44 protein-coding genes and 1 pseudogene (1 of these 45 running past the window's edge) are annotated in these 57,671 nt (G+C 38.4%); all 45 read right to left on the bottom strand.

The window, feature by feature from the left end; all coding sequences use genetic code 11:
- Window positions 1–422: the 5' end (the start) of an ABC transporter permease gene (locus COD92_RS12645; protein ID WP_255286734.1), read on the bottom strand. 514 nt of this gene lie to the left of the window's left edge; only the first 422 of its 936 coding nucleotides appear in the window; the start codon lies at window positions 420–422; the stop codon falls past the left edge of the window.
- Between the two features lie 294 nt (window positions 423–716).
- Complete coding sequence (locus COD92_RS12640) at window positions 717–1,661, bottom strand: aldo/keto reductase (RefSeq protein ID WP_098996376.1); 945 nt, start codon at window positions 1,659–1,661, stop codon at window positions 717–719.
- An 18-nt stretch (window positions 1,662–1,679) separates the two neighbouring features.
- Window positions 1,680–2,534: an amidohydrolase family protein gene (locus COD92_RS12635; RefSeq protein ID WP_098531780.1), complete on the bottom strand. Its 855-nt coding sequence runs from the start codon at window positions 2,532–2,534 to the stop codon at window positions 1,680–1,682.
- A 67-nt stretch (window positions 2,535–2,601) separates the two neighbouring features.
- Window positions 2,602–3,615, bottom strand: a complete 1,014-nt coding sequence (locus COD92_RS12630) for a zinc-binding alcohol dehydrogenase family protein (protein ID WP_098531779.1) — start codon at window positions 3,613–3,615, stop codon at window positions 2,602–2,604.
- Between the two features lie 588 nt (window positions 3,616–4,203).
- The gene (locus tag COD92_RS12625; protein ID WP_098531778.1) at window positions 4,204–6,402 is read right to left on the bottom strand and encodes a dihydroxy-acid dehydratase domain-containing protein; all 2,199 of its coding nucleotides are present in this window, start codon (window positions 6,400–6,402) and stop codon (window positions 4,204–4,206) included.
- Window positions 6,403–6,547: 145 nt separating this feature from the next.
- On the bottom strand, window positions 6,548–8,014 hold the full coding sequence (gene gucD, locus COD92_RS12620; protein ID WP_098531777.1) for an alpha-ketoglutaric semialdehyde dehydrogenase GucD: 1,467 nt from the start codon (window positions 8,012–8,014) through the stop codon (window positions 6,548–6,550).
- Between the two features lie 34 nt (window positions 8,015–8,048).
- Window positions 8,049–8,951 carry a fumarylacetoacetate hydrolase family protein gene (locus COD92_RS12615; RefSeq protein ID WP_098531776.1) on the bottom strand — a complete coding sequence of 301 codons (903 nt, stop codon included), beginning with the start codon at window positions 8,949–8,951 and terminating at the stop codon, window positions 8,049–8,051.
- Between the two features lie 87 nt (window positions 8,952–9,038).
- Entirely contained in the window at window positions 9,039–9,794 is a 756-nt protein-coding gene (locus COD92_RS12610) for an IclR family transcriptional regulator (RefSeq protein ID WP_098531775.1), read from the bottom strand.
- Between the two features lie 309 nt (window positions 9,795–10,103).
- Window positions 10,104–11,846 carry an SGNH/GDSL hydrolase family protein gene (locus tag COD92_RS12605; protein ID WP_098531774.1) on the bottom strand — a complete coding sequence of 581 codons (1,743 nt, stop codon included), beginning with the start codon at window positions 11,844–11,846 and terminating at the stop codon, window positions 10,104–10,106.
- A gap of 237 nt (window positions 11,847–12,083) precedes the next feature.
- Window positions 12,084–12,974 carry a phytanoyl-CoA dioxygenase family protein gene (locus COD92_RS12600; protein ID WP_098531773.1) on the bottom strand — a complete coding sequence of 297 codons (891 nt, stop codon included), beginning with the start codon at window positions 12,972–12,974 and terminating at the stop codon, window positions 12,084–12,086.
- A gap of 262 nt (window positions 12,975–13,236) precedes the next feature.
- Window positions 13,237–13,950, bottom strand: coding sequence for an SDR family NAD(P)-dependent oxidoreductase (locus COD92_RS12595; RefSeq protein ID WP_098531772.1), 714 nt, complete (start codon window positions 13,948–13,950; stop codon window positions 13,237–13,239).
- Window positions 13,951–14,263: 313 nt separating this feature from the next.
- Window positions 14,264–15,487, bottom strand: a complete 1,224-nt coding sequence (locus tag COD92_RS12590) for an endo-1,4-beta-xylanase (RefSeq protein WP_098531771.1) — start codon at window positions 15,485–15,487, stop codon at window positions 14,264–14,266.
- 451 nt (window positions 15,488–15,938) lie between these two features.
- Complete coding sequence (locus COD92_RS12585; RefSeq protein WP_098531770.1) at window positions 15,939–16,778, bottom strand: aldo/keto reductase; 840 nt, start codon at window positions 16,776–16,778, stop codon at window positions 15,939–15,941.
- Window positions 16,779–17,069: 291 nt separating this feature from the next.
- Entirely contained in the window at window positions 17,070–18,551 is a 1,482-nt protein-coding gene (locus COD92_RS12575) for a glycoside hydrolase family 5 protein (protein ID WP_098531769.1), read from the bottom strand.
- A 139-nt stretch (window positions 18,552–18,690) separates the two neighbouring features.
- Window positions 18,691–20,073 (bottom strand): glycoside-pentoside-hexuronide (GPH):cation symporter, encoded by a 1,383-nt coding sequence (locus COD92_RS12570; protein WP_098531768.1) that lies wholly within the window; start codon window positions 20,071–20,073, stop codon window positions 18,691–18,693.
- Window positions 20,074–20,281: 208 nt separating this feature from the next.
- Window positions 20,282–21,316 carry a CdaR family transcriptional regulator gene (locus COD92_RS12565; protein ID WP_098531767.1) on the bottom strand — a complete coding sequence of 345 codons (1,035 nt, stop codon included), beginning with the start codon at window positions 21,314–21,316 and terminating at the stop codon, window positions 20,282–20,284.
- A 98-nt stretch (window positions 21,317–21,414) separates the two neighbouring features.
- Window positions 21,415–22,557: pseudogene (locus COD92_RS12560) on the bottom strand (glycerate kinase family protein).
- Window positions 22,558–22,842: 285 nt separating this feature from the next.
- Window positions 22,843–23,739 (bottom strand): carbohydrate ABC transporter permease, encoded by an 897-nt coding sequence (locus tag COD92_RS12555; protein ID WP_098531766.1) that lies wholly within the window; start codon window positions 23,737–23,739, stop codon window positions 22,843–22,845.
- Window positions 23,740–23,757: 18 nt separating this feature from the next.
- Entirely contained in the window at window positions 23,758–24,633 is an 876-nt protein-coding gene (locus tag COD92_RS12550) for a carbohydrate ABC transporter permease (protein ID WP_098531765.1), read from the bottom strand.
- A 183-nt stretch (window positions 24,634–24,816) separates the two neighbouring features.
- Window positions 24,817–26,115 (bottom strand): extracellular solute-binding protein, encoded by a 1,299-nt coding sequence (locus COD92_RS12545; RefSeq protein WP_098531845.1) that lies wholly within the window; start codon window positions 26,113–26,115, stop codon window positions 24,817–24,819.
- Between the two features lie 213 nt (window positions 26,116–26,328).
- Entirely contained in the window at window positions 26,329–26,574 is a 246-nt protein-coding gene (locus COD92_RS12540) for a hypothetical protein (protein ID WP_098531764.1), read from the bottom strand.
- A 30-nt stretch (window positions 26,575–26,604) separates the two neighbouring features.
- A complete protein-coding gene (locus COD92_RS12535; RefSeq protein WP_098531763.1) occupies window positions 26,605–28,005 on the bottom strand; it encodes a glycoside-pentoside-hexuronide (GPH):cation symporter in 1,401 nt (466 codons plus the stop codon).
- A gap of 207 nt (window positions 28,006–28,212) precedes the next feature.
- A complete protein-coding gene (locus tag COD92_RS12530) occupies window positions 28,213–29,526 on the bottom strand; it encodes an ABC transporter substrate-binding protein (RefSeq protein WP_098531844.1) in 1,314 nt (437 codons plus the stop codon).
- A gap of 114 nt (window positions 29,527–29,640) precedes the next feature.
- Window positions 29,641–30,429 (bottom strand): response regulator transcription factor, encoded by a 789-nt coding sequence (locus COD92_RS12525; protein ID WP_098531762.1) that lies wholly within the window; start codon window positions 30,427–30,429, stop codon window positions 29,641–29,643.
- Window positions 30,422–32,173 (bottom strand): sensor histidine kinase, encoded by a 1,752-nt coding sequence (locus tag COD92_RS12520; protein WP_098531761.1) that lies wholly within the window; start codon window positions 32,171–32,173, stop codon window positions 30,422–30,424. The genes COD92_RS12525 and COD92_RS12520 overlap by 8 nt, the downstream gene beginning before the upstream one ends.
- A 126-nt stretch (window positions 32,174–32,299) precedes the next feature.
- On the bottom strand, window positions 32,300–32,911 hold the full coding sequence (locus tag COD92_RS12515; RefSeq protein ID WP_098531843.1) for a polysaccharide deacetylase family protein: 612 nt from the start codon (window positions 32,909–32,911) through the stop codon (window positions 32,300–32,302).
- A 456-nt stretch (window positions 32,912–33,367) separates the two neighbouring features.
- Window positions 33,368–34,351 carry an aldo/keto reductase gene (locus tag COD92_RS12510; RefSeq protein WP_098531760.1) on the bottom strand — a complete coding sequence of 328 codons (984 nt, stop codon included), beginning with the start codon at window positions 34,349–34,351 and terminating at the stop codon, window positions 33,368–33,370.
- Window positions 34,352–34,373: 22 nt separating this feature from the next.
- Complete coding sequence (locus tag COD92_RS12505) at window positions 34,374–35,030, bottom strand: SGNH/GDSL hydrolase family protein (RefSeq protein WP_098531759.1); 657 nt, start codon at window positions 35,028–35,030, stop codon at window positions 34,374–34,376.
- A 58-nt stretch (window positions 35,031–35,088) separates the two neighbouring features.
- Complete coding sequence (locus COD92_RS12500; RefSeq protein ID WP_098996375.1) at window positions 35,089–38,508, bottom strand: glycoside hydrolase family 2 TIM barrel-domain containing protein; 3,420 nt, start codon at window positions 38,506–38,508, stop codon at window positions 35,089–35,091.
- 114 nt (window positions 38,509–38,622) lie between these two features.
- Complete coding sequence (locus tag COD92_RS12495) at window positions 38,623–39,276, bottom strand: ThuA domain-containing protein (protein ID WP_098531757.1); 654 nt, start codon at window positions 39,274–39,276, stop codon at window positions 38,623–38,625.
- A 27-nt stretch (window positions 39,277–39,303) separates the two neighbouring features.
- Window positions 39,304–39,999: an SDR family NAD(P)-dependent oxidoreductase gene (locus COD92_RS12490; protein ID WP_098531756.1), complete on the bottom strand. Its 696-nt coding sequence runs from the start codon at window positions 39,997–39,999 to the stop codon at window positions 39,304–39,306.
- Between the two features lie 213 nt (window positions 40,000–40,212).
- A complete protein-coding gene (locus COD92_RS12485; protein WP_098531755.1) occupies window positions 40,213–40,689 on the bottom strand; it encodes a VOC family protein in 477 nt (158 codons plus the stop codon).
- 42 nt (window positions 40,690–40,731) lie between these two features.
- The gene (locus COD92_RS12480) at window positions 40,732–41,793 is read right to left on the bottom strand and encodes an NAD(P)-dependent alcohol dehydrogenase (RefSeq protein ID WP_098531754.1); all 1,062 of its coding nucleotides are present in this window, start codon (window positions 41,791–41,793) and stop codon (window positions 40,732–40,734) included.
- Between the two features lie 28 nt (window positions 41,794–41,821).
- Window positions 41,822–43,432 carry a glycoside hydrolase family 43 protein gene (locus COD92_RS12475; RefSeq protein ID WP_098531753.1) on the bottom strand — a complete coding sequence of 537 codons (1,611 nt, stop codon included), beginning with the start codon at window positions 43,430–43,432 and terminating at the stop codon, window positions 41,822–41,824.
- A gap of 221 nt (window positions 43,433–43,653) precedes the next feature.
- Entirely contained in the window at window positions 43,654–44,634 is a 981-nt protein-coding gene (locus tag COD92_RS12470; RefSeq protein WP_098531752.1) for an aldo/keto reductase, read from the bottom strand.
- Window positions 44,635–44,819: 185 nt separating this feature from the next.
- Window positions 44,820–45,821 carry a Gfo/Idh/MocA family protein gene (locus tag COD92_RS12465; protein WP_098531751.1) on the bottom strand — a complete coding sequence of 334 codons (1,002 nt, stop codon included), beginning with the start codon at window positions 45,819–45,821 and terminating at the stop codon, window positions 44,820–44,822.
- 320 nt (window positions 45,822–46,141) lie between these two features.
- Window positions 46,142–47,515, bottom strand: coding sequence for an MATE family efflux transporter (locus COD92_RS12460; protein ID WP_098531750.1), 1,374 nt, complete (start codon window positions 47,513–47,515; stop codon window positions 46,142–46,144).
- Window positions 47,516–47,562: 47 nt separating this feature from the next.
- Window positions 47,563–49,680, bottom strand: coding sequence for an alpha-glucuronidase family glycosyl hydrolase (locus tag COD92_RS12455; RefSeq protein ID WP_098531749.1), 2,118 nt, complete (start codon window positions 49,678–49,680; stop codon window positions 47,563–47,565).
- A gap of 66 nt (window positions 49,681–49,746) precedes the next feature.
- Window positions 49,747–50,802, bottom strand: a complete 1,056-nt coding sequence (gene uxuA / locus COD92_RS12450) for a mannonate dehydratase (protein ID WP_098531748.1) — start codon at window positions 50,800–50,802, stop codon at window positions 49,747–49,749.
- Between the two features lie 15 nt (window positions 50,803–50,817).
- Window positions 50,818–51,513 (bottom strand): DUF624 domain-containing protein, encoded by a 696-nt coding sequence (locus tag COD92_RS12445; protein ID WP_098531747.1) that lies wholly within the window; start codon window positions 51,511–51,513, stop codon window positions 50,818–50,820.
- Window positions 51,514–51,707: 194 nt separating this feature from the next.
- On the bottom strand, window positions 51,708–53,366 hold the full coding sequence (locus COD92_RS12440) for an ABC transporter substrate-binding protein (RefSeq protein WP_098531746.1): 1,659 nt from the start codon (window positions 53,364–53,366) through the stop codon (window positions 51,708–51,710).
- A gap of 60 nt (window positions 53,367–53,426) precedes the next feature.
- A complete protein-coding gene (locus tag COD92_RS12435) occupies window positions 53,427–54,299 on the bottom strand; it encodes a carbohydrate ABC transporter permease (protein WP_098531745.1) in 873 nt (290 codons plus the stop codon).
- Between the two features lie 14 nt (window positions 54,300–54,313).
- On the bottom strand, window positions 54,314–55,240 hold the full coding sequence (locus COD92_RS12430) for an ABC transporter permease (RefSeq protein WP_255286733.1): 927 nt from the start codon (window positions 55,238–55,240) through the stop codon (window positions 54,314–54,316).
- A gap of 341 nt (window positions 55,241–55,581) precedes the next feature.
- Complete coding sequence (locus tag COD92_RS12425; RefSeq protein WP_098531744.1) at window positions 55,582–56,373, bottom strand: Nif3-like dinuclear metal center hexameric protein; 792 nt, start codon at window positions 56,371–56,373, stop codon at window positions 55,582–55,584.
- A gap of 78 nt (window positions 56,374–56,451) precedes the next feature.
- A complete protein-coding gene (locus COD92_RS12420) occupies window positions 56,452–57,558 on the bottom strand; it encodes a Gfo/Idh/MocA family protein (protein ID WP_098531743.1) in 1,107 nt (368 codons plus the stop codon).
- Window positions 57,559–57,671 lie beyond the last annotated feature (113 nt).

Genomic DNA, 57,671 nt, shown 5'->3' with positions numbered 1-57,671 from the left:
ACAATAATCATGGAAACTAATACAACTGTAGAAATGAAATATGGAGCATAAGTAACAATCTGTACAAATTTTTTGAACCGGCCTTGACGAATTTCATTAAGTGCTATAGCCAAAATGATTGGCAATGGGAAGCACGCTGCAATATCATACAAACTTATAAACAATGTATTCTTAATAAGATCCCAAGCTGCAGGGTTATCAAAAAATAGTTTAAAGTACTTAAGCCCCGCCCAAGGACTTCCCATGATTCCTTGAACCACACTGTAATCCTTAAACGCAATAATAGTTCCAAGCATGGGAATGTACTTAAAGATAATAAAATAGAGGACGGAAGGAATAATCAGTAAATAAAACTGCCAATGTTTTCGCAAGCTTTTCAATGCCTTGCTACTTCCAACTTTTCTTTTTTTGGATACCGAAATGGTTTGTTGTTCTACTGTTACCGTTTTCAGTTTAAATCCCTCCTTACTGTTTTCATTTGTTTTTTAAGCATTATTTTTCTGTAAAAAGGACACTAGTTAAAACGCTTTCAAAAAAATTCATTCTATTAAACTATTAAAGATCACATCCTTATTTTTATTTGTTCGAATGTTGTTATCGATAACAACTATGATAAAATTATGTTATCGATACCACTATTAAATTTATAATATTCTATCTATTCATGAAATTCAAGTTAAAAAATAATAAAATATTCTGCTATTTTTCTTCTTTAATTATTTTATTACTTTCTGTGCAAATTCAGGGTTCCCGCTAGGCCATGTTTTATTATGAATAGGTTCTAATATTTCAAGGACAATACTCAACATTTCCTCATCAATCGGTTCATCTGTCCACTGAATATTTTTCCTAATGTTTTCGACACTTGCCGTACTTACCAAAGTAGTTGGGATTGTCTCGTTTTGGATGGAAAATTGGATAGCTAATTTAGATAAATCAGTTCCATTTTCCTTACAAAACTCGGCAGCCTGATTACAAATCATGCGAATTCCCTCACTAGCAGGGTGCCAATCAGCAACTGTTCTCGAACTTAATAATCCCATTGATAAAGGGGAAGCATTTATCAATCCTGTCTTTTTCTCTTCCAGAAGAGGAACGAGTGACAGTAGCGAAGTATCATTTAAAGAATAATGGCAATACGATAAAATCACATCTAGTTCTGTCTGACTAAGAACTTGTTCAAAAATGGTCAACGGAAGTCCAGATACACCAAAGAACCTGATTTTCCCTTGCTTTTTTAATTGTTGTAAAGCAGGTATACCTTCTGCCATGATTTGATCGAATGAACCAAACTCAATATCATGCAGCAGCAGAATGTCTACATAATCCGTTTGTAATCTCGCCAAACTCTCATCAATACTGTCAATAATACGTTGTTTAGAGAAATCAAATTTGGTTTCCCCATAACGTCCGGCCTTTGTTGATAAAATAAATTTGTCCCTTGGTATTTCACGTATTGCTTTACCTAGAACCGTTTCGGCCTTCGTTAGTCCATAGTATGGCGATACATCAATTAAGTTAATCCCATGATCAATGGCTGTATGAACCGTTTTAATTCCTTCGTTTTCATCAATATCTCGAAATACCGAGCCAAGTGAAGAGGCCCCGAAACTAAGAATCGATACATCCACTCCTGTTTGTCCAAGCTTTCTGTATTTCATGTATTTCCTCATTCCTTATTATTTTTTAAATCGCTGATTGTCGATGTTTAATTTATAAAACTTTAATGCATTGCCTCCAAAAATCCTTTCTTCCTCAACTTCAGTCAGATTTGGCGGAAGTGTTTCTTTTAAAAGATTATATACATCATCATAGTTTGCAGAAAGTAAACAAACAGGCCAATCACTCCCAAACATGACCCGGTTAACGCCAAATTCATTCACAATATGCCTCACATAGGGAATAAATTCTTCCTTTTCCCAATTGTGATGATCGGCTTCCGTAACCATTCCGGATAACTTGCAATAAATATTGGGATGTTGCGCAATCTGTTTCATTTGACTTTTCCATGGCTCTAAAGTTCCTGCTTTAATTTGCGGCTTGGCGATATGGTCGATAACTGCCCGTATGGAAACATGTTTTAATAGTTCGACTACCACTGAAAGCTGATCGGACCGAACCAGGAGATCAACGGGAATATCCATTTTCTCAAAATAAGAAAATGCCTCCAAATAATGGGGTTTTAAAATGACCTTCTCATCTGGCATATCTTGTATCATGATCCTTATGCCAACAAATTTTGGGTGTTTCCTAAAATTTTCGAGCTTTTCTTTATAGGCAATATCCTCGATATCAATCCATCCAACAACACCGGCAATGGTTTCCGATTCGTTACTAAGTGAGAGGATAAATTCTGTTTCTTCTATAGTTGGCGCTGCCTGAACAACAATGGTTTTGTCAATTTTGTTTTTTTCCAAATGTGGCCTTAAGTCTTTTTCCAGAAAATCACGATATAGAACAGGTAGCTCTGGAGTAATCCAGCCATAGTCATTACGGCTTATTTTCCAATAATGCTGGTGAGAATCAATTCGCATCGGTTCGATTCCTTTCCTACTACACTTTACATATATGAATATTTCTTTTGAGTAAATATATTTTTGATTATAGTTCTACCATTGCTTTCACAACCTTCGATTCAGGTTTCAGCCATTCTTCAAATATGCCAGTCATTTGTTCAAGATCAGACCGATGTGTAATGTAAGCGTTTACATCAATCTTCCCGCTCTGAATGGATTTTATTACATGGTTGAAGTCTTCTTTATTAGCATTCCTGCTTGACATTAATGTCAATTCTTTAGAGTGAAAATCAGGGTCCGAAAAAACAATTTCCGATTTTACTAATCCGACGAAAATGAGTTTCCCTCCATTTGCCGGATAACGGAAAGACTCTTCCATTGATTTGCGATTTCCGGTTGCATCAAATACAATTGTTGGCATATCTCCGCTTGTTATAACCTTTAAGGTTTCCAGTGGATTCTCTAAAGCATTAATGGTAAATTCTGCTCTTGTCCACTTTTGACAAAATTCCAATCTTTCTTCATTAATATCCATAGCAATTACCCTGGCACCCTCTTGTTGTGCGAATGCCATAACCCCCAAACCAATCGGGCCCGCACCAATTACCAGTACAAATTCTCCCTTTTGAATTCCTGCCCGTCTGACCGCATGGGCACCGATACTTAAAGGTTCAATGACCGCGGTCTGATCCAATGACAAACCTCCTGTCTTCATTAAATGATCAATAGGCACAGAGATTTTTTCACGCATCCCACCGTCGATATGTACTCCCAAAACTTTCATTTGAGTGCAGCAGTTTGTTTTTCCTTGCCGGCAAGCAATACACTCACCGCAATGCATATACGGGATAATAGAAACCTGCTCTCCTTTTTTTAATCCTGTTGAATTTTCGCCAATCCATTCAATCGTTCCAGCCAATTCATGGCCAAGCACCCTAGGATAATTAAAAAAGGGTTGATTTCCTTTAAATGCATGCATGTCGGTTCCGCATATCCCAACTCTTTTAATTGCGACAATCGCTTCACCTAGTTTTGGAAGTGGAATATCTTCATTGGTCAATCTAAAAACATTAGGTTGTTCACATACAATTGTTCTCATCTTCATTACCTCCTCTTCAGAAAAATCTCTTAGTATAGTTAAAAACTTTTCATGATTTATTGTTATCGATAACATTAATTTAACACTGAAAAATGTTATAGTCAACAAGATTCTAAAAATTTTTTAAATGGAAATAGAAGATCCATTATTTATAAATCACCTCACTTTTAATGCTAGTACATTACTCAATATATTCATAATTTGATAGAGTCCTAGTACAAATTAATAAAAAATAAAACGCCACCGGTTATGGTGACGTATGATTATCGTTATAGATACTTCAGTAGATTTTCCGCTGCTTTCTACTTTACTAGGGCGGATAACAGTTTATTTAACGTATTATCTAACGGTAATAAGAGATGCTCGTGATTCTTCATAATTGCCCCTTCTAACCACAATAACTTCTCCTTAAAATCATCTGCTTAGTTTCGAGGTGAAGGCACGTAAGATGTGAACCTAGAAGCACCAAAGTTGTATGACAATGGATTTGACCGTCTGTGGAAAGAAAACTTTTATACGTTTCATATGACGGAGAAGTACACAATAAACAACTGCTTCTATTGAAGATAAGTTTCAAAGAACAAGAGATTAAATTTTACTTATAACTTGTTTAGGTGAAAATGGAATGACCGCATCCATCTTAACTGCTAAAGGTACAACCCCTTCAACTGCACTTGTACATCCGACGAGACGGTTAGATGCTGCTATCGTTCTTTGTCTCTTTTTCATTGTATTTTTCCTTTGTTCTCCTAGTGTCCCCCTATCGAGATGGAGGTCCCCTAAGTATGGTTTCATTTCACCATTTGTAAAACTTTCAGCATCAAGTAATTCAATCCGTTTTGCGCGGAAACGTAAGTGTAGTAAGTCCCCTTGTTTAAGGTATAACACCCCTCCTCCATTATAGGCTTCAGGAGTCATATGGCCAATTGCTGCCCCGTAAGTAACTCCAGAATATCGACCATCACTAATAAGAGTAGCTAAACGTTTGAGTTGGCGATTTGCATTAATATGCTGCATGGGGTTGAACATCTCGGGCATTCCAAATGCCTCAGGGCCTTGACCAGCGATAATTATGGTAAGTTTCAAACTTTGATCTTTTACCATTCGATTAAATAATTGATGATAGGATAAGGCACCTGCTTCTCCATAACTATCTGGATGATTATGTTTCCACATTTGCAGCAAGTGCTCTTGCGAAAATGCTTGCTGGTCTCTTAATTCATCCAATAATTGGTCATTTAATAATTGATTATTTGCCTCTTCTTCATTTTCAAAATAAAGAACAAACGAAACTTTATCATCAAATTGATCTAATTGATAGGTAGTCATCCCACTAATTTTGACAACAGCGCTTTCAAAAAAGTTCCCCCGTAACACATCGACTCCGCTAAACTTTCTAAGGGGCTTACTTTGGATGATTGGATTTTCCTTAACTCCATCCGCACTTAGTCCTTCCGTATTACTCAGCCTTTCCTTCCAAGTTTGGCCAGTCACAGTTAAAGCATCAACATCCATCGGAACTCCATTCCGAATTAATTCATAAAAAAGAGTTTCCATTCCTCTAATCTGACCAGAACAGCATTGCTCTGCTAGTACAAAGATATCCCTGCCTTCTGTAAGGCTGTAATGAAATAAATCTGGTATAGGATACGATTGATGAATTTTCTCGATATCCCAAAGACTAAAGTCATATCCCGCATAAACCATTGCCCCAACAATGTGCATCATTAGGTTGGTGGAACCGCCGCCAGAGCTATGAATCCGGATGGCATTTTCTATATTAGCACCGACCAACTCAGCCACACTGCATTCTGGGCTATTAGCTATCGAAAATAAGGATTCAATGGCTGGCTTTAGTTGATCGGAAGTAGGTGGTTCTGTTAACAATTCCAGTTTAGGATGAACTAACCCAAAACCTGCCATCAAATCTCTTGAACTATTTCCCGTTCCATGGAAGGCACATATTCCCCCTGCTGAGTCACATGTATTAATCGCAAGCCTCTTTTCATAATTCTTATGTTGCTCGTGGGTAATGATACCCTTTTCAACAGCTCGCGCAAGAACTCCTTGAAATTGTGTATTCGATGTACATTGTAAGATAAAACTTAAAGCATCGTTAAGATCATCGGCAATATTCTGTTCACCCATTAATGATGCTCTGTCAGCAATTTCTTTTAGTTCTACTTGTAAATCCTGCGGAATTTCCCCTCCCTTTAAAACGTGAGAAGGTGCAAACGTTGCAAATACCGGTGCTTCACCACGGTAGCTCCGGACACGATCCAATAAAGCTAAACCACTTAATACACCTAAAGGCTGCTTATCACAACCTTGGATAACAAATGCCCCATGATAGGAATGCGCTTCCATTTGATTGACGACAATCTCAGCAATGGCATTACGGCTTTGCAGTGAATAGGACATCCCCATATTACTTTGGGCTGTACCGTCACACATAACAGGTGTACTAAAATAAAATGGAACCCCGCCTTCTTCCCAAATTTTTAAAGCTGCCCGAGATACTGTTTCTAAATCTAGTATATGGGCAGGATGGTCGGCGGAACCACCAATGATCGCGATTCGAGGCGCATTCTCTTCTAGACGGTTATATATTTCCCCTAATGTCCAATCCGAGTTTGAGCCTTGATAAGAGTCTCCTAAAACCTTTTTGGCCCTATCCAATAGTCCTGCTACTGTAATCGGTTCATTTGCCTTTCCTTGAACATTTTCCCTATAAGGGTTAATTGGATTGTTTATTCTTGGCTTTTTATCATCTACATCTCTGGACATATATAATGCCTCCTGCTCCGCAACAATTTTCTTTAATACACTAGAACCCTTTATCTATCTAACTAACTATACATTTATAAAAGGAAACCATACTATATGGATACTCTCCATCTACATACAGTCCCCTTTCATAATCCTTTTGCTATTAAGGCTTTACAAATACCGTTTTAATGGAGGTGTAAAACTCTATCGCAGCGGTTCCTTGTTCTCGTGCGCCGGAACTGGATGCTTTCATACCGCCAAATGGAGCTTGTAATTCTACTCCTGCTGTTTCATAATTTACACGGACAAGACCTGCCTCACTTGCCTCGATAAATTGAAATGCCTTCCCAATGTTTTTCGTGAATATTGATGCACTTAAGCCATATGGAATGTCATTTGCCAATTCGATTGCTTCCTCAATTGTTTTAACTTTTATTAAGGCTAACACCGGACCAAAAATTTCTTCTTGGCCAATTGTCATGCCTGATTTAACATCACCAAAAATAGTCGGTTCAACATAATACCCATCCTGCAGTTCAATTTCTGATGGCCTATTGCCGCCAAATAGAACGGTTGCGCCTTCTTCTTTTCCTTTTTCAATATAGGAAAGTACAGTGTTTAACTGTGATTCATTCACACATGGCCCCATCCAGGTCCCTTCTTCAAGGCCATCGCCAACCTTTAATTCTCTTGTTCTATCAACTAATCTATTTTTGAATTCTTCATATATTCCTTCTTGTACAATGACTCGGCTAGTTGCGGTACATTTTTGACCCGTGGATCTTAGTCCCCCGCTTATAGTCGCTTCCACCGCCTCCTCAAGGTCGGCATCATCTGCAATAATAATCGGATTTTTCCCGCCCATTTCCAATTGATATTTTGCGCCCCGTTCAATTGCCCCAAATGCCACTCTTTTACCGGTAGAATTGGAACCTGTAAAGGAGATTCCGTTTATTTGAGGATGATCAATGATGCGCTGTCCAACTACTGAACCTTTCCCCGTCACCATATTTACTACCCCTGCAGGCAAGCCGGCCTGCCCCATACATTCGATTATTTTAGCACAAGTGACGGAAGCCTCCTGTGCAGGCTTAATCACAACTGTATTTCCATAAATTAAAGCCGGTGCCATTTTCCACAGAGGGATGGCAACAGGAAAATTCCATGGTGTAATTATTCCCACAACACCTAAGGGAACACGAGTTGTATACATTAACGCCTTGCTATCAGATGCTGGAATGACATCACCGGTTTTCCGTAACCCTTCCCCAGCATAATACCTTAGAATAGCTATACCACGTAAAGTTTCTCCCTTTGCTTCTGGAAAGGTTTTTCCCATTTCTCTTGTAAGTGTTTCAGCAATTTCATCCAGGCGCTTCTCCATGATATCAGCAATTTTAAAAAGTAAGTCTCCTCTTTGTGCACCAGATAAATTCCGCCATGTTGCAGTTGCATTTTGAGCAGCAGCAACAGCTTTATCTACATCACTTGCAGATGAACTTTGATAGTACCCAATTATTTCATTGCGGTGTGCCGGACTATAACTCTTTTCAACCAAATTGGTAGATGCTGGCACCCATTCTCCGCCTATAAAATTCCCATACGTTTTTACTTCAGTTTGAACTGTCATAGCTACCCTTTCCCTTCTTTTCATATCTTTTCAACTAAATTGTTTCAACTAGTTTTACTGCTTGTTTTTTTACCGGATTAACCAATGTACCTATACCCGGAATTTCTATTTCAATAAGATCACCGTCTTGTAAAGTATAATTTTCTGGGGGAACAATGCTTGTTCCTGTTAAAAGTACAGTCCCATTAAACACAATATTATCTTTTACTAGATAGGAGCATAGTTCTTCATATGTTCTTCGCAAGTCACGGGTATTGGCCGTTTCTTCAAATACTTTTTCCTGATTCCGATAGATACGACAGGTAATCTGGAAGCTATAATAATCTTCAACTGTTTCTGCCAAACGAATAGCAGGACCAATCGAACATGAATTTTTCCATATTTTAGCTTGAGGTAAGTAGAGTGGATTTTCTCCCTCAATATCCCGGCAGCTCAAATCATTTCCAATTGTGAACCCAAAAATCTGCCCATTCTCATCTAGGACAAGGGCTAATTCAGGTTCGGGAACCTGCCAGTTTGAATCAGTTCTTAAACAGAGGGAATCGCCCGTTCCTCTTGTTCTATCTTTAGTAGATTTAAAGAAAATCTCTGGCCTTTTTGCCTCATAAACTTTATCATAGATGGTTGGCTCGATATGTTTCCCACCGGTAGCTTCATAGTTCCTTTCTTCCCTGCTTCTTAGATAAGTGACCCCAGCAGCCCAAACCTCTTGTGCTTCAATTGGTACGAGTAATTTAAGCTGTTCTAACTCTTCCTTCTTAGGCAAAGTATCTTGGATAGCTTGCTGGATGATATCAACCATCGATACTTTTCTTTGTTGTGCTTCCTGCCTTAGTTCAAGGATGTTTTCAAATGGCAATTCGTAAAGTAAATTCTCATCCGTAATAGCAGCTAATCTCGATAAACCGTTTTCTTCCAAGAATCGTATAATACGCATCCAATCACCTCTAATTAGTTTTACATTATAAAACTCAGTTTTATAATGTATTCATATGAAAACTCCATTATTTAAAATAAGGAGTTTTTAAACATAACCCATTTTTTGGGATATTTCTTCGCCAGTTTGGATCATCAATGGTATAATTCGTTCCATTTCCTCATCATTTAACCGAGGCGTAGGCATCGAAACACTAAAAGCAGCTATAGCATTGCCTGTATGATTACGAATCGGAAATGCGAGACAGCAAATACCAGGCTCATTCTCTTCTCGATCCATAGCAAATCCATTTATTTTTATTTCAACCAATTCATTTAAAAAATCAGTTTTATTTGTAATCGTTCTAGGTGTCCTTTGATCAAATATATAGCCATCCATCATTTTATCAATCTCTTCTTGGGAACTTAAAGCGACAAGAAGCTTCCCTACTGCACTGGTATGTATCGGCACCCTCCTTCCAATCCGAGAATATAAAACATTTGCTGAAGTTCCCTCTACTTTATCTATATATAGACCTTCTTTTCCCTCTAAAATGACAAGGTGAAGGGTGTGACCGGTTTTTTTCGATAAATCAAGTAAGTATTTTTTTGCGATGTTCCGAACATCTAAGTTGGTTATGACAAAATTACCTCTTTCAAGTAACTTCATGCCCAGCTTGTATTTTCCACTATCTCCATCCTGATCAATATAGCCACTTTTTTTAAGCGTTTTCAATAGTGAATGAACAGTACTTTTATTCAAGTTCATACGCTCGCTGATTTCGGTAATTTTTAATTCCGTTGCATGCTCATCAAATAAGTCTAAAATCGTCAGTGCTCTTTCAACTGCTTGAATTATTGGCATTTAAAATCAATCCTTTTTTGTTGGGTTTCTAGACGTAGATTACCACATTTCAAGCTTTGAATCTCTTTAATAATATCCTATTGATAAAAAAGACCATTTGTTTTACATTATAAAACTGTGTTTTATAATGTAGTTTCAATCTAGTTAAAATATTACTCTAATCATAAAAATGAGTCAATACAATTTTTCATAAATATTCTGAATTATCAAGACTGTATTTATGATATCCCCAAGTGTCACATTAACAGTATGACAAGAGTGTAATTGGATTCAATGAGTAATCATAATCACCATGTAGGACATAAAAAATTATAAGGTATATCCGAATCCCAAAATGGTAAAACATTTGTCTTCATTATTGGAAGCCATCTTGATTTCTACCTGGTGTTCCCGGCAGACATCCTCCTGATACAAGATTACAGCATTGCAATGAGTCCAGTTAACTTCATGAGGGTCGGCGGTTTTTATATGTTGGCCATCCACAAATATTTCCGCTATTCCAAACTCACTATTTCCTGAATCCTTATAAACAAGAATGAGACTTCTGCTGTTTATCGTCATTTTGAAACTTTCATTTCCCGATGTAGTTGTATGCATCCAGTTATTTGGAAATTGAGGAGTAACGAAAGTGTTAGCATCCATCTCTACCATCTGCAAATCTTCATCTGTTTCCCAAAAACTACCCACATTTATCCTTGCATCTATTGGGTTATCTTTCCTATCAAGTAACTGAACATCCTTAAAACAATTACCAATAACCGGCGATATATCTATTTTAATATCTTCTCTATCTCTAATGGATTTCTTTGTTTCAGAAAATAGATAAGAAAGGCAATCTGCCATTATAGTATGACCGTCATTTGTTGGATGATAGATATCGTAAAAAAATTGCCTCTTGGTTATGATGTTACCCTCTTCCTTTGTAAGCCTAAACTGCTCTACCACTGCATCCTTTACACTTACCATTGGGAGTTCATAGTGCTTTCCTACGGGAGAAAGCCTATCCTGCAGATTCCAGTCATCTACAAACACGCTGAATAATAAAATAACAGCTGGTTTGTTTTCCGGAGAAAGTATTTTTAAACATAGGCTCTCATAACAAATTCCCTTTGTTTCGTCTCCTGCATCATTTACCGCAAACTCAACAATCACAATATCCGGCTCTACTTTTCCATTCCTTAAAATATCCCGTTCATAGCGAATCATGCCGAGCTCAGATGGTGTACCTCCTACTCCGGCCTTCACAAAATGGACATTTTTTCCATCATCTTTCCCAAACATTTCTCTGAATTTCAAGTATGATTGATATGCATAACAATGAGTATGGATTGGTTTTGCTCCAGCTCCCTGAGTAATGGAGCCCCCTATGTATGCGATGGTAACATCCTCGCCTCTTTCTGCTTTTTCAATTGCCGCTTTCAATCTTTGATTGTTTCCTTTACTTAAAAGGGATTTTCTAATCATGGCCTGGTAACCTTTTGAGCCGAATGCGACCGGCGGTTCCAACGATATCTCAGGGACCTTATAGGCATCATGCAGATAGAATTTGACACTTGCTGTTGCTAGTTCACCAGGATGCTCAAATTCAAAGGCAAATTTACCTGGAACATCGTCATCTGGGGACCATTGGTAATCCCCAAGGTCTAAAATTATCTCGGTTCCATCTGTTGGACATGGCATTCTTAGTAGTGTTCCAGTATCATATTTTTTCCCTTTTCCATAATTTTGTAATACAAAATTGATCTTTCCTGCATATTCATTTTCTGTTTTTATTACAACCCCTATACTGTGAACCAACTTAAAAAATCCCTTACAATCTTCAAGGAGAGTCAATATTTCCTCATCTTTCACGCCACCTACAAGTCTTGCAATACTTTTCAATTGTTCTCCTTCCAAATAGATTTCCTGTGAGGGCTTGCCTTCATTACGGGGAGTTGCCTCAATCACTTTCTCAAACATAACGAAAAAGCTATCCCGTTTTACCACTTGATCTTTTGGTGCCTTGAAATCTTCATCTCTATTGTCATTTTTTAATCTGCTTTTATCAGTCATTTTTACCTTTCTCTCCTATAAATCATCTATTTTTTTATGACAAATAATTTACTGAATTTTTATAATTAGATACCTTGATAAAGATCTATATAATCCAATCCTAAACGCTTTAAGCCGGCATCACATTGCTGGCTGAGTGGTGTTAATTTAGTATAATATAGAGTAAAAGACTTCAAATACCGAAAAATAGCCCGATTAAATGGATAGGATACCACATAATCGGGCCTTCTCCTGAGTTTACAATGCCTTCCGAATACTAAATTCTAGAGGTGAATAGTCTGTCTTATTTATTCTTCTTAAGTTTAATCTCTCCCCTAACGGAGTTGTCCGATTGCACATAAAACGTGGAATTCCTGAATGATTTTGAGAAGAGACGTGATAGAGAAAAGGATGACAAAGGTAGACATCACCTGCTTCTGCAGTCGTTTCCACTACTCTAAGGTTTGCCCCATCAACCTTAACGGTTTGATTCATAAAGTAATCAATTCGGTTCGTATCCTTTCTTGAAGAAGAGTTTGTCCCTTCTTGACCTGTAAGCATGCCAAACCATTCATGAGCTTTGTTCACAGCTTGAATTCCGTCCTCGAGAGTTACACCATTTTGCTGCTCAGCCAAGTATCGGGCTATAACTTTATGTGAGCCCTCTGCCACTAATGTCCCGCCACCCCGGGGGCCAATATCCGAAAAAATACATAAACAAAGCAGTCCTTGATCAGGGCTATCTACGTGATGTTTAAAATGGATCCCATCCCAATGCCATCCATTAGTTGGAACGTCCCATTCCAGATGGGAACCTTCCGAAAAATTAACAGGCCACCATCCCCAACGATTTGGTATGCCACGGCCGACCCAACGACCTGTTCCTACTAAATCCTCAATGGCATCGGAGAGTCTTTCACTATCGCACTGACGGAACTCCTCCGTATCGTAATTTTCATTCATACGAAGCATGGGTTCAGTCCAGGTTGTTCGATCCAATCTTTCAATCCCTCTTTTTTCCAGTTGTTCCCACAAGTAATCCTGTGCCTTTAATGCGGCCTTTCGCTCAAAAGCTTGGGAGACTTTAACCCATCCTAATTCAATGAATTGTTCAATATCATTTTGAGATAAAACCTGCCCTGTAAACATCCCAACATCTCCTTTAATAAGAAATAAGTTGATTAAAATACTAGATTTGCTAATGTAATCGTTTCCAATTCAACGCATAATCTAATTATAGTCATGTTTAAGTTTTTGTTTTTTATTTTTTGATTATTTAGAAATATTAATAATTTCTAACGAAAACGGTAGGTTTGGTATTAAAATAACCTGCCGTTAATGACAACAACTGAACATCATTCTGGGACAAACATTACAATCTTTACTTAGCTATTATCCAATCAATTTTTCCTTACCAGTTCATTTGATTCCCTTGATAATCAATGAACATATGTTCTTCAATCGCTGGTGACTTTAATATTTGGTTCATAATTCCCGTTGCAGATTCGATGGCATCAATCGTTGCATCCGGATTGAATTCACCAAAAATATACGACCTGACATAACCCGGATGGAATGCTAAAACTTTGATCCCATATTCTTTTAATTGATTTTGTAAGATCGTTAATTGCATGTTTAAAGCAGTCTTTGACATGCAATAGCCATACTCCTTCTTTCTCCAGGAATCAGCTAAACTTGCCGCTTCTGATGAGATATTGGCAAGGATTTTGCTATTTCCTTTTATTAGCAAAGGAACAACAGACTTGGAGACACGCAATGGCCCAAATGTATTCGTATCGATCAGTTTCATCATATCTTCGTAATAAAACTCTCCGAATATATCCTCAGACCGGTCCTTGAGAATCCCTGCATTATTAATAAGAATATCTAACTGTCCAGCCTGTTCTTTTATGTAATCAGCAGCTGCATCGACTGATTGTTGATTGGTAACATTTAATGAAAGAATGTCTAAATCCTCACCATACTCCTTTTTAAATTCATCAAGCTCCGGCCAATCAGACATAAATCGTCCGGCAAAAACTTTAAAATTGGATTCGAGGAAAACCTTCGTCAAAGCAAGCCCCAGCCCTCTGTCTGCGCCTGTTATATAAACGGTCTTTTTCATTATGTATCAATACCTCCTGTTTCTTGAAAACACAATAATCCTTTAAAATTTAATTTTCTTTTGGTATCCGCACTATTGCAGAGTAAACATGGAGCTGCCTATTTATTTATAACTCGTTCAACTAAAATCCTCCTTTAGTCAAACTTTTTATCTAATAGTTTTATAAAAATAATCGTTCATTACTATGTTATTACATCACGATAAACCGAAAATTATGAAAATAAGTTTTATATATTAACTTCTGATTATAATCTTAGGTAAAGAGAAATTATTTAAAAATCAGCTCCAAGACCGGAGCTGATTTACTATTTTATTATTTATGGTCGATAATTGCCCAATAGGCTGGTTTTACATTATATTCTGGATCAAATACAAATGGTGCATCTTTTCCTGACTTTTTCACTATAGATGCAAATGGTGCATCTTTATCTGTTACAACGTTTCCATCTTGATCATAGTAAACATCAGCACGGTCATTGAGCCAAGTATGGTTATCAGTAACGCCCCAGAATGTTACGTTGCTAATCTTATCGCCCAATTTCTCATATAACTTGAACAAACGATCATAACGATCTGCTTGGTCCAGGAATTTTTGTTCTGGAATGGCTGCATAAGTTGGATACGCCCTTACCGGCCAGCCATACATGCTGACATCAAGCTCGGTAATCTGGTTATCTAACCCTAGATCCGCAAACATGTTAATCGTCTTTTCAATATCTGCTTCGGAAGGCCAGCCGATTTGGATGTGAGACTGATGGCCAACACCATCAATTGGAACACCCTGCTCTTTCAACCTTTTAACTAGCTCATAAAGACTAGATCTTTTTGGTTCTACTTCTGTATTGTAATCATTGATATAAAGCTTAGCATCTGGTGCAGCATATTCTCTGGCCGTTTCAAATGCCACTTTAATATAGTCTTCGCCGGTTACTTTATACCAATTAGAGTCAGTACGTAAACCACCTCCATCGGAGATGACTTCATTCACAACATCCCAAGATTTCACATCATCCTTATATCGTGATACAACTGCTTTAATATGATCATGTAAGCGCTGTAATAACAACTGTTTGTTTGCCTCGCGTTTTACTGGATCTTTCTCATTTGGCATCCATTCACCTTGTTTATTAATGAAGAACCAATTAGGTACCTGCTGGTGCCAGACAAGATTATGACCACGGACGTCCATACCATTCTGTTTCGCAAATTGAATGATTTGATCAGCAGGTCCCCAGTTGAATTGACCTTCTACTGGCTGCAAACTTGCAGGCTTCATGACATTTTCTGCAACGATGCTATTAAAATGGCGCTTTAACATTTCCGCGTCCTTGCCTTGTAATTGGGAAGGCTCTACAGCTGCACCAATTGTGAAAGAATCCTTATATCTTTGGTCTAGTTGTGGTGCCTCTAATGCACTTATAGTTGGCTTTTTGGCATAAGACTCTACATTAGATGCGGTTACACTAGTAATTCCTACAGGTAACAATAATGCTAAAGCTAATCCTGAAATTACTGGTTTACGTAAGACTTTTAGCATGTTTTTAATCCCCTCTTAAATAGATATTTTTTTAGGTGTATATAAGCCGAAATTTATTCTTACGAAGAGTTTGTGAAAAATATCCACTTCAAATAATAAACCTTATCCTCTAACTCAACCTCCTTTTTAAATGACTAAATAAGTAAGGGCTTCCATTCATTTATGTTGAAAATTTCTTTACAGAAAAAATTATAATTTATATAACTTTGTTTACGAACCCAACAAACTATACATTTTATTTAAATAAGTATAGGAATTAACCGCAAACCTTAAAATAATAATAGTCACTCATTTTCCAATCCTTTTACAAAAACAAATATCCATGAAAGAAAGTATTAAAAAAAGAGAGCCGGCGAATTTTTACCAACTCTCTCCTTAACTTCTTATTTATTCTTGAATATATTCTATTAATATTTCGATCTTTATAGTGGCTAGCAGAGAGATGAAAAGCTTACATTCTATTAAAATCATCAGGATCTGCAAACATTCGTTTATCCTGATTAAGAGCATTTATTTTTTCCAAATCCTCTTGTGAAAGTTCAAAATCAAAGATATCTGCATTTTCAGCAATACGGTGAGGCTTTACCGACTTTGGAATCGTCACTACTCCTGTTTGGATATCCCAACGGATAATGATTTGTGCGGTTGATTTTTTATATTTCTTTGCAATCTCAACTAGCGTAGGATCATCAAGAAGACCACCCTGCATTAATGGAGACCATGCTTCAAGCTGGATCCCGTTCTTTTTGCAAAAATCATGTAATTCCCGTTGATTAAATCGTGGATGGTATTCTACTTGGTTCACCATCGGTTTAATTTCACAATTGGCAATAATATCCTCAAGATGATGAACTTTAAAATTACTTACCCCAATGGCACGAACACGTCCATCCTTATAAAGCTTCTCTAGCGCTCTCCATGTTTCTACATATTTCCCTTGAGAAGGCAAAGGCCAGTGAATCAAATAAAGGTCTAAATACTCTAAACCTAATTTTTCTAAACTTTTTTCAAAAGCTGCTAATGCAGTCTCATATCCCTGATCAGCGTTCCAAAGCTTAGTTGTAATAAATAGTTCCTCGCGGGGTATGTTTGATTCTACAATGGCTTGCCCTACACCTTCTTCATTTTTATAAATGGCTGCAGTATCAATACTTCGATAACCAACTTCAAGTGCTGTTTTTACTGAACTAATAACTTCCTCTCCGTCTTTTACCTGAAAAACACCTAGGCCTAACCATGGCATTTCAACTCCATTATTTAATCTGGTTGTACTTGTTAAACTAGATACCATTGATATCTCTCCTCTTTCATTTTAAAAAAATTCTAGATAAGAATTAAAGCTTTACATAGTTTCTCCACTTATGAATAGGCTTCCAATCCCTTTTCATTGTTTAATAATGATTCGTAACCTGTTAAGTCTTTACAGAAATCTTTTACCGTTGGAAAGCATATTTCATAAGTTGTTTGCTCTCAATATCCATTCTAGTTTCATCTGCCCCAATATTAAGGGCAACTGAACCAAGGCTGTCAGTAAGATCACCCCTTATGAAATCAGCCTTATACTTAGGTGTTTTTCAAAAAATCAGCCATTTCTCAATTGAATTTTTTCGTTTGTATGTTTTTTCAATATATTTAGCAAGCCTTCGTTAATCTTACAGTTCTTAAAGGCAAACGACTGCATGATAAGGTCAATTTCTTCTTCGGATAAATTTTTAAAAATCTTCGCATACTCTGGATGGATCAATGCACCAGCATAAATGGTCAAAATGGCTTGTGAAAGGCTGGAAAGATTAAAGCTGTGAGACATGTCTGGATTAACCACCTCTTCCAAATGGCTGGCTAACTCCTCAACTGATTTTCTTGCCTCAAACCCAGGTAGCCAAATCATCCAATCGTCCGTATTTAATGCAAGTTTCATTTTAAAAATGGAAGAAACCTTCTGCATATACTCTGATTCCGGATCAAGCGTCACTAACCCCATTACTCCAACATCTTTATAAGTCCAAGTCGTCCAATGCGCGCCAAATTCTTCAAAGATACGAAGTTGATCATCCATGGCATTTAAACGATCTGGGATCTCCTGTTCTGGTCCATTATAGACGGAGCCAAACTCACCCACCCAAAGAGGGACATCATATTTCTGTGCAAACTTAGTGCCTTCATGGTTATAAAATACTTCCTCTTGGACGGATTTATCCCAATACTTGCCACTCTCTACGCGAGCCGTTTTTGCATCGGCCACTCCCGGATACTGTCCTGGACCAAATCCAGCCGCCGTATAGTTATGACTGCTGTATACCAGATTTTTAGCAAAAGGAGCATCTAAACCATCAAACAGCTTCGAATAGTTATCCCCTTCAAGGAAAATGATATGGTCAGAATCGATATTTCGAATTGCTTCCACTACCCGTCTGTAGACCCGATTCATCCTTTCCCAATCCGGTTTATAATTCCCAAAGAATGTATGTGGAAAATCGCCGTGCGGGGTATTCACACAAGGTTCATTCATGACGTTATACCCTGCAATTACAGCTCTCCCTTTGTAACGGCGTGCAAACTCTTCCCACAGAGCAATAAATCTGTCTTGATACGTTTTGTCATGCCAGAAAAAGCTATGACGCACATCATTATCTGAATGCCAGTGAGTGTTTTGGTACCCCTGTACTGCGTGAAGATCAAGAATAACGTAAAGTCCGTGCTTTTCACAGAGATCAATGATCTTGTCCAGGCGGTTAAATCCCGATTCCTTGTAAGTAAAAGGTGCTTCATCATCTTCAAAATGACGATAATTTAAAGGAATGCGAATGGTGGTTGCTCCCCAGCTCTTAATAAACTCAATATCGTCTTCACCAAAGAAATAGTGCAGCAGCCGGTCGAATAAAAATTCAGCTTTTTCCTTTCCAATGACTTCGGAAACAGTATGACGGAGGGCATGTTCCGTTCCTGTATAGCCATTAATAAAGTCCTCCATATTCATCCAGCCACCAATACAAGTTCCTCGAAGTTGAATGGGCCTTCCTGTTGAATCAGTAATTCTATTATTGTTTACTTGAAGCAATTCCATCTTTATTTCCTTCCTTTCAATGAAAAGTACTATATTTCTTGATAAGTAAAATAGTCAAAATCTGCAGGTTTAGCTGCTCCGCTAGTATCTGGTCAGGATTAAGCCAATTAATACTGTATTATATTTTTTTGCGATTTTCTTATCCTCTCGCTTTTAATTCAGCTAGCACTCTTTTATGTTCTTTTTCATCCAAGTTGTAGAAATATATGGCCACAAGCTCGATAAGAACAAATACGGCTGGAATGGCTGTCATTGTAACCAAAATACCATTTAATGCTGTTGGCGTTTGGGCATGATTGGCAACATAACCGAAGTTGGCCAAAATCAAACCTGGGACAATTCCTCCGATGGCCATACCAAACTTGAAGAAGAATCCGACTAGCGCATAAATGACACCGCTTGCACGTTTGCCAGTCTTGTATTCACCATAATCAATAGTTTCAGGAATTAATGCCCATGTAAAAGCACCTGCCGTGATGGTACCTAATGCGGCAACTAAACGCCCTGCAAATACAAGCGGAACCATGGATGCAGGAATAACGAATAAAGCGATTAAGCCGATTGCCTTCAAGGTTAAAGCAGTAAATAGTAATTTTTTCTTACCCATCCATTTATACATCATTGGCATTAATGGCATAAGGATGAGTGCAGGAAGCGTTCCCATTAAACCATACCACTTGACTAAATCAGGTCTTGCAACGTTATAAGTGACATAATAAATTCCAACAGAGTTGACGATGGAGTTAACACCGAAATTAAGAATAAAGAAAAAGCATACGATGACTAGCGGACGATTGGCCTTTAATTGAAGAAAGATATCTTTAAAATTAACTTTTGCTTCTTTGGAGTGATTAATTTGTACTCGTTCTTTTGTATTCATGAAGCTGTAAATTAGTAGAAGGGCGCCTAAAACTCCCATGATTGACATGGTAATTTGCCATCCAGTACTTGTTTTTCCAGTTGCATTTGTAAAAAGTCCGGCTAAAAGCGGTACTCCAAAAGAAACAATTAAGCCACCAGTATTTGAGAATAACATTCTGACGGAGGTTAAACTGACAACCTCTTTGTTATCTTGAGTAATGGCTGAAGTAAGCGCGGCATAAGGAATGTTAACTACTGAATATGTGATCGATAACAGAATATAAGTAATATAGGCATACACTAGTTTCATAGGATCAGAAAACGCAGGAGTGGTAAAACAAAGAATCGCTACCCCTGCAAACGGAAAGGCACCATATAAAAGGTATGGACGAAATCTTCCGTATTTCGTATTCGTTTTATCCACAAATGTTCCAATAAGTGGATCAGCTACTGCATCAATCATTCGAACAATCAGAAACATAAACCCGGCAGCTGCGGCCGAAATTCCAAATACATCAGTATAAAAGAATAATAGATAACTACTTACTGTTTGATAAATGAAGTTACAAGCTAAATCCCCAGTGGCATATCCGATTTTTTCCTTCATGTTAATTTTTCCTGTTGGTATTACTGTTATTTTTTCAGCAAGACTTGTATTCATCCTAATCCTCCTTTTTATAATCAATCATATATAGATAAAATGAAGCGGGAACCCTGGTCTTCGCCAAAGCCAGTTTTCTTTGTTTGTTTGCCACACAAACAAAGTGACGATAAAGAATCCATCTCCTCCCTTCTCTCCTCTTTAAGATAAAAATCTTATCGGCAGTTTATCCATTAGAATAGCTAGAGTTACCCAATCCTTCACTTATTCACTTAGACCAAATAATCGAACAGATTAATTCAAATAATTCTAGAATGACTTTGGGATTCTTCTTTGTTAAATTCCCTACTTTTTCCAACCTATAATTCAATGTATTTCGGTGAATTTTCAGTTTATTAGCTGTATTGTTTATATCACCATTTTCCTCCAAGTATATTTGCAATGTATGGAACAGCTCCTGATCGTTTCCTAAACTTTCTAAGACCGATATGCTGGAACTATGATGTTCTCTGTGATCGGAAGCCAGATGTATAAATAACTTTAAATCATTATAAAAATAGACCGTTTCTGAGGGTTTTATTTTTACGCCAACTGACAATGCATTGGCAGCCTGTTCCAGTGAAATGGAGGCAAATTCCTCCTTTTTACCTATCGCTACTTTTTCTATTTCCTTATTTACTAATAAATCGGTTACTACTTCCTTAAAGCTGCTAGGTTCTGTGATAAACAGGACCCTCTTGCTATTGTCAATGGTGAAAAAATGCCTAAACCCAGCAAAAAACGCCTTCATGTCTTTTGAATGTAAATTCCCTTTAATTAAAATGGCTTGACATTTTCTTGTTAGGTCAATACCATACATTTTTCCTTGTTGTAAAAATTCATCATCATAGCTTGTTTTTCGATAGGATAATTCATGATAAAATGTCTCACGCATGATTCTGTCATTCTGTGCTTTCTTATTTATGCTTTCCTGTTCAATTAGAAGTTTGGCAGTTGCCCCAACAAGCTTACTAAATGGCCTCACTATCTCTGGATGCCCCGTTATCCCAATTACACCAATAATCTCACCGTTAATAACAATAGGTTCATTGACGCCAGGCTTCATCCCGTCGCCTTCGGTATAAATCTCATTGATGCTTTTTTGGGCAATAACCTTTGATGCCCCCTTATGTAATGATCCTATCCGTTGCTTATCTCCACTCCCAATAATCATCCCTTTTTCATCCATCAGATTAATATTGTAGGGTATGATTTTCATCATTTCCTTTGTGACTTTTTCAGCTATTGGCTTCGATAATTTCATGAGATCACCTTTTCTTACCAGCCATTCACTATTAATTTAAACACACTACTGTTTAATAAATAGGGCAGAACTCATTTTATGTCCTAGTTCAATCACATTTACCTCACCAAATTCATTAACCTTATCGCATTTTCAGAGGTTCTTTTCAGGTTTAGCTGACCATTTGCTAATGCTTCCTCTAGTGAACTAACTCCTTGCATAATGCTGAAAATAGAATCAATCTTCTCATACAAGGAATCGATATTTTCACCGACTTTTCCTGCGAATGCCACCACTGGCTTATATATATTTCTTAGCATGTGAAGCCACCCCAAAAGGAGTTTTTCCAAATTGGGTTTGGAAATCTATACTGCCTTCACCAGTCCAGACCATATCTGCATCCTTAACTTTCTCTTCCAGTGACGCATATTCGATAACCATATCAATGCCTTTTTTTAAAGTTCCATTTAAGAACACCATGAGTCCAGCACCCAATCCGCCTGCTGCGCCAGCTCCAGGTACATCAAGGAGGTCAATATTAAATTGTGCTTTACTAATATTTGCGTAATTCATTAAATTTTTGTCTAATAGTTCAACCACTTCTGGTGTCGCACCTTTTTGTGGTCCAAATACAAAGGATGCTCCTTGTTCTCCACAAAGTGGGTTATTAACATCACAGGCTACTTCAAGGCTAATATCCTTTATCCGCGAATCAAAATGGGTCAGATCGATTCTTGCCAAGCGGCCTAACTCCCCTCCGCCAAAACCCAGCTCTTCTCCATTCACATCGAGCAGTTTTCCGCCTAAAGCCTGTAATACTCCAGCTCCGCATCATTTGTAGCGCTTCCGCCGATACCAATTAATAGCTTTTTTATCCCCTGATCTAAACAGGCTTTTATTAATTGACCTGTACCGTAGGTGGTGGTAACAAGCGGATTTCTTTCTTCTTTTCGTACTAAATGAAGTCCACTTGCACTAGCCATTTCAATGATTCCAGTTTTACCATCTCCTAAAATCCCATAGGGGGCTTCCACTTCATTTCCTAAAGGACCCATAACTTTTTTCATATAAATTTCACCGCAAGTAGCATCAGCCAGAGATTGCATGGTGCCTTCTCCACCATCCGCCATTGGAACTTGAATGCACGTAATCTGATGATTTACTTTCTTGATTCCTCTTTCCATTGCTTCACATGCTTCTTTTGCTGTCATACTTTCTTTAAATGAATCTGGTGCTAATAAGATGACAAAGTCTTTGTCCATGATTCCGCCCCCTTTCCTTTTTATAATAGACGTTTAACAAAACCAGTAAAGCGCTTTCTAATAATAATATTAATCTATTAACTGTTATTTTGGTATAGTCGATGCAACAAATATATTTGTGCATTTGCACAAAAACATTGATTCAAGGCCGGCAGATTAAGGGATAAAGGGCAGGCTTTGTGACTTTAATTTTCCAAGTCTAAATATAGTTTCTACACATCTTTTTCTGATAAAAAAAGGGCTGATCCTTGGTTTTTGAATCAGCTTCCTTTTGATAACTTATTATTATCCTTTAACAGATCCAGCCGCAATGCCTTCCACAATTCGATCACTAAGAACAAAGAAAGCAATCAGGACTGGAATTATACTAATCATCAAGGTGGCACCAATCGCACCCCAATCTGTTAAATATTGTCCTACAAAGTTATTAACTCCAACCGTGATAGTCTTCCATTTATCAGAACTTAAGAACGTATTAACGAACACGAATTCGTTCCAGTTGTAAATCATGTTAATGATCACCGTTGTTGAGAGTACAGGAACTGTCATTGGGAGAGTAATTTGGAAAAAGATACGATGAATGGAACAGCCATCGATTACCGCTGCTTCTTCAACTTCCCGTGGGAGAGATTTATAAAATCCGCTTAGAATCATAATGGTAATCGGTAAATTAAACGCTACATAAGATAATATAACAGAAACAGGATTATCAATTAAATGGACTGATTTAAAAGTATTAAATAATGGGATTAGTGTGGAGTGAAGGGGAATCATATATCCCGCCATAAACAGCCCCATAACCAACCCACTAAGCTTCCATTGCATTCTTGTAATCGCGAATGTCACAAAACTAGCTAGAATAACAGTTAGTACAACAGCTACAACGGTGTAAATCACACTATTAAAAAAGTAAGCATCAATATGTCCAGCAGTCCAAGCCTTTAGATAGTTACCCCATTGTGGATGTTGAGGCAATGAGAATGGGGACATACCAAAGACCTCTTGATTGGTTTTTAAGGAAAAAAGGAATAACCATATCAATGGGTAAATCTGGATGATAGCGATAATTCCTAGAATTAAATAGAGAATTCCGTAACCAATTTTTTGCCCAATCGTATTACTAGTTTTATATGAAGCAGATAGGGTCGAATGTGTTTGTGTTTCATATGCAACTTTGCTCATCTTATTCACTCCCCTTTTTTAATAATCTACATCTTTAGTAGATAGTAGTTTTTGAATTAACCAGGTCATTAGCATACAGATCACAAGTAAACCAAAGCCGATGGCACTTCCATAACCGAAGTTATATTTGGTAAATGCCTCTGTATACATATAGGATGCCATAACCTCACTCGCATGGTTAGGACCGCCGCCAGTCAAGACGAAAATTAAATCAAAATACTTTAATGAACCAACAATGGCTAAAATGACCATTACTTTGATGACCCCTGCGATTAAAGGAACTTTAATTTTATAAGCAATTTGAATAGCAGTGGCACCATCAATTTTCGCCGCTTCAATCAGTTCTTCCGGAACATTTTTTAAAGCTGCATAAAAAATGATGATATAAAAACCAGCGTATTGCCAAACAATTGGAATAAACAGGGCATATAAAACGATGTTCGAATCCGCTAACCAAAGCGGCGGATTTTCCACACCAAACGTCATTAATAATCTGTTGATCATTCCGTTAGATGGATCAAAAATTTTCGCCCATAACTGTGCGATCGCAACAGACGATAATAACATTGGGATGAGATAGATCTTTCTTAAAAAGTTGGCACCTTTTATCTTACTTGCCAAGATTAATGATAAAATTAAGTAACCAATCAAGCTAATCGCGGAGAAAATACCGAGTAATAAGGAATGCCATGTACTTTGCCAAAACATTTTGTCATGGATTAGATTTTTGTAGTTCTCTAAACCTATAAACTTCATCTTCCCGATGCCGTTCCAGTCCATTAAACCATAATAACCTGTTTGAACGATTGGGATATAAATCAAAATAAGAATAAGTAGTAAGGCAGGAAGTACGTAGAGGCTTATGGCTAACTTGTTTGACATTACGTTTTTCATTTTCTATACTCCCTTCTAATTAAAAACGTAAGCGCCTTGGTCGGGAGCGACAGGCTTAAGTCGAGCCTTCTTGAAGGATTGAATTAAGCCTGTCGCCCCTAAGCGCTGAAGCTAGATAGTCTAAATTAGATAGAGGGCATATTTTGTATGCCCTCTATCTTTAAGAGAATAAATTACGCTTAATTACTTTTGTTCTTTAGCAAGAGCATCTGCCTGTTGTTTAGCAAAGTCTTTCGGCGTAATTTGTTTTCCAAATAGAGCTGTCATTAAATCATGGTGTAATTCAGATACAGCTGGGCTGGATTGAGTATCAAAATAAGTAGTAACGTTTGATGCTTCACTCAAATCCTTCAAGATATCAATGTACATTGGAGAAAGTTTCAAACTAGATGTGTCTACTTTCGTTGCCGGAATAACACCCGCATCAGTAACTGATTTTTTACCCCATTCTTTAACTAAGAATCCAACAAAATCTTTTGCTTCTTTCTTTACTTTAGAATCCTTCGCTACGAATAAACCAACGCCAGGGCCGCCAACATAACTGTTAATGTCTGTACCTTTACCGCCTTCATAAGTTGGGAATTTAAAGTAGCCAATCTTATCTTTAAAATCTTGTTTAACATCAGGGCTTGTAGTATAGTTTGGCAATTCCCAAGTAGCGGTTAAGAACATCGCTGCTTTTTCATTCATAAAGTAACCTTTTGCATCTTCATTTGATAAAGCGCTGGCACCTTTTTCAAAGCCGCCCATATCGACTAAGTTTTGAACTTCTTGACCTGCTTTTACAATAGCAGGGTCAGTCATTTTTGCTTTTCCATGAATAACATCTGTTAAAATCGTAGGTCCACCGATACGATCTGCTAGATACATAAACCAGAAGGATGCTGGCCAGCCATCTTTAGCGCCTACAGTCGCAGGGGTAACCCCGTTTTTCGCTAATGTTTTCACAACATTTTTATATTCTTCAAATGTTTTAGGAACTTCAAGGTTATATTTCTTAAAAATCTCTTTGTTATAGAATACATAGGAGATGTTTAATTCTAATGGGAGACCATAAGTTTTTCCATCAACCGCATAGGATTCTTTTACACCAGGGATAAAAGCGTCTTTAAGATCTGGATCGTTATTTACGACATCGTCTAATGGCTCTAACATGTCACCTTCTACGTAAGGCTTAATAAATCCATCTGACCATGTCATACCAATATCAGGTAATTCATTAGATGAAGCTAATACTTTAAGCTTGTCTCTGTATTGATCAGGGCTTAAAATTTCTGTTTCAATTTTTACATCTTTATGCTGTTTTTCATAATCGCTAATAATATTTTTAACGATAGAGAACTGGGCATTTGAACTGCCTTCTGGCCATAAATGCATAAATTTAATGACTTTCTTGCCGCCGCTTGAAGCGCTTTCTTCACTGGACGAACTTGATGAAGAACAGCCGGCAAGTGCCAAGGCAGCTAGCATTACTAAGGACATCAAGACTGAAATCGTTTTCTTTTTAAACAATTGTTATTCCCCCTATGACCTTTTATTGTGTGTGTTGTTTACATTTATAGCTTAACATTCTGATAGTTTTGAAAATAGGTCACAACGATTAGGAAAAATACCACTATTTTTAGAAAGCCTTTTCATTATTGTTTTTAACAATAAAAAACTCCCAGCTAAAAATAGCTGAGAGCGCCTATAAATCTATCTAAACGATCTAAATCTCGAAAGTTTCAACAGCAGGTCTTCGTAATCTTTTCTTTCCATATTTTCAAAAGATTGAGCTTCTAATTGATTAAACCTCTCTGCTAGCCAATAAGAAGTTAAAAAAATCGTTAATTTATTTTTGGCTATTTCCTCAGGTAAATCGCTTTCAACATTCTGTGAAGAAATAACTGCGTAGGCAAACTTTTCAGCATCAATCTTCATTTTTTTACCCTGTGGATCCATTTCGGCACCCCCCGCTTATTTATAGTAAATTTAACGCTTAAAACTGCCTATCCTATCTCTCATTTCTAAGGCTTTGACAACTTCGGCATACTTCTTTTCGTCAAGTTCATAAAGGTTGATAACCATTAAGGCTACTGCTAATAATACAGCCGGAATGACTGCCGTTGTAATTAAAATTCCTGTTAAAGCATGTGGCGTCTGTGCTTGGTCGGCAACATAACCAAATTGCTGAAGAACCAAACCAGGTACAATTCCGCCTAACGCCATTCCAAATTTAAAGAAGAAACCAATCATAGCATTAATTAATCCACCTAAACGCTTGCCTGTTTTGTAATCGCCATATTCAATAGTCTCCGGAATTAGCGCCCACATAAAGCCTCCGGCAATTAAGCTGCCTGCCGCAGCTATTAAGCGTGCCGCTAAGATAAGTGGAATCGCTGTTGTTGGAATAACCAGTAAAGCAAGAGTTCCAACAATGGTTAAAGATAATGAGACTCTCATTAAGTTCTTCTTCCCTAATTTCTTATTCAGAACAGGCAGGAATGGCATAAGGAGTAGGGCTGGCAAGCTTCCTAACATTCCATACCAGCTAACTAAATCAGGTCGTCCGACATTATAAGTTACGTAATAGATACCGACAGAATTACTAATGGAGTTAATTCCGAAAATAAGAATAAAAAAGACACATAGAACGACAAGCGGGCGATTCACTCTAAATTGCTCAAAAATGTCAGCAAATTTAATTTTTCCATGGACTTCTTTTATTTTTACTCGTTCATTTGTATTCCTAAAGCAGTATAGTAATAAAAGGGCGCCGGCAATCCCCATAATAGTCATTGTCATTTGCCAGCCTGTTTTTGTACTAGTCGAATCTCCAATAAAACTCGCTAACAACGGAACACCAAAAGAAACGATCAAACCACCTAAATTAGCAAAAAACATACGGGTTGAAGTTAAATCAACTACTTCTTTACTATCCCTTGTGATTGCTGAAGTAAGTGCACTATATGGTACATTAATACAAGTATAGGTGATCGATAAACCAATATACGTAATATACGCATATACAAGTTTACCCCAGCCTCCAAATTGCGGTGTGGTAAAACAAAGAATAGCTAATAAAGCAAAGGGTATCGCACCAAATAAAAGAAATGGTCTAAATTTACCATACTTTGTATTGGTTTTATCTACAATGGTTCCAATAAATGGATCACTTAAAGCATCAATACCACGAACAATTAAAAACATGGTTCCAGCAGCTGCAGCAGAAATACCGAACACATCCGTGTAAAAGAAGAGAAGATAGGTTGAAACCGTTTGATAAATTAAGTTACAGGCTAGGTCACCAGATGCATAGCCAACTTTCTCTTTGAAGTGAATTTTCTCTGTTTGTATATTACTCTTAAAAACTTCTTCTTTTGCTAGGCTCATTTTCACCATTCCTTAAAACTTAGTATTTAATAACTTAGTTTGTCCGTCGGTCGAACTAAGTTATCATAATATTATCAAAATATTTTCCATAAAACAATAATTAAGAAAAAAATTTCTTTTTTATTAGAATAAAATAAGGCTCTCTTCTAAAATTTATAGAGGGCATAACCTGTATGCCCTCTATACTTAAGGAATGACTATACTAATCTACTCTTGTTCTTTAGCAAGAATTTCTGCTTGTTGTTTAACAAACTCTTTTGGTGTAACTTGTTTTCCAAATAGAGCTGTAATTAATTCATGGTGTAATTCAGAGACAGCTGGGCTGGTTTGAGTATCAAAATAAGTTGTTACGTTGGAAGTTTCACTCAAATCCTTTAATATATCCATGTTAATCGGAGAAAGTTTCAAGTTTGATGTGTCCACTTTTGTTGCTGGAATGACACCTGCATCTGTAACTGATTTTTTGCCCCATTCTTTTACGAAGAATCCAACAAAATCTTTCGCTTCTTTCTTAACCTTAGAATCTTTCGCTACGAATAAACCTACACCAGGACCACCGACAAAGCTGTTGTGATCTGTCCCTTTACCGCCTTCGTACAGCGGGAATTTAAAATAGCCGATTCGTTCTTTAAGCTCTTGTTTTACATCATGGTTGGTTGTATAGTTCGGTAATTCCCAAGTTGCCGTTAGGAACATGGCTGCTTTTTCATTCATGAAATAACCTTTTGCATCTTCATATGATAATGCACTGGCCCCGTTTATAAAACCGCCCATATCAATTAAGTTTTGAACTTCTTGTGCTGCTTTTAAAATGGCAGGGTCATCCATCTTGGCTTTCCCATGAACAATATCTGTTAAAATGGTTGGTCCGCCAATACGGTCTGCTAGATACATAAACCAGAAGGATGCCGGCCATCCATCCTTAGCTCCTACGGCTGCAGGGATCACTCCATTTTCTACTAATGTTTTCACGACATGTTTATATTCTTCAAATGTTTTAGGTACTTCAAGATTATATTTCTTGAATATTTCTTTGTTATAGAAAACATAGGAAATGTTCATTTCTAAGGGCAGTCCATAAGTCTTTCCATTAACCGCATACGATTCTTTTACACCATGAATAAACGCATCTTTAAGATCTGGATCTCGATTAACAATATCGTCTAATGGCTCTAACATGTCACCTATTACGTATGGTTTAATAAAACCATCTGACCATGTCATCCCAATGTCTGGTAATTCATTGGCAGTAGCTAAAACTTTAAGCTTATCCCTATATTGATCAGAGCTAACAATTTCTGTTTCAATTTTTACATCAGGATGTTGTTTTTCATAAGCAGTAATGATATTTTTCACGATTGAATACTGAGCATTAGAACTGCCTTCCGGCCATATATGCATGAAATTAATCACTTTCTTATTAGTGCTTAGAACACTTCCTTCACCAGACGAACCGGAAGCGGAACAGCCCGCCATCGTTAACGCAGCAAGCATGACCAAGGATACCAATACTGAAATCATTTTCTTTTTGAACAATGGTTATTCCTCCCATGACCTATTATTATCTTGATTGTTTAGATTGATAGGTTAGTATTCAGATAGTTGGAAAATAGGTCTTAGGAAAGAGAACCCGAATTATTGGAAAGCCTTCTCATTATTGTTTTTACGATAGGCGCTAGGTGTTTCTCCTTCCATTTCCTTAAAAATCTTAATAAAATATTTAGCCGTTTTGTACCCAGATTCCTCCGCAATATCGGCAATCGGAAGATTAGTAGACATTAACAATTCCTTGGCGCGTTGAATCCTTCTTCTGGTAACATATTCACTGAAAGTGAGCTTGACATGATCTTTAAATAAAACACTTAAGTAACTTGGATTTAAATGAACATGGTCTGCAACTTCCTTTTGGGTAAGTTCATTTTTTAGATGATGATTAATATAATCAAGCGCTTCACGGATTGGTACCCGATTGGAAGGATTTTGGGTGTTCACATCAACGAGTTTAGTGTCCACCACTTTTTCAATCATTCCTGCCCGCTCTTGTTTCTCAACAGCCTTCACGGCATCCTCCACTGCTTCCATTAGATTTTTTTTGCTAATTGGTTTTAATAAATAGTTAATAACCCCCAGCCGAAGTGCCTCATGAGCATACTCGAACTCCGAATAGGCAGAAATAACGATAATCACAGGTGACATATTTTTCTCTTTGATTATTTTTAGGAGCTCTAAACCAGTCATTTCCGGCATACGAATGTCTGTTAATAGGATGTCAATCTTTTGCTGACGCATAATTTCGATTGTTTCCTCCCCATTAGCGGCCGTAATTATTTGGTATTCCCCTTTTGACCATGTATCCAATGTTTTCTTAAGTCCTTGCCGGGTTCTTGGTTCATCATCAACTATTAAAATCGTTCGTCTATACAACTCGGGTCTCCTCCATCTTTACGGGTATTTCAAAAGAAATGGTTGTGCCAATATTTACTTCACTTGAAATCGTCAAGCCCCTTTTTAAATGAGCATGATAGTATAATAGAAGGCGTTTAAAAACATTGGACATCGCCATCCCATTTCCTTTTATCGAAGGGCCGCCTCCTTCCGTCATGGAGCGTTTTACAACATCTAACTTTTCCTGACTCATTCCAGGGCCATCATCATGTACAAGTATTTCGAGGGACTGCTGATCGATTGAAGGTTGAATTGATACAGTAATGGTACATGGCCTGACTGTATTCCCAGCCCCATGAAGGACCGCATTCTCCACCAAAGGCTGAATTAATAATTTGGGTATTTTTACATCATCCCACTCTGAAGCAATATTCAAATTCCAGTTTAACTGGTCTCCAAAACGCATTTTCATAATGTCCAGATAATCCTCAATATGGTTAATTTCTTCTTTGATGGATACCCAATCGCTATCAGATTGTTTCGTGATGGTATAACGAAATAAGTTGGACATCGCAATGACTAGGTCTGCAAGTTCCTCTTCTTCTTTATCATCCAGTGACCATCTAAGAGCGTCTAATGTATTAAATAGAAAATGTGGATTAATCTGTGCCTGTAGTGCCTTTAGTTCGCTTTGACTGCGAATGATTTCTTTTTGGTAAACCATTTTTATAAGATGATTGGTTTCTTTAACAAGCTGGTTATAGGTACTATTTAATTCGTTGATTTCATTTACTGTTGGGACAGAAGGATTCAAGGATAAAGAACCTTCGCTTGCTTTTTGCATCGTTTTTGTCAGTTTAATAATGGGTCTTGTAATTATGGTTGATAGAAATAATGAACTGATAAAAAAGATAAAAAACCCTATGACTCCTGAAATAATAATCCCCATTCTCAAGACATTAATCCCTTTAGTAAGCGCTTTAACAGGTGTTAAAATAATAAGAGTCCATCCGGTATCTTTCGAAGATTGTTTTGTAACCATATAATCCTTATGGTCCAGGGAAATAATCGACTCATCATTGTTAATAATGGGGGCAGGCGAACCAGTATAGTTTGACAAAATGGGCTTTAAATCTTTGTCTAGTAAAATAGAATATTGATTGGTATCATTATCGTCTTGGTTTGCAAACTGAAAATAATTATGATAAATCCTAACAAGGAGATAACCTCCTTTACCATAGTCATTCCTCATGAGATTCACTCGTCTAAGGGCTAAAATATAATCTGAATTATGAGGATCTTCCCCTATCCAAACCAAACGTCCCTTTGCTTCATCTGCTTGGGCAATCCAACGCTTGCCAATCCGGGCAGCTAAACTGGAGTCATCATTTGGTAACAAGCGATTCTGATTTTTCGTAAAAATCTCGAACGAGAAAATCCCTTCCGTATTTGCTTGAATGGTATTAACCGTTCCCTTTGCTTCTTGAAGTTCAGAAAAACTTACTTTTCTTCCTAAATATGCCTTTGATAAAATCCCTTGAATTTTATCATTTGTCATGACAAGTTTTGAGGCCGTATTCACTTGTTCATATAGTGATTCCAATCTTCCATTTGCCTCAATGGCTGTTTGCTGGATTTGCTTTTCTCCATTATTTTTCAGCATATTGGAAACTTGATTAAAAGTTAAACTACCAACAATTAATAAAACAATGGCCATGACAATTAAAAAGACGACTAAAATTTGATTTCTCATTGTATTCCATTTCTGCAATTTTGAAAGCATTTGGCCACCTTCTATCAAAAGTCTTTAATTAATATAATCATAACTTATTTTAGTATAAAAATAAGGGCAAACAGCAAAAAAAAGGACCAGAAAAATTTAGTAAATTTTGGCCCTTTTTTACTATCACTATTTTTTTTCTTTTAAGTTCAATAGCTCACTTACGGTTAGAAGCTGATAACCTTCAGATTTAAGCTCGAAGACAAGCTTCTTCACCGCTTGTATGGTTTGAGAACGATCTCCATAACCGTCATGGAAAATTAAGATACTTCCATTTTTCACACACTTTCTTGAGGCTGATAGTATATGTTCTACTCCGGGCTGCTCCCAGTCTTGAGCTTCTAAATTAAGGGCACCAATCATAGAATATCCCTTACTCTCGACGATCGAAATCGTGTCATGATTGTAATCGAGATAAGGCGGGCGGAAGACAACTGGCGATTGTCCTGTCAATTCCCGTATTATTTGCTCATTTGATTCAATTTCTGCTAAACATTCTGCAGGAGTTAACGCAGATAATTTAGGATGAGAGTACGTATGATTGCCGATTTCATGACCTTGTTCGGCCACAAGCTTCACAATCCCAGGTTGATCTTTCATTTGTTCGCCAATCATAAAAAAGGTCGCTTTTCCCCCTGCCTTTTCAAAAATATCTAACACTTCCGGGGTATAAATAGGGTTCGGTCCATCATCAAAGGTAATGGCTACTGCTTTTTGAGTGATAGAAACTTCGGTAATCATAGTTATCTCGGTCAATTGGTTCACTCCTAATAGAAAGTAATTATTTGTGAGGTTTACTGATCTATTGACTACCCTTGGCATTCTTTTTTCTCTCGCTCGGTCGTCAATAAGGTCTATTGACTACCCTTGGCACTCTTTTTTCTCTTCCTCGGTCGTCAATAAGGTCTATTGACTACCCTTGGTACTCTTTTTTCTCTTGCTCGGTCGTCAATAAGTCCTATTGACTACCCTTGGCTTTCTTTTTTCTCTTGCTCAGTCGTCAATAAGGTCTATTGACTACCCTTGGTACTCTTTTTTCTCTTGCTCAGTCGTCAAAAAGGTCTATTGACTACCCTTGGTACTCTTTTTTCTCTTGCTCGGTCGGCAATAAGTCCTATTGACTACCCTTGGCACTCTTTTTTCATCTTGCTCGGTCGGCAATAAGGTCTATTGATTACCCCACTAGAGGCCGAACCATTAATAAGGCCCTCTAATAGAATTCTTTACTTTTTCCAGGTAAAAGCTTTGAAGCATCTGTCTTTCTTCTTCTGTAAACGATTTGGTATCCAATGCTGACAGATTTTGCTCTACTTGTTTCACGTTTTTAAATCCAGGGATGATGCACGTAATCTCTTTTTGATCTAAAATCCAGCGTAGGGCGGCGCTAGCCATAGATTTTCTGCCTTCTGCTATCCATTTAAGCTGGTCAGCTAATTCCACACCCTTTTGGAAACCCAGTCCGGCAAACGTTTCTCCCACGTTAAAAGCCTCTCCATTTTCATTAAAACGGCGGTGATCATCCGCTTCAAACACATGGTTACTTGTAAATTTCCCTGTAAGCAATCCGCTTGCAAGCGGTAATCTTACAAGAAGTCCCACTCCCTTTTCATAGGCTTCAGGAAGTAAATCCTCTAATGGCTTCTGTCGGAAGATATTAAAAATAATCTGAAGGCTTTTTACATTTGGGTTTTCCAAACAAATTAAGCCTTCTTCGACTGTTTCCACACTAACTCCGTATTGGCGGATCTTCCCTTCTTGCTTCAATCGGTCAAGTACTTCAAACACACTGCCATCTCGCAATATTTCTGTTGCCGGGCAATGAATTTGATACAGATCAATTGCTTCCCGCTTTAAACGCCGGAGGCTGTCCTCGCAATAGGCGCTTACCTTTTCGTAGCTGTAATTTTGCGGGTCAAAAATGTCTCCTTTACGGCAAAACTTCGTTGCAATATGGATTTGATCTTCGCGCCCCTTTGTGGCTTTGGCCAATAGCTCTTCACTATGACCGTCCCCATACACATCAGCTGTATCAAAGAAATTAACACCTTGACCAATGGCATAATCAAGAGATTTTAAGGCTTCCTCGTCACTTGTCTTACCCCAAGAACCACCGATCGCCCAAGTTCCAAAGCTTACTTCACTGATTTTGATTCCTGTATTTCCCAATTCCCGATAATTCATGTCATCATCTCCAATAAATAAATTAAATACAGTCCCACTCAAACCCAATTTTCTTCAAGAATGCCCTGGCCAATACCATATGCCCCGCAGTGGATGGATGAACACGATCCCAAGCAATTATCGCAGGATAGAGCTCCTTTAATACTTCATTAAAAGCGGCTTGGGTATCTACAAATAAACAGCCAGTCTCTTCGGCAATTTTCCGAACGATTTGTCCATATCTGTCCATCGTTTTCCGCATCAGGTCCTGTTCATTGCTTTCCAAATAAAACGGAGTCATAAGGACAAGGCCCTTTGTGAGTGGCTTGGTTTCTGTAACAAGCTTACGCAGCGTTTCCTCATATTCGTCAGCATATACGTGCCATTCTTTAATGAAAGGCGTATCATACTGCCGCCAAACATCATTGATGCCAATCATGATTGATAACCAGTCTGGTTCTTGATTCATGACATCTTCTTGCCATCTATTTTTTAAATCGCGAACGGTGTTACCGCTGATTCCCTTATTTACAACTCGGATGCCAAACTCCGGATAAACTGCCTGCAGCAGTGCATCAACGTATGACACATAGCCTTTCCCTAGAGCACCAAATAACCCTTCTCCTTCAGGTTTCGCTCTCTCACAATCCGTTACGGAATCCCCAATAAATAGTAGTTTTTGAGCTGGTACAAGCTTCATTCATTTGCCCTCCACATCCATTAAAATGACTTACTAAAAAATTCGAGTAAGTAATACTCTATCTTTCAAAACGGAACCAGCCAAAATCAAAATTGCTTCCCGGCAGGAAGATAAAGGTCACTTTTTGTATTCCAGTGATTCTTTCCATTTCAAAAACTCGCACTTCATAGTTATCCGATTGCGTAAATTCGACGAGTTGATTGGATTCACCTGCTTCGTTAGCAAAGCGAATATGAATGGTATTTTTGTCAATCGGCGACCTGCCAAAAATCACAAGTTTCATAGACCCTTCACTGGTAAAATCCAGCTGTTCAAACTCTAGTGAAACATTGTTTCCGATTCCTTCAACGTTAGTTTCTTTTACTGTAAACGTATCCCCATAGATATGGTCACTTTCGGCAGCGAGATTTCTTTCAAAGGCTCTATTCTTCTTTTCAAAAGAAAATCCTTTAATATGGACCTTCTTATCGAGGACAAAACAAATGGAAGTGATGCCTCGAAGTCTTTTGGACAAGCGATACGTTTCATCTTGGTAGACATTCCACTTGGATTCTTTTTGATAGATGACATCCGCTATTAATTCGCTTCCAGCTTCATCAGGCATTCCTTCCCAAATCTGCAAGGAATACTCTTCGCTTGATAAGGCAAAAATCGGAATCGTTATCGTATCTGAACCATACGTCCCAAAGTCAATTCCTCGAAAACCTACCTGTGTTTCACCATCTCTAGCGGTAGCAACTCCTCTTTCGTTTCCGTTTCCAACTTCGCCTTTACTATAATCATAGAGTCCTGCAGAGATAAATCCATAAGCATCCTTATAGGCAGTGCCAAGACCCTCTACCGTAAATTCCAGCTGAGAGATTAATTTCGTTTTGTCCGTACCATTCTTACTGGTACAACGAACGCGGAATTCCCCGTCTCCTAATGCTGTAATCTTTGCTTCCTGGCCAAACGCTTCTACTACGGCAATATTCGACTCAATCCCAGTTTCATTGACTACGCTCCACTCTACTTCACGGTAAGAAGTATTTTCTGGGAAAAATCTTGCTCGAACAATTCTCTCTTTTTGTGATGCATCAAACACTTGTCCGTCTTCGCTGATGATTTCAATCTTACGAAGAGGGATATCTTCGCTCATGCCCATAACAATCGGCAGGTCCTGGTTCCTCGTATCTGCAGAAATCCCTTCGACTGGGTCATCTTTTACTGGTAAAGCCTCAAATTCTACTTTCTGGCTTTCTAAACCTTCGGAAGAAACTTTAAGCTGAATCGTTCCGGGTTCTAGTGTCGCTCCGATGATGGCCATTAGCTTGCCGCTGAATAATCTTCTGCTTACCCCTTTATACTGGTCATAGTCGGTGCTGTCCCCATTATCAAGGCCCATCAAGCGGCCAGCTCCGGTCACATCCACACGCACCCGATTGTTGGCATTCTCCACTGGAGTGCCATTCTCATCTTCCATGCTAATTTCGACAAAAATTAAGTCTGTACCATTTGCGATTAGCTGTTTCTTATCCGCGTTCAAACTGATGTTTTTTGCATCTCCAAATGATTTTTTAATATCTGTTGCAATGATGCTGCCTGCTTCGTCATAGGCGATCGCTTTTAATTCCCCTTCTTCGTAAGGAATCTTCCACCAGCCAACAAGCTGTGTCCCATTTACATGGTCGATTTCATGGGTTCCGATGGTCTTCCCATTGAATTGAAGTTCAATTTTCGGTGCATTCGAACAGACTCGTACATCAATCATTTGTCCTTTATTAAAATCCCAATAAGGCAAAATATGAACCATCGGCTTTGTCTTGTAATCTGTCCATGCTGATTGATAAATGTAATAGGAATCCTTCTTAAAAGTAGCCGTATCAATCTGACCAAAATAAGAGTTCTTCGTATGGTACGGTGTAGGTTCCCCGATATAATCAAACCCTGTCCAAATAAATTGGCCAAGTGAGAAAGGTGTATCCCTCTCGGCTAGAATACAGGCCTCTGCTGACTTTGCCCCCCAGCTCGTTGAACTATTTCCAAGGGCGGAACATTGTTCGTCATCATCTGCCAAAATTGATTTTTCAAAAGGGAAATGATAGATTCCCCTGCTTTGAACGACAGAGGCGGTCTCACTGCCATAGATAATCCAATCCGGATGCTCGTCGTGATGTTTTTGATAATATTTTTCTGCATAGTTATAACCAGCAACCTTCACCAGATCGGCACATTTTTGTGCGTTCTCCCACGGCATATAATTGGATCCAATGGTTACCCTGGCATTTTCGTTTGGATCATATTTTCGCACCTCATCCATGAGCATTCTAGTTACTTCTTGCCCTCTTTCATCTGCATGAGTATCATATATTTCATTTCCAATACTCCACATCAAAAGACTTGGATGATTCCGGTCACGCATGACCCAGCTTTTTACATCAATAGCCGCCCAAGTCTTAAAAAATCGTGCGTAATCATAAGTTGTTTTGGATCTTTCCCACATATCAAAAGCTTCCGAGACAATCAGGAACCCCATCTCATCGGCTAAGTCCATCCATTCTTTGGCCGGCATATTGTGGGCTGTTCGGATGGCATTAACACCCATTTCTTTTAATATATGAAACCTTCTCTTTAAGGCTGTTTTATTAAAAGCGGCTCCTAAGGCCCCTAAATCATGATGCTCACAAACCCCATTTAATTTCATCTTTTTACCGTTTAATTTAAAACCTTGTTCGGGATCTAGGGTAATGGTCCGAAATCCAATATTCTGTGAAACAGATTCGACTTCTTCAACTGTATCAACGAGCGTTAATTGAGTAATCAGCTGATAAATATTTGGCTCATCCATGCTCCAAACCTTCGGATTTTCTACCAATAGCATTTGTTGGTTATGTAAACGGGAATGACCTCCTACAGCAATCTTCTCTGAAGATGAGGCAATGATTTTATCCTGATACATAATCGTATGAGTGAGCTGCACATCTTCAGCAAGGTTCAATTCAGTATCTACTTCTACCTGCCAGCTATCCCCATTCTGTTTGGTTGTTATGTAAATGCCATCCGTTACAATTTGGTTTACTTCTCTTGTTTTTAACCAGACATTCCGATAAATACCGGCACCCGAGTACCATCTGCTATTCGGACTTTGATGCACCACTTTGACGAGAATTTCATTTTCCCCTTCCACAAGGGTGTCTGTGATCTCATGTTCGAATGATGAATATCCATACTTCCATTCGCCTATATACTGTTGATTTACATAAAGCGAAGAATCCATATACACACCATCAAAGGATAAGAGGACCTGTTTGCCTTCTCTGGAATAGGTAAATCTCTTACGATACCATCCGATACTGTTTTCATATAGATTTCTAGTATTATAGATAAGCCAATCATGGGGCAAATCAACAGGTTCAAATGTTAGACCGGTACTATCAGTCACGTCAAGACCGCTTTTTGTAAATTCCCAGCCATCATTAAAAAGTATTTTTTTATTCATGTTTAGGTTTACTCACCTCTTACTAGATTTACCTGAAATTACAAGGTTTGTTTTTAAATAGAGCTGGCTTGTTTGGCCAGCTCTATTTGATTCTTTAACGAAATTTTAGCAAGCTTACTTAGAGGCAATCCAATTGATACAGCTTCCCAAAACGTTCAAAAATTCTTGATTCATAAGACCATGTTTAGTATGGGCGGGTGTTAAACAACATACCCTTCCCTCTCCAAAAGAATGTGACCATCCCGCCACAGCTTGGCCATCAATGGATTCCGATCGTAAAAAGACATTGGTATTTGCCTCATTACACTGGACGAAATAATGTTCATCCGAAAACTCAAAGTAAGAAGGACCAGGAAGGAAGGAATCTTTTTCTACGGTAGTATACTTTACGACCTGATGCTTTTCTGGATGATAAAGAAATGATCCTCTTAACATCTTTGTGTATCCGCTTTCAGAAGGATATGAAGCTAATCCAGAGTGCCAAGCCAACCAGCCTCCGCCATTTGATACATATCTAGTAATCTCTGAAGCAAGACCCTCTGTCATCCAATCCCTCACTATTTCATCCGTAGGGTTTAAGCGATTTTCCTTAAAAAGAACGACCCCATCTGGCTGGTCTAAAAGCTCATCTTTTAATGTTTCATAGGAACCAAAAACGAGTTGAACATCTTCACCTCCAAAATTGGCACGAATCGCTTCCTCAAGCGACTCTTTAGCCCACTCTGCCGGATGATAATAATCTCCTAAAATTGCCAGTAATTTAACCATTCGTTATCCCTCACAAGATTTGTTTAATTAAATAGGCATAGGGTTTCCTTTATAATCGATAAACACGTATTTGCTTTCAACTGCCGGTCTTTGTTCAATAAGATCGTAAATTCCTTTTGCTGTATCATCAGGATTTCCTGGGGCATTTATCCCACCCATATCTGTCTTGATCCATCCAGGATGAACAGCATAAACCTGAATATTTTTCCCATTCACATATTTACTAAGTTGTTGAGTAAACATATTAAGGGCTGTTTTAGATGCAGCATAAGCATAATCTCCACCATAAGCGCTTTCAATACTTCCTGCTTCAGAAGAAATATTGATGATTGATGAACTGTCGCCCAATAACATTAAAGGAAGGAAATGTTTGACGACTCTCATTGGACCAAACAGATTGATATCAAAGGAAACTTGAACTTGATCCAGGTCTAAATCTTCTATTTTTTTATCCCGTCCCAACAGGATTCCAGCATTATTAATAATGGCGTCAATGGTTCCAAATTGCTCTTTTACAAAATTGGCAGCTTGTATAACAGAATCTTCCTTTGTCACATCTAATGGAACAATTGTAATAGACTTTGAGAATTCAAGATCAGATAATTTTTCTCTTCCTTGTTCTGGATCTCTAACTCCTGCAACAATATGATGGCCTTTTTCTGCCCCAAATTTGGCGAGCGCTAATCCTAATCCTCTATTGGCACCTGTAACCAAAATCCTCATCTTATAATCACCTGCCTGCAAAATTTAATAGGGAGTTTCTTTTAATTAGGCTATTTTCGAATAAATTTGTTGTTTTTCGTATATGTTCATCAAACTGTATAACTAGATGTATCGTGGGCATCTTTTCGTAAGAACCTTTGCGAAAATTGCCCTGAAACTAAGTAAAAGGTCCTTTATAAGGTCCAAAGGCAACAAAGGTTACGAAAAGAGCCTTTAATTGTCATTTTCTAATAGCTCTAAAATAATTTTTAAATCCTTAAAGGTATCCATGTATGCATACCTTCCTCCGGTGTACTCGCCTTTTTGCATTAAAGGCATTTGGTTTCTTTCCATCAGAGTAATTTTCTCTTTCATCCCTTTTATGATGAAAGCAATATGATGCGGACCTTCACCATGCTCGTCGAGATATTCTCTCCATGTACTTGGATGTTGATCTGGTTCAATTAATTCTAATTGAAGAGAACCCATATCAAAAAAGGCAAGTTTGGCACGTGCTTCGGTTGAATCCCCTTTATATTCAGTCTCGGCTTTATCCACCGTGTCAGTAAGACTCCAGCCCGGATTTTTCACACCAAAGAAATCAGCATACGCTTGACTGGTTTTTTCAATATCATGAACAAGAATTCCAATTTGAGCAATTACATTAGTACCGAGTATATTTTTCTCTGCAACTTGATCGTTATTAGCCATAAAAATCCCCCTCATTTCTGATATTTAAATTGGTACAGCCACTTATACATTTTTCTTGTCTGGATAGATCATAATCTTGATACTGGTATCCTTTTGTGTCCTCGCCATTTCAACTGCTTCTTGAATATCAGAAAGTGCATATTTATGGGTGATAATCTTTTCAATATTACAATCAGATTTTCCTAGTGCCTGAATAGCTGCAGGATAGGTGTTGGCATAGCGGAAAAGACCGTATACATCAATTTCTCCATCAATTAATTGATTGACATCAAGGGGAATTTCGTTCGTCGTCGGCATTCCTACGAAAACAATTCTGCCGCCCCGATTAACAACTTTTACGGTATCCGATATGGCCCTTTGATTACCCGATGATTCCACAACTACGGTAATACCTTTTCCACCAGTTAGTTCTTCAAGCCGCTCTTTCACGTTTTCATTAAGCGGATCAATCACATCCGTTACTCCCATTTCCAAAGCAAGTTCTCTACGGAAAGGAACCACATCACTTGCATAAATCTCCGTAACACCAAACATTTTAGCTGCCTGAATGGCAAGTAAGCCAATCGGACCGAGTCCGCTGATAAATACGCGATCTGCTTGTGTCACCTTTCCACGATTCATCGCATGAAACCCTACTGATAACGGCTCAAGCAATGCACCTTCCTCAAAACTCATGGTGTCTGGCAATTTAAACAGCATATCGCTTCGAATGGTGATATACTCAGCCCAAGCACCATCAACCGGCGGGGTGGCCAAAAACACAACATCAGGGCATAAGTTGTATCTTCCCGACTTACAATAATCACATCTGCCACAAGTTACTCCTGGTTCAACTGCTACTCGGTCACCAACGGATACATTGGTAACAGAATCTCCTACCTTTACAACTTCTCCGGCTAATTCATGTCCTAGAATAATAGGCTCTTTTACCACATAACGGCCGATTTTTCCATGTTCATAATAATGGACATCCGAACCACAGACACCAATGCAATACACTTTGATTAATGCTTCATCTTCCTTGGGCTCCGGAATGTTGATTTGTTTTACTTCAATATCGAGTGGCTTTGCCATCACTGCGGCATTCATTAAACCCGTTGTCATAATCTTTTATCCTTTCTCGCAAATAGATTTATTTTTCATCTCGCTCACGGTAGGTAAAATAGTCAAAATCAGCTTGTTTCTTCCTTCCGCTTAAATCTTGGGCACATACGCCAATGAATGCGCCTGTAAATCCCTGGTCAAGTAATGTACCGCCCTTTTTTAGTTCCACATGATCATCAGATATTTTGCTAGCATCTAAGACTGGTCCGATTTTAGTCCAATTCATACCGTCTTCAGAAAAGTAGAATTGCAGCTCCTCATAATGAATATCGGCTTTTAAGAATACTTGGTTCCAACCGTCTATTGAAACAAGAGTTACAAGCGGCTCTGTGTAGACACCCTGGTCACTGGCCATAATCCCAATGCATTTGCCTAGCTCTTCATCATGACTTATCCAAAGATAGTAGTAATTTCGACTGTTGTAGTAGTAAACAAGTCCGGCCATTTGCTGAAAAGTTTCCGGTTCAAATTCCACAACAGTCTCAGCTGATACCGAAAAGGCCTGCTGTCTGCGGGCGATCAAGCTTTGTCTATGTGAAGAACTAAACGATTCTCTTCCTTTTAATCTTAAATAACCTGGTCTCTCTTTGATAGAAACCCATTCTTCTGTAAATGGTACTCGAAGGGAACTAAAATGAATGCTTGGTTCTTCCCCATCAAAATGATCGGTTTCAGGCTCTCTTTCAAAAGGGCATTCAGGTAATGAAGGAAGTTCCACTTTTGCATCCGGACTATTAGTTCCATTAGCAAGCCTGAGCCATCCATCTTCGGTCCAAACTCCTTTTTGAATTGCTGTCTCCCTGCCAAGATTACAGTTCATCGAAGGCTTCAGAGGGCGTCCTGTTAGATGAACTAAATACAGCTCATTTGTTTGTGTATGGACGATGCTGGCATGTCCAGCCTTTTGAAGTTCAAGCTCCGGTTTGCCAGACGAAGTCAAAATTGGTCCTGTGGGGTCAACCTCGTATGGGCCGAATAATGACTTGGAGCGGGCCACTGTGACCGCATGCTCATATCTTGTCCCGCCTTCAGCAGTCATCAAATAATAATAGTCATTGTGCTTATATAAATGAGGGGCTTCTGTTAATCCTAACTTTGTTCCTTTAAAGATATTATGGATCGGTCCAATCAATTTCTTCTCCTCTGGGGAATATTCCTGAAGTAAGATGCCTCCAAAAGAATTTTTATTTTTTCGATGATCCCACACCATATTTACAAGCCATTTTCTCCCATCGTCATCATGAAAAAGGGATGGATCAAACCCACTGCTATTTAAATAAATCGGTTCGGACCATGGGCCCATAATATCGTTAGCAGTAATGAGATAATTGTGGGTATCTTTAAATGGTCCAATATGACTTTTCACATCTGTGTAGATTAAGTAGAATGTTCCATTATCATAGCTCAAGCATGGAGCCCATACTCCTCCAGAATCCGGATCCCCAAGCATATCAAGTTGACTTTTACGTGTTAATGGATGGGGTAGTAATCTCCAATTCTTTAAATCTCGTGAATGATGAATTTGTACCCCGGGAAACCATTCAAAAGTGGAAGTTGCAATATAATAATCATCTTCGACTCTTACAATGGAAGGGTCCGGATTAAACCCTGGCAAGATCGGATTCGTAACGAAAGACACTTTAATCTCCTCCTAAGTTGATAGAATCACTACGTCTATAAAAAAATCTAATTTTATTATATCATCCATAACTTTGTTTGCGTAATCAACAAACTAAGTCTATTTAAAAAATATTAAGAAAAATAAAACCTGTAATGGACCGTATTCAAAAATATAGATTAAGCTCTGCTTTTAAAACGGCCCATTAAAAGATTCCTTGTATTACTTAAACTTCTCAAAGATTACCAAGCATATGCCTCTGGTGCCCGTCCACCAGGTCCAGGGAATATTTCATCTAAACGCTTTAATACTTCCTCATCCAATACCACTTCAACTGCGCGGAGCGATTGCTCAAACTGCTCCATTGTTCGGCAGCCAATAATAGGCGCAGTTACTGCAGGATTTGCAAGAAGCCATGCTAATGCAACCGTATCTTCTCTTTCCCCCAGCTCCTTACAAAGACCAGAAAATTGTTCTAATTGACTTCGGTGCTTTTCGATTCTTCCAACGTCTCTGCCGCTTCTTGTTCCAGGCTGCTTCTTTAAAGCATTTCCTCCGAGCAGTCCACCATCAAGCGGGCTCCAAGGAATCACTCCAATCCCTAAATGCTGTGCGGCAGGTAACACTTCCAATTCCGGAAGACGGCAATTTAAGTTATATTTATGCTGCTCAGAAACCAGCCCAAGGAAATGGCGTGATTCAGCTTCTTTTTGCGCCTCCATTAGTTTCCAGCCCGGAAAATTGCTTGCCCCGATATATCCGGCTTTTCCTTGCTGAACAGCCATCTCAAATGCTCCCCAAATTTCAGCCCAGCTCACATTCCAGTCTACATGGTGCATTTGATAGAGTTCAATATGATCGGTTTGAAGACGGCGCAGTGAATCCTCCAAGTGTCGGCGAATCTTAACTGCTGATAATCCAGGAGTATTGTTCGGACCCTCTAGCGGATTGTGCATCTCTCCATATACTTTTGTGGCAAGGACGACTCTCTCCCTGCGGCCGCCTCCCTGAGCAAACCAGCGGCCAATGATTTCCTCTGTTTTTCCGGCATTTTCGCCCCAGCCGTAAACATTGGCTGTGTCAAAAAAGTTAATCCCTGCATCCAACGCCGCATCCATGATTCGAAATGCTTCTTTTTCTTCCGTATCTACCCCGAAATTCATGGTTCCTAGACATAAGCGGCTAACTTTCAATCCGGTTCTTCCTAATGCAGTATATTCCACTTTGGTTCCTCCTTATTTAAAAAGATGTCTGTCTTAAACTAGTCTGTTGATTTCCGTTCCAGGCGCTTCGCTTTCCGCGGGCGGTTCGGTGAGCCTCCTGATATGAACGAACAAGCTTTGTCCAGTCCTTTAATCTTAATTTTTTTCATCTATGGTTGATATCCCTTACAAATGAAATTCCAGTTTTAAGTTAGTAACACCCGCTGTTTATTTTTTGCGGATAATAAACAGGCATCGATGACTTTCATATTTTTGATAGTATCTTCCGATGGAAAACGTAGTGATGTGCCGTCAAGAATAGTTTGGGCAAATTCATCCACCTGGATGGTATACTGATTAAGTTCTTTACTAGGTACCTTTCGTGTTTCCCCATCTACGGTAACGGTAAAATCCCCCCCTAAATCGGAATTCACGATAAAGGCGTTTGGAATATCTATTTTTCCTTTTGTCCCTATAATTTGAAGGGTATTTTGAAAATGAGCCCACATGCCGCACATAATGGTTACTCCAACATTTTCAGGGAACTCAATTAAGCCAGATACCATCATATCGACATGATCATGTTCGGGTGAGAAAAATGTTTGTACGGTAACCGCTTCTGGTTCCCGCTCCAACAAATATCTTGCTGCACTAATCGGATAACAGCCGACATCGTAAATGGACCCTCCTCCCCATTCAGCACGGTAGCGGACATTGTCTTTGTCTGCTGCATTATTAAAGGTAAAGGTTCCATGCAGTCCGCGAATAGTTCCTACTTCTCCGGATTTTAAAATTCCCTTAATCCGTTCATATCGAGGGTGATAGCGGTACATAAATGCTTCGCCCAGTTTCACCCCAGCCTCTTTGCATGCCCCAACCATCTCTCTAGCTTCTTCCTGATTTAGCGCCAGCGGCTTTTCACATAAAACATGCTTTCCTGCTTTTGCCGCTTTTATTGTCCACTCTTTATGCAAATGATTTGGCAGGGGAATGTAAACCACGTCGATTTCAGGGTCTTCCAAAAGCGCTTCATAACTATCGTATGCTCGTTCAATGCCTAATTCAGCAGCCGTCTTTCTGGCTTTCTCTAAACCGCGGCTGGCAATCGCAAGCACCACACTCGTTTCAGAGTTTTTAATAGCTGGAATAACAGAATGGATGGCAATATTGGCACATCCTAAGACTCCCCAGCGCAGCTTCTGTTTCATTCTAATTTCCTCCTATTCAACAAACTTATGAAATTATGAACATGCTCCTAACTGAATATTGGGTACTTGCAGTGCTTTTTTTGATGAACATCCCCTTATCAAATTTCCACTTAAAATCACTATGTTTGTTGGATGTCTAAATAAAGTAAATAAATAGATATTAAGCCTGACTCTAGCTAGCAAAATAAGTAGACTCAGCTTAAATATTCTTCATGTCTTAATATGTTCCTTCTAATATATCTCTTTTCCGTTAATTTTTTACCTGCTTCCATAAAAGAACTCCGCCTTTTTTAGACTGGAGAAATTGTCAATTATTCATTTTAGGCAGTTGGTGATACTTGATTTTGAACCAAGACTTTTTTCTCCCATACCCTGCTTTTCCATCTAAAGAACATGGTAATCCCTCTAACCCACTCATCCACAATAAAGGCGATCCAAATACCCGGCAGTCCGATTCCGAGATGAATTCCTAAGAAGTAAGCTAGCGGCACGCAAATCCCCCACATGGAGATAACAGCCATTTTAACGGAGATGGTTGTATCACCAGCTGCCCTTAGTGAACTAATCACGACTAAGTTAAACGTTCTGCCCGGCTCCAGAATGAAACAAAACAATAATAATTTGCTTCCCATGGAAATAATCTCTTTATTATCTGTAAAAATTGAAAGGAGGGATTCCCGGAAGAAACATATAAGTACGGCAATCCCAAAGGTGAGAGTAAAGCTATATTTTAAGCTTTTTAATAATTGGCGATAGGCACCATCAAAATCACGGGCCCCTACTTTATAACCTATTAAAATCTGTGTTCCCTGACCCATGGCCAAGCCAAATAAAACAATATAAGAATTGACATTTTGTGTATAAACACGGGTGGTTAAGGCGGCAGCACCCAGAACAGCGATCATGGATGTTATCACCAACTGACTGGCGTTATAGCACAGTTGTTCACTAGCAGCGGGTATACCAATTTTTAAGATTTTTTTTATTTGTATCCGATCACTTGTTAGATAATCCTTTAATTTGATATTCAGTGGGATCCGTTTATACATAATCGAGAGGATCACTAGTAGGGCTACTGTCCTGCTTATTCCTGTATAGATAGCTGTCCCTTTTACGCCCAGTTGAGGGAATCCCAATAGACCAAAAATCAAAATACTATTGATGGCTAAATGAATCACGTTCATGAACATTGACACAAACATCGCATCTCTCGTGTAGCCATTCGCCCTTAAAATAGAGGATACCGTTTGCAATAATGCCTGTATAACAAGAGTTCCTCCAACAATGGAAAGATACTGCTTTCCCAAACCTGCAAGATGTTCCGGAAGATGAAAGAATGCCAAAAATTCACCTTTAAAACTGACCATGATGATACTAATAATTAAACCCATGATGAAATTTAGCTTGATTGACATGGTCGTCACGATTTTTGCCTGTTCACGTAAACCCGCTCCCAAGTATTGGGAGAGGACCACAGCTGTCCCCATTGAAACAAAATTAAAGATGAGGATGGTAAAGAAAACTAGTTGATTCGACACCCCGACAGCGGCTACTGCATCATCAGAGATATGGGACAGCATGATGGTATCCGTGCTGCCCATAATGACTTGAAGAAAAAGTTCAATAAAAATTGGCCATGTTAACCTAAGTAAACTTATTTGTGGCGCCGCTCCCTGGCTTTTTGCAATTCCCATTACAGTTCCACCTTTGACATGAAGGTAGAAAACATTAACACATAGTTTTAATAGATTTTTCTATTTTGTTCATCGGCAATGCCTGATTTTCTGTAAAAATAAGTGTTAATGATATCCCGCCACTCTTTTGAATGTGCTGCTTGTTCTTCTAATCTATTTAAAATATCTTCATAACGCTCGGAATCTATCCGGTCCTTTAACGTTGTCCATCTTTCCTTTAATTCCTCTGCTTCTTGAACCCCTTCAAAGTGGGTATTGTATATATGTTGAATGACGGTTACACCGGATTTAAGCTTATGTGTATACGGGACATGGTGGAAGAATAACAATAATTCATCCGGACAGGTATCAAGGGATTCGTACATTTCCGTATTCTCTTTAAAATACTGTGCCGTGTACCCTGTGCCTGTTTGGATCGTTCGATCAACCCCAATGCCATGACAATCAGCAAAATGATAGGTACCCCAAACCGAATATTCATAGCCATCCACATTTGGTCCATAATGATGATGCGGATTCACCATCCAGCCTACTCCAAGTGGGGAAGTATAATGTTCATAGATTTCCCATGATTTCAGGAGCATGTGACTGATCTGTTCGTTAACCAACTCATCTTGGCCAAACGCCTGATCAATCCATTCATTTGTAATCGTTTCTGCTTCAAGATCTGGATTCCAGGTTAACCGGCCGAAGCCATATAAGTTTGCCTGGGCTAATGTATGTCCAGTCCAATTGTAGTCATTGCCAATATTTGAAACGGCTGCGATACCTGAATAACGGTATGGGAACATTGAACCATCGACAACCTGCTTGACGGGTGAGCCTTCACCATTTGCATAGGTGTCAAAATCAAGAATTTCCTTCCACTGGGGAACTAGGTAACAAAGATGCCTTTGCTGTCCGGTGTATTCCTGGGTCACTTGAAATTCCATCATTTGATTCGTCTGCGGCATCGCTCCAAATAACGGGGAAACGGCCTCACGTACTTGGAAATCCATTGGTCCATTTTTAATTTGCAAAATGACATTCTCATGGAATTGTCCGTCTAGTGTTTTAAAATGGTCATAAGCGGCTCTCGCCCGGTCTGTTGAGCGATCACGCCAGTCTTGCAGGCAGTTATAGACGAAACATCTCCAAATGACTAACCCGCCAAATGGCTCTAACGCTTCGGCAAGCATATTAGCCCCGTCTGCATGATTACGGTTATAGGTAAATGGGCCAGGCCGGTGTTCGGAGTCTGCTTTTACAAGGAATCCTCCAAAATCAGGGATAAAGCGATATATTTCCTCCGCCTTATTTTCCCACCAGTCTTTCACCTCAGGATCTAATGGGTCTGCCGTGTCCAAATCGCCCAATTGAATTGTACTTGCATAATTAATACTTAGGAATGTTTTAATTCCGTAAGCTCTAAAAATACTGGCAACATCCGCTACTCGAGGAAGTAAGCTTCTTGTAATTAAATTGGTTTCGACTTGATGAACATTTACGTTATTAATAGAAATAGCATTTATCCCAACAGAAGACAGTAATCTAGCATAATCCTGAATCCTGTTTAGCTCCTCAGAGAATACGTCGTCTTTGTAGAAAATAGATTTCCCTGCATAACCTCGTTCAATACTTCCATCCATGTTATCCCACTGGTTAATCATCCTTAATTGATTCTTAGGAGATTCCACTAGGTTTAAATTATCTAATTTCTCTCGATTCTGCATGAGCCTTACTAGATGAAAAGCGGCATATAATACTCCTGCATCTCTTTTACCTACTAGATAAATGGTGCTATTTTCTTCCGTGTTGACAGTCTTAATCATGTAACCATCTTCATTGATTTGATCAAAATCAAAATCAATATCGATCTTGTCGTCTAACAAATTTACTTCCTTCTTGGTCGCTAACACAATGCTTTTTTTTGCTTTAATACCCGATGAAATTTCCGGTTGTAAATCTAACATGGACGAAAAGGCTGTCATAAGTTCGTTTTGTGCAGATTGGATTACGATGGAATCTGCAAGACTTACTATAGTAGAAGCCCATTTTTGGTATTCTTCCACCAATGCTCCATCATCTATTTTTTGGTATTGCAGCCATGCGGCATAGCTCTCTTTATGATGGACTTTATATTGTTCCGTTACATTATTTTGAGTGTTATCAATTGTGGTGTTCATTATTAGTCCTCCTCCATATTGAAATGAGTGTTAGCGTAAGTAATTGAGGATCAATTACTCTACTATTTATCGATTTAAGGCATCCCAAGCGCCTAATAAATACATGATGCCTAATGCCCGATCATATAGACCATATCCAGGCCGGCATTGTTCATCCCATATATGCCGGCCATGATCCGGACGGATGTATCCTTTAAAGCCGCTTTCATGATAGGCTTTCATGATTCCAACTATATCTACTGAACCATCTTGTGTTCGGTGAGAGGTTTCAATAAAATCACCATTTTCATAGATTTTCACATTGCGAACATGGGCAAACGGGATTCGCTCCGCAAATTCCCGAACCATGGCAACCACATCATTGCTGCGGCTTGAACCTAATGCCCCACTGCAAAGTGTGACCCCATTGTATGGACTGTCAACAAGCTTTAAAATCCGTCGGATATTTTCCTGATTGGTTACAATCCTCGGTAATCCAAATACAGACCATGGTGGATCATCCGGGTGAATCGCCATTTTGATATCATGTTCTTTTGCGACTGGAATAATGGCTTCAAGGAAGTATTGCAAATTATTGAATAAGTCATCTTCTGTTACATTCTTATAGGCTTCAAATAGAGTGGTAATGTTCTCCAATCGCTCAGGCTCCCAGCCTGGCATGGTGAAATCAGGGTTCATCGCAATTTTATTCACCAATTCCATTGGGTCAATGTCATCAACTTTTGAAGTTTCATAGAAAAGGGCAGTTGAACCATCTTCATGGGCTTTATATAAATCAGTTCTTATCCAATCAAAAACAGGCATAAAGTTATAACAGATGACCTTTACCCCCACTTTAGCCAGCTTTTCAATTGTACGTTTATAGTTTTCTATGTATTGGTCCCGGGTGGGAGAACCAAGCTTTATATCCTCATGTACGTTAACACTCTCTACCACATCGATATTAAAACCATATTGATCTGCCTGTCGTTTTACTTCTAGGCCTCGATCCAACGGCCATTCTTCTCCGGCCTGCATATCGTGAAGCGCCCAAACAATCGTCTCTACGCCTGGTATTTGTTTAATATGATTTAGGGTTACAGAATCATTGCCCACACCATACCATCTAAATCCTATCTTCATTCTTATATCCCTCCGTTAATTCGCACTCTCATTCGGTTTACAAAAGTTCACTTTTAGGTCTTCGAGAACTTCCCTGCTATTAAGTAAAAATACATAACAAACTACACTTGCCGTAAATAGGATGAAAAAATTTGAAGTAATCGTTGTTAAAAATAAAGTGATAATAACGATGCTGATATTTCCAAAGGTAACCTTTACTTTTTTAAAGCTATAATAAACGGATAGTTTCCAAATATCTTTCAATCTAAAGTTAAAGCCTGCATTAATTAAAAATGCATACATCATAAAAATCAGCGTAACGATAATTCCTATGAAAAAAACTACTGATAAAATATGATTAAGTACTGATGGATTTGAATTAAAGTATTGCAAGTCAACAAAAAGGATATATAGAACCAGAAGAAGCGGCAGCCAAAATCGCATGGTATCTTTAAAATTTATTTGATATCCGTGAAAGAAATCTCTTAATGGAGAAAGTTCCTTTTCCCGGATTAGTTTTCCCATTGAATAAAACAGTGCTGAAACGGAAGGTCCTGTCAGGATTAGAGCGATAAAATAAATCGTAATATTGGAAAAAGTAGGTTCTAGCGTCATAAAAAAGAATAGGAAAATGATATTACAAAGGACAAAATAAATATTTGTCATTAATAGCCAATAGATATAATTTGTTACTGAAAATAAGGTTCCTTCACCAAACTCTCTTTTTCTCATAAAAAATCCACCTATCAAGTTCATTTTGATTTTGATATTTCTCTAATAGAGAAAAATGGTTGTGAACGTGAGAAGTCACCTATCTCTCCACAACCATCACATATGATCATTTTGTTTTTAGTGACGGATATGACAACTGCCTGCAATTCTTTTTAAAAATATTACAGGCAGTATCACACAATCACTTAATCTAATTACTTATTTTTCTTTTGATAATCTTTATAGGCTTTATTAACCATATCTAAATATTTATCCATACCTTTAGCTTTTAATTCAGATACATAAGCATTCCACTCAGATAATGGACGAGTACCTAAAATGAACTTCGCTGTATTTTGTTTTACCGTATCCGTTAATGGTGTAGAAATAAGTGTTGCTTGTTCTTGATCAGTTGCACTCATCGGATATGGAGGATTTACAGGCAATACTTCTTTATTTTGGTGCATACTATCTTGGAATTTAATTTCTTCCTCACTCATTGTGGATTGAAGTAAATCTGTCGTACCACCGTATGCAAATGAACCAGTTCCGAAACCATAGTCAACACGTAAATCTTTCTTTCCGGAAGGGTTTAGGCCAAGGAAGTTAACATCTGGCATAAGAACGCGTTTACCATTTTCCTTTTTATATGTTGTGCCTTCAACGCCCCATTTAGCTAATTCTTCTCCTTCATCGCTATACCAGAACCAGTCAATAAATTGAAGCAAAGTAGTAAAATTCGGATCATCTTTTGCTTTAGCACTAATCATGATTCCGTTTTCTAATCTTGATCCAGCAATTACGTTTCCTTTTGGACCTCCAGGTACGTCGATTTTCGCAATAGAGTATTTACCTGCTCCTAGCGTTTTGTCCATACTATTACGCATCGTAACGATTTCTTGAGAGTTACTGCTAATAACAAATGACTTACCGTTTACAAATTTTTGAACGGCTTGATCGTCACTTTGTGATAAGCTTTCTTTGTCCAACAAGCCTTCTTTAATAAGTCCATTAAAGTAAGTTAGCATTTCTTTATATTCTTTTGATGCACCAGCAAATACAAATTTATTTTTGTTTTGATCAAAGGTCACATAGTTTGATGTGCCCCAGCCGCCAACGGTACCAAAAGTAGGAGCGGCATATTGCAATAAAGCACCCAACGGACTAACGGATCCGGTCGTACTCCAGCGATCGGAGAATGGCGTTACATCAGGATAAATTTCTTTTAATTTTTTCAATGCTGCTTCAAATTCATCCCATGTTTTTGGAATAGCAATATTATTCTTTTCAAAAATATCTGTTCTTACAGCTAGTGTGTAATCTGGCCATACCTCTTCGTGTAAACCAGGAAGTACATAATATTTACCATCAGCTTGTCTTAAATTATCAATCTCAGGCTGTAAGTTCCATTTTTTCACTTTATCCATGAAGTTAGGCATGTATTTCACGTAATCACTAATTGGCAAAATCGCACCAGAAGAAACAAATGGCGTTTCTTGACCTGGGTATGTTTTAGGGATAATGAGCGGAGCATCTCCTGAACTAATTAATAAACTTCTTTTTTGAGCGTAATCACTCATTGGTACAACTGTTGGTTTCAAAGTAACATTCGTTCTCTTCGTGATTTCACTCCAAAGCAGCCAATCCTTTTTATAGGCATACCATGCAGCATCATTGTACATCGTTGTAAATGAAATTGGTTTTGTTGCTTTAAATGTTTTTCCAACGCCATAGTCTGCCATGGCAACTCCCTTATCTTTAGGAGCTGAGGCAGTTGTGCTAGAGCTTTTATCACTGCTGCATCCAGCCAATAAGCTGCTGAGAGCGGTAACAATTGCAACTAAAAAAGCTAACTTTTTTAAAATTTTTGCCATTGGAGTTCCCCCACTTTTAATGTTTTTATAATGAACTTATGTAAATAAGTTGCATCCAGGTTATTGTTTAACAGATCCAAGCATGATGCCGGAAACAAAGTATTTCTGCACAAACGGATAAACCATTAATATTGGCAATACCGTTAATACCATTGTTACTGCCTTAATATTTGCGCCAATTTGTTGCAAATCATCCGCAGAAGTAGCACCAGCTGATTGACCGGATGTTGCTCCCGCCAAAAGATTTCTCAAGTAAAGTGTCACTGGGAACTTATCGGACTGATCCAAATAAAGGAATGCCCCAAACCATGAATTCCAGTTCCCCACCGCATAGAACAGGACCATAGTAGCTAAAATCGGTTTTGATAACGGTAAGATGATTTTTAGAAATGTTCCATAAGTTGACGACCCATCAATTGAGGCTGCTTCTTCCAGTTCCTCAGGCATTGCTTCGAAAAAAGATTTCATGATTAGCATATTAAAGATACTAATTGCACCAGGGATAACAATCGCCCAGATTGTATTGGTCCAGGCAAGATTTTTAATTAAGATATAGTTCGGTATCAATCCACCGCTAAAAAACATCGTGAAAATCGCCATGGAGGTAAAGAACTTACGACCCATAAGCCGCTTTTTCGACAAAACATAAGCAAATGTGGTCGTCATAACCATTGCGATCACGGTACCTAGAACCGTATAAACAATGGTATTCCGATAACTGGTCCAAAATGTTTTGTCATGCAGGATGGTTTGATAGGTTGTAAGGTTAAACCCTTTTGGTATCAAATTTACTTTACCGGCGTTAATTTCCGCTTGACCGCTAAATGACTGAGCAACGACATTTAAAAAGGGAAATAATGTCACATATATAACTAATAACAAAATAAGCACATTAATGACTTTAAATATTTTGTACTGTACCGTTTCCTTCACTGGTCTTTCCTCCCTTACCACAATCCATTGTCTGTAAATTTTTTCGATAGAAAATTGGCAGAAAAGACTAAGATCAATCCAATGATGGATTCAAACAAGCCAATTGCAGTCGCATAACTAAAGTTGCTCGATTGTAAACCAATCCGGAAAAGATAGGTAGAAATAACATCCGAAGTTTCAAAGTTTAATGGGTTATAGATTAATAAGATTTTTTCAAAGCCTACCGCCATAAGATTTCCAATATTCAGAATTAGTAGTGTAATAACCGTTGGAAGAATTCCTGGAATCGTAATATGAATGGTTTGTTTCCATCTGTTTGCTCCATCAATTTTGGCTGCTTCATATAAAGAATCGTCGATATTTGTAAGGGCAGCTAAATACAGAATGGCTCCCCAACCCATCGTCTGCCAAACTTCTGAGGCAACATATACGGGTCTAAACCAGTGCGGATCTTGCATAAAAAGAATAGGCTTCCCGCCAAAGAGTTGAATCAATGAATTGATTGCACCACTGGTGGAGGTTAACTGTAAAATCATTCCGCTTATAATAACAACCGATAGGAAGTGCGGTAAGTAAGAAGCGGTCTGAACAAACTTTTTGAACTTTTTTGATTTGATTTCGTTTAACAATAAAGCAATAATAATCGGAGCAGGGAAACAGAAAAGTAACGTTAAACTGCTGGTAATTAAAGTGTTTTTAAATACCTGCCAGAAGGCCGCGTCTCCTACAAACATTTGAAAGTAATGAAGACCCACCCACTCTTCCCCAAAAATATTTCCTCCGGGAATAAATCTTCTAAAGGCAATAATATTACCAATCATCGGTATATACTTGAAGATCACGAGATAAATGATTGGTAAAACAAGTAGAGAATACAGCTGCCAATCTTTTTTAAGTGCTTTTAGTACCAATGATCTTTTAGGAGTGGTAATAAGGGGCACTTGGAGTTCTTGTGTTTGCTTTGATACCTCGACTACTTGCTTCAATGAATTCCCTCCTTATATTTTTTTAAAAGGTCTTGCTTAATAGATATAGAAAGAATGCTATATTTCCATTTACTTACAACATAGTTCGTCTATCCTACAAACTATCTAAACTGAAATTTATACCTATTTGAATTCTGCTGGTTAAATGTGATATATCCAGTTTGTTTGTTCGTCATACAAACTATGTTATAATCATTTTAACACCACTATTTTATAGGTGCAAGCGGTTTCAGACAAAATCCATCAATTTTTTTATTAATCTATTACATTTTTATTATCTTTTAAATTAGTGCTTTTTAAACTACTTGGAAAAGTGGCCTTTCTGGTATGAAATGAACAGGAATCCCTGGGAAAATAGTTTTGATCCATTCTGCCAAATACTTCATACCAGGTGCTTCACTTTCGGCATGTCCTAGAACCATTAATGCTTTTTGTTTTCCATGATAGGCAGCATCCCTTACAAACTCTGGAGTCTCCCACTCAGGCCCTTCACCTGAAATAATTAAATCAAGTTCCTCCCTCTCGAAGAGCGGTATAGATAAAGCCCCTCCTCCTCGATATCCGGCTAACAAGCCGATACGAGTACAAGGTCCCTCTAAATTCCCTACCGTACGGACAAACTCGATTCCAAGTTTCCCCTTTACGTACTCAGCAATTTCCCTCACTGACATAGAAGGAATTTTTACAATGGTTGATGCCGGGTGATTTTTTTCTACATAGGTTTTCCAACCCAATGCCTCAATCAGCCCAACCATAATCCCATCAGGCTGATACCTATGTATATAATCATGAAAACGATAGATGGCTATTCCGGACTCTTCAATGAACCGGCGCTTTTCAAGATAAACTTTGGATTCTTCCACTATTGTTTCATCCATATGGCTGTAAAATAGACCCTCATGGGTAATCAAAAGATTGGTCCCTAAGCTGATTGCCTGTTCAATGACCTGTTGCGTTGCCATAAACGTTACAGCGATTCCTTTTACCTCCATGTTTGGATCACCAAACTTGAGCGTGTCTACAGTGTTGGGAATTTTATTCACTGGCTCTATTAATTTATTTAAGACATCTTGAACGGAGATCGCCATTTTTACCCTTCTTTCAAAAATAATCTTTTTGTAGAAAGAGTTGCCATGTTCCAAACAACTCTTTCTAACAATTTAACTTTAATTTTTTGTGACTAAAGGGGACTCTGCTGACTCTACCCAAATTGCCTTTTCCTGGGCTTCAATACATAATTCAGCCGCTCTAAAGGTATGTTCTTGGGTCATCGCATTTTCGGTACCGTTTAGGCAATCAAGGATGAATTCGCCAAAGAACGGGCAGCCAACTTGACCAGATAATTGATAGTGTTTTTCTCCCTGATGATTTACTAGATATAGCTGGTCTCCTCTGGAATCTCTGGCAATATCGATATACTTCCGTACTTCAATATAACCATCTGTTCCTAAAATAAAGACCCGCCCATCTCCCCATGTACCAAGACCATCCGGTGTAAACCAATCGACGCGGAAATAGAAGGTGGCCCCATTATCGGCTACTAATGTGGCATCCCCAAAATCTTGAAACTTCGGATACTGTTTAAAATGATAGTTAGCAATTTTACTATGAAGTACCTTTGCATCTTTTGCGCCTGTAAATTGCAGGAATTGTTCAATTTGATGACTTCCAATATCACAAAGAATGCCGCCATAATATTCAGGATCGAAAAACCAGCCAGGTCTGCTCTTAGGGTTGGCACGATGCGGGCCCGTTCCAATGACTTGGACAACTCGCCCAATCGCACCTTCTTCAATTAATTGACCGGCAAAGATCGAACTTTCAGAATGCAGGCGTTCACCATAATAGATTCCCCATCTAAGACCTGTCTCTGCTACCTTTTCTCTTGCCTGTTTCACTTGCTCCAATGTGGTAAACGCAGGCTTATCCGTAAAATAGTGTTTGCCATGATCAAGGACACGGAGGCCCAATGGTCCTCGCTCAGATGGAATATTGGCACTGGCAACTAGTTTAATGTCAGGATTGGAAAAAATCTCTTCTTCCGATGAAACGATGTTTGCTTCAGGGTATTTTGTGATAAAGTTTTGGACTTTTTTCGGATCTGGATCATACACCGCCACTAACTGGCCTCCTGCTTCGATTAAGCCGTTACACATCCCGTAAATATGACCATGATCCAAACCGATGGCAGCAAATTGAAACACTCCCGGCTCAACGACAACCTTTTTAACCAATCCTTTTGGTGCATAATTCATCCCATCATTTCGATCCATGTTTCTCGCTCCTTTTTCCACTTTTAAATTTATGCTTAGTCGTCGATAGTGTCCTTTGACTACCCTCGAGGCTTTTTTTATTCTTGTTCGGTAGTCAATAGCCTCTCTTGACT

Source organism: Bacillus sp. AFS037270 (genome assembly GCF_002585305.1).
The sequence above is the reverse complement of the archived record's forward strand: the minus strand, read 5'-3'. Positions and strand labels throughout refer to the sequence as shown.

Bases quoted from the DNA above. Each gene is read 5' to 3' on its own strand.
- COD92_RS12640 (WP_098996376.1), bottom strand. From the start codon at position 1,661: ATGAAATACAGAAAGCTTGGACAAACAGGAGTGGATGTATCGATTCTT.
- COD92_RS12635 (WP_098531780.1), bottom strand. From the start codon at position 2,534: ATGCGAATTGATTCTCACCAGCATTATTGGAAAATAAGCCGTAATGAC.
- COD92_RS12630 (WP_098531779.1), bottom strand. From the start codon at position 3,615: ATGAGAACAATTGTATGTGAACAACCTAATGTTTTTAGATTGACCAAT.
- COD92_RS12625 (WP_098531778.1), bottom strand. From the start codon at position 6,402: ATGTCCAGAGATGTAGATGATAAAAAGCCAAGAATAAACAATCCAATT.
- gucD (WP_098531777.1), bottom strand. From the start codon at position 8,014: ATGACAGTTCAAACTGAAGTAAAAACGTATGGGAATTTTATAGGCGGA.
- COD92_RS12615 (WP_098531776.1), bottom strand. From the start codon at position 8,951: ATGCGTATTATACGATTCTTGGAAGAAAACGGTTTATCGAGATTAGCT.
- COD92_RS12610 (WP_098531775.1), bottom strand. From the start codon at position 9,794: ATGCCAATAATTCAAGCAGTTGAAAGAGCACTGACGATTTTAGACTTA.
- COD92_RS12605 (WP_098531774.1), bottom strand. From the start codon at position 11,846: ATGACTGATAAAAGCAGATTAAAAAATGACAATAGAGATGAAGATTTC.
- COD92_RS12600 (WP_098531773.1), bottom strand. From the start codon at position 12,974: ATGTTTACAGGGCAGGTTTTATCTCAAAATGATATTGAACAATTCATT.
- COD92_RS12595 (WP_098531772.1), bottom strand. From the start codon at position 13,950: ATGAAAAAGACCGTTTATATAACAGGCGCAGACAGAGGGCTGGGGCTT.
- COD92_RS12590 (WP_098531771.1), bottom strand. From the start codon at position 15,487: ATGCTAAAAGTCTTACGTAAACCAGTAATTTCAGGATTAGCTTTAGCA.
- COD92_RS12585 (WP_098531770.1), bottom strand. From the start codon at position 16,778: ATGGTATCTAGTTTAACAAGTACAACCAGATTAAATAATGGAGTTGAA.
- COD92_RS12575 (WP_098531769.1), bottom strand. From the start codon at position 18,551: ATGGAATTGCTTCAAGTAAACAATAATAGAATTACTGATTCAACAGGA.
- COD92_RS12570 (WP_098531768.1), bottom strand. From the start codon at position 20,073: ATGAATACAAGTCTTGCTGAAAAAATAACAGTAATACCAACAGGAAAA.
- COD92_RS12565 (WP_098531767.1), bottom strand. From the start codon at position 21,316: ATGAAATTATCGAAGCCAATAGCTGAAAAAGTCACAAAGGAAATGATG.
- COD92_RS12555 (WP_098531766.1), bottom strand. From the start codon at position 23,739: ATGAGCAAAGTTGCATATGAAACACAAACACATTCGACCCTATCTGCT.
- COD92_RS12550 (WP_098531765.1), bottom strand. From the start codon at position 24,633: ATGAAAAACGTAATGTCAAACAAGTTAGCCATAAGCCTCTACGTACTT.
- COD92_RS12545 (WP_098531845.1), bottom strand. From the start codon at position 26,115: ATGTCCTTAGTAATGCTAGCTGCCTTGGCACTTGCCGGCTGTTCTTCA.
- COD92_RS12540 (WP_098531764.1), bottom strand. From the start codon at position 26,574: ATGGATCCACAGGGTAAAAAAATGAAGATTGATGCTGAAAAGTTTGCC.
- COD92_RS12535 (WP_098531763.1), bottom strand. From the start codon at position 28,005: ATGAGCCTAGCAAAAGAAGAAGTTTTTAAGAGTAATATACAAACAGAG.
- COD92_RS12530 (WP_098531844.1), bottom strand. From the start codon at position 29,526: ATGATTTCAGTATTGGTATCCTTGGTCATGCTTGCTGCGTTAACGATG.
- COD92_RS12520 (WP_098531761.1), bottom strand. From the start codon at position 32,173: ATGCTTTCAAAATTGCAGAAATGGAATACAATGAGAAATCAAATTTTA.
- COD92_RS12515 (WP_098531843.1), bottom strand. From the start codon at position 32,911: ATGATTACCGAAGTTTCTATCACTCAAAAAGCAGTAGCCATTACCTTT.
- COD92_RS12510 (WP_098531760.1), bottom strand. From the start codon at position 34,351: ATGAATTATCGGGAATTGGGAAATACAGGAATCAAAATCAGTGAAGTA.
- COD92_RS12505 (WP_098531759.1), bottom strand. From the start codon at position 35,030: ATGAAGCTTGTACCAGCTCAAAAACTACTATTTATTGGGGATTCCGTA.
- COD92_RS12500 (WP_098996375.1), bottom strand. From the start codon at position 38,508: ATGAATAAAAAAATACTTTTTAATGATGGCTGGGAATTTACAAAAAGC.
- COD92_RS12495 (WP_098531757.1), bottom strand. From the start codon at position 39,276: ATGGTTAAATTACTGGCAATTTTAGGAGATTATTATCATCCGGCAGAG.
- COD92_RS12490 (WP_098531756.1), bottom strand. From the start codon at position 39,999: ATGAGGATTTTGGTTACAGGTGCCAATAGAGGATTAGGATTAGCGCTC.
- COD92_RS12485 (WP_098531755.1), bottom strand. From the start codon at position 40,689: ATGGCTAATAACGATCAAGTTGCAGAGAAAAATATACTCGGTACTAAT.
- COD92_RS12480 (WP_098531754.1), bottom strand. From the start codon at position 41,793: ATGACAACGGGTTTAATGAATGCCGCAGTGATGGCAAAGCCACTCGAT.
- COD92_RS12465 (WP_098531751.1), bottom strand. From the start codon at position 45,821: ATGAAACAGAAGCTGCGCTGGGGAGTCTTAGGATGTGCCAATATTGCC.
- COD92_RS12460 (WP_098531750.1), bottom strand. From the start codon at position 47,515: ATGGGAATTGCAAAAAGCCAGGGAGCGGCGCCACAAATAAGTTTACTT.
- COD92_RS12455 (WP_098531749.1), bottom strand. From the start codon at position 49,680: ATGAACACCACAATTGATAACACTCAAAATAATGTAACGGAACAATAT.
- uxuA (WP_098531748.1), bottom strand. From the start codon at position 50,802: ATGAAGATAGGATTTAGATGGTATGGTGTGGGCAATGATTCTGTAACC.
- COD92_RS12445 (WP_098531747.1), bottom strand. From the start codon at position 51,513: ATGAGAAAAAGAGAGTTTGGTGAAGGAACCTTATTTTCAGTAACAAAT.
- COD92_RS12440 (WP_098531746.1), bottom strand. From the start codon at position 53,366: ATGGCAAAAATTTTAAAAAAGTTAGCTTTTTTAGTTGCAATTGTTACC.
- COD92_RS12425 (WP_098531744.1), bottom strand. From the start codon at position 56,373: ATGGCGATCTCCGTTCAAGATGTCTTAAATAAATTAATAGAGCCAGTG.
- COD92_RS12420 (WP_098531743.1), bottom strand. From the start codon at position 57,558: ATGGATCGAAATGATGGGATGAATTATGCACCAAAAGGATTGGTTAAA.